The sequence below is a fragment of the Kitasatospora griseola genome (assembly GCF_044999035.1).
GTDB classification, from domain to species: domain Bacteria; phylum Actinomycetota; class Actinomycetes; order Streptomycetales; family Streptomycetaceae; genus Kitasatospora; species Kitasatospora griseola.
Window position 1 is genome coordinate 6,435,001 of the sequence record NZ_CP173360.1, and the last position, 54,794, is coordinate 6,489,794.

The 54,794-nt window shown below is 73.3% G+C and carries 53 protein-coding genes, 2 rRNA genes and 1 pseudogene (2 of these 56 only partly in view); 34 read left to right on the forward strand and 22 right to left on the reverse strand.

Features of this window, described 5'->3' with window-relative positions; genetic code table 11:
* The 5 genes from ACI1MP_RS29170 to ACI1MP_RS29190 form a co-directional block, all read left to right on the forward strand.
* Positions 1-2,050 (forward strand): 23S ribosomal RNA (locus ACI1MP_RS29170); it begins 1,056 nt to the left of the window's first position.
* Between the two features lie 97 nt (positions 2,051-2,147).
* A 5S ribosomal RNA gene (gene rrf / locus ACI1MP_RS29175) occupies positions 2,148-2,264 on the forward strand.
* A 91-nt stretch (positions 2,265-2,355) separates the two neighbouring features.
* A complete protein-coding gene (locus tag ACI1MP_RS29180) occupies positions 2,356-3,297 on the forward strand; it encodes a TIGR03619 family F420-dependent LLM class oxidoreductase (protein WP_404870847.1) in 942 nt (313 codons plus the stop codon).
* 87 nt (positions 3,298-3,384) lie between these two features.
* A complete protein-coding gene (locus ACI1MP_RS29185; protein ID WP_404869830.1) occupies positions 3,385-3,774 on the forward strand; it encodes a VOC family protein in 390 nt (129 codons plus the stop codon).
* 71 nt (positions 3,775-3,845) lie between these two features.
* Entirely contained in the window at positions 3,846-4,451 is a 606-nt protein-coding gene (locus ACI1MP_RS29190; RefSeq protein WP_404869831.1) for a hypothetical protein, read from the forward strand.
* 65 nt (positions 4,452-4,516) lie between these two features.
* Here the strand turns inward: ACI1MP_RS29190 and ACI1MP_RS29195 are convergent, their stop codons facing one another.
* Positions 4,517-4,882: a hypothetical protein gene (locus ACI1MP_RS29195; RefSeq protein WP_380344807.1), complete on the reverse strand. Its 366-nt coding sequence runs from the start codon at positions 4,880-4,882 to the stop codon at positions 4,517-4,519.
* A 29-nt stretch (positions 4,883-4,911) separates the two neighbouring features.
* Positions 4,912-5,466, reverse strand: a complete 555-nt coding sequence (locus ACI1MP_RS29200) for a carboxymuconolactone decarboxylase family protein (RefSeq protein WP_380344810.1) — start codon at positions 5,464-5,466, stop codon at positions 4,912-4,914.
* 60 nt (positions 5,467-5,526) lie between these two features.
* Between ACI1MP_RS29200 and ACI1MP_RS29205 the strand changes: the two genes are divergently transcribed.
* Complete coding sequence (locus tag ACI1MP_RS29205; protein WP_380344813.1) at positions 5,527-6,027, forward strand: MarR family winged helix-turn-helix transcriptional regulator; 501 nt, start codon at positions 5,527-5,529, stop codon at positions 6,025-6,027.
* A gap of 46 nt (positions 6,028-6,073) precedes the next feature.
* Positions 6,074-6,305: pseudogene (locus ACI1MP_RS29210) on the forward strand (hypothetical protein); the annotation flags it as partial.
* Between the two features lie 292 nt (positions 6,306-6,597).
* Here ACI1MP_RS29210 and ACI1MP_RS29215 read toward each other — a convergent pair.
* Entirely contained in the window at positions 6,598-7,365 is a 768-nt protein-coding gene (locus ACI1MP_RS29215) for a lysophospholipid acyltransferase family protein (protein WP_380344816.1), read from the reverse strand.
* Positions 7,366-7,827: 462 nt separating this feature from the next.
* Between ACI1MP_RS29215 and ACI1MP_RS29220 the strand changes: the two genes are divergently transcribed.
* The 3 genes from ACI1MP_RS29220 (at position 7,828) to ACI1MP_RS29230 (ending at position 10,229) form a co-directional block, all read left to right on the forward strand.
* Entirely contained in the window at positions 7,828-8,154 is a 327-nt protein-coding gene (locus ACI1MP_RS29220; protein ID WP_404869832.1) for a TlpA family protein disulfide reductase, read from the forward strand.
* Positions 8,155-8,439: 285 nt separating this feature from the next.
* On the forward strand, positions 8,440-9,225 hold the full coding sequence (locus ACI1MP_RS29225) for an electron transfer flavoprotein subunit beta/FixA family protein (RefSeq protein ID WP_380331681.1): 786 nt from the start codon (positions 8,440-8,442) through the stop codon (positions 9,223-9,225).
* 41 nt (positions 9,226-9,266) lie between these two features.
* The gene (locus ACI1MP_RS29230; protein WP_404869833.1) at positions 9,267-10,229 is read left to right on the forward strand and encodes an electron transfer flavoprotein subunit alpha/FixB family protein; all 963 of its coding nucleotides are present in this window, start codon (positions 9,267-9,269) and stop codon (positions 10,227-10,229) included.
* A 76-nt stretch (positions 10,230-10,305) separates the two neighbouring features.
* Here the strand turns inward: ACI1MP_RS29230 and ACI1MP_RS29235 are convergent, their stop codons facing one another.
* Positions 10,306-11,679 carry a S8 family serine peptidase gene (locus tag ACI1MP_RS29235; RefSeq protein WP_404870848.1) on the reverse strand — a complete coding sequence of 458 codons (1,374 nt, stop codon included), beginning with the start codon at positions 11,677-11,679 and terminating at the stop codon, positions 10,306-10,308.
* 250 nt (positions 11,680-11,929) lie between these two features.
* Between ACI1MP_RS29235 and ACI1MP_RS29240 the strand changes: the two genes are divergently transcribed.
* Together ACI1MP_RS29240 and ACI1MP_RS29245 are read left to right on the forward strand one after the other, a co-directional pair.
* Positions 11,930-13,348, forward strand: coding sequence for an acyl-CoA synthetase (locus tag ACI1MP_RS29240; RefSeq protein WP_404869834.1), 1,419 nt, complete (start codon positions 11,930-11,932; stop codon positions 13,346-13,348).
* Positions 13,349-13,482: 134 nt separating this feature from the next.
* Entirely contained in the window at positions 13,483-14,526 is a 1,044-nt protein-coding gene (locus ACI1MP_RS29245; protein WP_189275812.1) for an NUDIX hydrolase, read from the forward strand.
* Positions 14,527-14,820: 294 nt separating this feature from the next.
* Here the strand turns inward: ACI1MP_RS29245 and ACI1MP_RS29250 are convergent, their stop codons facing one another.
* Positions 14,821-15,366, reverse strand: a complete 546-nt coding sequence (locus ACI1MP_RS29250; protein ID WP_043909060.1) for a carboxymuconolactone decarboxylase family protein — start codon at positions 15,364-15,366, stop codon at positions 14,821-14,823.
* Positions 15,367-15,661: 295 nt separating this feature from the next.
* Here ACI1MP_RS29250 and ACI1MP_RS29255 point away from each other — a divergent pair, with 295 nt between their 5' ends.
* Entirely contained in the window at positions 15,662-16,864 is a 1,203-nt protein-coding gene (locus tag ACI1MP_RS29255; protein WP_380341510.1) for a geranylgeranyl reductase family protein, read from the forward strand.
* A 119-nt stretch (positions 16,865-16,983) separates the two neighbouring features.
* Here ACI1MP_RS29255 and ACI1MP_RS29260 read toward each other — a convergent pair whose 3' ends face one another.
* Positions 16,984-19,266, reverse strand: a complete 2,283-nt coding sequence (locus ACI1MP_RS29260; protein WP_380341491.1) for a glycosyl hydrolase family 18 protein — start codon at positions 19,264-19,266, stop codon at positions 16,984-16,986.
* Between the two features lie 171 nt (positions 19,267-19,437).
* On the opposite strand from ACI1MP_RS29260, the gene ACI1MP_RS29265 reads away from it, so the two are divergent.
* Positions 19,438-20,076 (forward strand): hypothetical protein, encoded by a 639-nt coding sequence (locus ACI1MP_RS29265; protein WP_189275806.1) that lies wholly within the window; start codon positions 19,438-19,440, stop codon positions 20,074-20,076.
* Positions 20,077-20,083: 7 nt separating this feature from the next.
* Here the strand turns inward: ACI1MP_RS29265 and ACI1MP_RS29270 are convergent, their stop codons facing one another.
* Positions 20,084-21,070, reverse strand: a complete 987-nt coding sequence (locus ACI1MP_RS29270; RefSeq protein ID WP_380341488.1) for an ArsR/SmtB family transcription factor — start codon at positions 21,068-21,070, stop codon at positions 20,084-20,086.
* Between the two features lie 83 nt (positions 21,071-21,153).
* On the opposite strand from ACI1MP_RS29270, the gene ACI1MP_RS29275 reads away from it, so the two are divergent.
* Positions 21,154-22,410: an MFS transporter gene (locus ACI1MP_RS29275; protein ID WP_380341485.1), complete on the forward strand. Its 1,257-nt coding sequence runs from the start codon at positions 21,154-21,156 to the stop codon at positions 22,408-22,410.
* 60 nt (positions 22,411-22,470) lie between these two features.
* Here the strand turns inward: ACI1MP_RS29275 and ACI1MP_RS29280 are convergent, their stop codons facing one another.
* Entirely contained in the window at positions 22,471-23,661 is a 1,191-nt protein-coding gene (locus tag ACI1MP_RS29280; RefSeq protein WP_380341482.1) for a glycoside hydrolase family 19 protein, read from the reverse strand.
* Between the two features lie 196 nt (positions 23,662-23,857).
* On the opposite strand from ACI1MP_RS29280, the gene ACI1MP_RS29285 reads away from it, so the two are divergent.
* The 4 genes from ACI1MP_RS29285 to ACI1MP_RS29300 all read left to right on the forward strand — a co-directional run bounded on the left by ACI1MP_RS29285 (position 23,858) and on the right by ACI1MP_RS29300 (position 26,047).
* Positions 23,858-24,622 carry an enoyl-CoA hydratase family protein gene (locus ACI1MP_RS29285; RefSeq protein WP_189275802.1) on the forward strand — a complete coding sequence of 255 codons (765 nt, stop codon included), beginning with the start codon at positions 23,858-23,860 and terminating at the stop codon, positions 24,620-24,622.
* A 104-nt stretch (positions 24,623-24,726) separates the two neighbouring features.
* Positions 24,727-25,494: a DapH/DapD/GlmU-related protein gene (locus ACI1MP_RS29290; RefSeq protein WP_043909052.1), complete on the forward strand. Its 768-nt coding sequence runs from the start codon at positions 24,727-24,729 to the stop codon at positions 25,492-25,494.
* 220 nt (positions 25,495-25,714) lie between these two features.
* Complete coding sequence (locus ACI1MP_RS29295) at positions 25,715-25,894, forward strand: hypothetical protein (RefSeq protein WP_404869835.1); 180 nt, start codon at positions 25,715-25,717, stop codon at positions 25,892-25,894.
* 9 nt (positions 25,895-25,903) lie between these two features.
* Complete coding sequence (locus ACI1MP_RS29300; RefSeq protein WP_404869836.1) at positions 25,904-26,047, forward strand: hypothetical protein; 144 nt, start codon at positions 25,904-25,906, stop codon at positions 26,045-26,047.
* Between the two features lie 71 nt (positions 26,048-26,118).
* Here the strand turns inward: ACI1MP_RS29300 and ACI1MP_RS29305 are convergent, their stop codons facing one another.
* Positions 26,119-27,336: an MFS transporter gene (locus tag ACI1MP_RS29305; protein WP_404869837.1), complete on the reverse strand. Its 1,218-nt coding sequence runs from the start codon at positions 27,334-27,336 to the stop codon at positions 26,119-26,121.
* A 56-nt stretch (positions 27,337-27,392) separates the two neighbouring features.
* Between ACI1MP_RS29305 and ACI1MP_RS29310 the strand changes: the two genes are divergently transcribed.
* Entirely contained in the window at positions 27,393-28,601 is a 1,209-nt protein-coding gene (locus tag ACI1MP_RS29310) for an ROK family protein (protein WP_404869838.1), read from the forward strand.
* Between the two features lie 152 nt (positions 28,602-28,753).
* On the opposite strand, the gene ACI1MP_RS29315 is transcribed toward ACI1MP_RS29310, so the two are convergent.
* Positions 28,754-29,482 (reverse strand): polyprenol monophosphomannose synthase, encoded by a 729-nt coding sequence (locus ACI1MP_RS29315; protein WP_380341469.1) that lies wholly within the window; start codon positions 29,480-29,482, stop codon positions 28,754-28,756.
* Positions 29,483-29,603: 121 nt separating this feature from the next.
* Between ACI1MP_RS29315 and ACI1MP_RS29320 the strand changes: the two genes are divergently transcribed.
* The 8 genes from ACI1MP_RS29320 to ACI1MP_RS29355 all read left to right on the forward strand — a co-directional run bounded on the left by ACI1MP_RS29320 (position 29,604) and on the right by ACI1MP_RS29355 (position 38,424).
* Positions 29,604-30,470, forward strand: coding sequence for a PhzF family phenazine biosynthesis protein (locus ACI1MP_RS29320; protein ID WP_380341466.1), 867 nt, complete (start codon positions 29,604-29,606; stop codon positions 30,468-30,470).
* 119 nt (positions 30,471-30,589) lie between these two features.
* Positions 30,590-31,783, forward strand: coding sequence for a sensor histidine kinase (locus ACI1MP_RS29325; RefSeq protein WP_388000765.1), 1,194 nt, complete (start codon positions 30,590-30,592; stop codon positions 31,781-31,783).
* Positions 31,780-32,442: a response regulator transcription factor gene (locus tag ACI1MP_RS29330; RefSeq protein WP_043909044.1), complete on the forward strand. Its 663-nt coding sequence runs from the start codon at positions 31,780-31,782 to the stop codon at positions 32,440-32,442. The genes ACI1MP_RS29325 and ACI1MP_RS29330 overlap by 4 nt, the downstream gene beginning before the upstream one ends.
* Positions 32,443-32,530: 88 nt before the next feature.
* A complete protein-coding gene (locus tag ACI1MP_RS29335; RefSeq protein WP_404869839.1) occupies positions 32,531-33,445 on the forward strand; it encodes an IS982 family transposase in 915 nt (304 codons plus the stop codon).
* 149 nt (positions 33,446-33,594) lie between these two features.
* Complete coding sequence (locus ACI1MP_RS29340; RefSeq protein ID WP_363477744.1) at positions 33,595-33,867, forward strand: SHOCT domain-containing protein; 273 nt, start codon at positions 33,595-33,597, stop codon at positions 33,865-33,867.
* Entirely contained in the window at positions 33,864-34,613 is a 750-nt protein-coding gene (locus ACI1MP_RS29345) for an ABC transporter ATP-binding protein (RefSeq protein ID WP_404869840.1), read from the forward strand. The genes ACI1MP_RS29340 and ACI1MP_RS29345 overlap by 4 nt, the downstream gene beginning before the upstream one ends.
* Positions 34,610-37,174 (forward strand): FtsX-like permease family protein, encoded by a 2,565-nt coding sequence (locus ACI1MP_RS29350; protein WP_404869841.1) that lies wholly within the window; start codon positions 34,610-34,612, stop codon positions 37,172-37,174. The genes ACI1MP_RS29345 and ACI1MP_RS29350 overlap by 4 nt, the downstream gene beginning before the upstream one ends.
* A gap of 134 nt (positions 37,175-37,308) precedes the next feature.
* Positions 37,309-38,424, forward strand: coding sequence for a PLP-dependent cysteine synthase family protein (locus tag ACI1MP_RS29355; protein ID WP_404869842.1), 1,116 nt, complete (start codon positions 37,309-37,311; stop codon positions 38,422-38,424).
* A gap of 9 nt (positions 38,425-38,433) precedes the next feature.
* On the opposite strand, the gene ACI1MP_RS29360 is transcribed toward ACI1MP_RS29355, so the two are convergent.
* The gene (locus ACI1MP_RS29360; RefSeq protein WP_380341450.1) at positions 38,434-38,859 is read right to left on the reverse strand and encodes a DUF4267 domain-containing protein; all 426 of its coding nucleotides are present in this window, start codon (positions 38,857-38,859) and stop codon (positions 38,434-38,436) included.
* A gap of 118 nt (positions 38,860-38,977) precedes the next feature.
* On the opposite strand from ACI1MP_RS29360, the gene ACI1MP_RS29365 reads away from it, so the two are divergent.
* The 3 genes from ACI1MP_RS29365 (at position 38,978) to ACI1MP_RS29375 (ending at position 40,356) form a co-directional block, all read left to right on the forward strand.
* On the forward strand, positions 38,978-39,550 hold the full coding sequence (locus tag ACI1MP_RS29365) for a TetR/AcrR family transcriptional regulator (protein ID WP_380341447.1): 573 nt from the start codon (positions 38,978-38,980) through the stop codon (positions 39,548-39,550).
* A 95-nt stretch (positions 39,551-39,645) separates the two neighbouring features.
* The gene (locus ACI1MP_RS29370; protein ID WP_380341445.1) at positions 39,646-39,996 is read left to right on the forward strand and encodes a hypothetical protein; all 351 of its coding nucleotides are present in this window, start codon (positions 39,646-39,648) and stop codon (positions 39,994-39,996) included.
* Between the two features lie 90 nt (positions 39,997-40,086).
* A complete protein-coding gene (locus tag ACI1MP_RS29375; RefSeq protein ID WP_404869843.1) occupies positions 40,087-40,356 on the forward strand; it encodes a hypothetical protein in 270 nt (89 codons plus the stop codon).
* A gap of 82 nt (positions 40,357-40,438) precedes the next feature.
* On the opposite strand, the gene ACI1MP_RS29380 is transcribed toward ACI1MP_RS29375, so the two are convergent.
* Complete coding sequence (locus ACI1MP_RS29380; RefSeq protein ID WP_404869844.1) at positions 40,439-41,158, reverse strand: hypothetical protein; 720 nt, start codon at positions 41,156-41,158, stop codon at positions 40,439-40,441.
* Positions 41,142-42,080: a LysR substrate-binding domain-containing protein gene (locus tag ACI1MP_RS29385; RefSeq protein ID WP_404869845.1), complete on the reverse strand. Its 939-nt coding sequence runs from the start codon at positions 42,078-42,080 to the stop codon at positions 41,142-41,144. The genes ACI1MP_RS29380 and ACI1MP_RS29385 overlap by 17 nt, the downstream gene beginning before the upstream one ends.
* A 100-nt stretch (positions 42,081-42,180) precedes the next feature.
* Between ACI1MP_RS29385 and ACI1MP_RS29390 the strand changes: the two genes are divergently transcribed.
* From ACI1MP_RS29390 to ACI1MP_RS29400, 3 genes are read left to right on the forward strand one after another with little or no spacing between them, the layout of a single operon-like run.
* Complete coding sequence (locus tag ACI1MP_RS29390; protein ID WP_404869846.1) at positions 42,181-42,900, forward strand: SDR family oxidoreductase; 720 nt, start codon at positions 42,181-42,183, stop codon at positions 42,898-42,900.
* Positions 42,901-42,950: 50 nt separating this feature from the next.
* Complete coding sequence (locus ACI1MP_RS29395; protein ID WP_404869847.1) at positions 42,951-43,691, forward strand: SDR family NAD(P)-dependent oxidoreductase; 741 nt, start codon at positions 42,951-42,953, stop codon at positions 43,689-43,691.
* An 8-nt stretch (positions 43,692-43,699) separates the two neighbouring features.
* Positions 43,700-44,050 carry a MerR family transcriptional regulator gene (locus ACI1MP_RS29400; protein ID WP_100589371.1) on the forward strand — a complete coding sequence of 117 codons (351 nt, stop codon included), beginning with the start codon at positions 43,700-43,702 and terminating at the stop codon, positions 44,048-44,050.
* Positions 44,051-44,121: 71 nt separating this feature from the next.
* Here the strand turns inward: ACI1MP_RS29400 and ACI1MP_RS29405 are convergent, their stop codons facing one another.
* The 9 genes from ACI1MP_RS29405 to ACI1MP_RS29445 all read right to left on the reverse strand — a co-directional run.
* Positions 44,122-46,533 (reverse strand): right-handed parallel beta-helix repeat-containing protein, encoded by a 2,412-nt coding sequence (locus ACI1MP_RS29405; protein ID WP_404869848.1) that lies wholly within the window; start codon positions 46,531-46,533, stop codon positions 44,122-44,124.
* 131 nt (positions 46,534-46,664) lie between these two features.
* Positions 46,665-47,567 (reverse strand): MOSC domain-containing protein, encoded by a 903-nt coding sequence (locus ACI1MP_RS29410; protein ID WP_404869849.1) that lies wholly within the window; start codon positions 47,565-47,567, stop codon positions 46,665-46,667.
* Between the two features lie 174 nt (positions 47,568-47,741).
* Positions 47,742-48,353 (reverse strand): DUF6643 family protein, encoded by a 612-nt coding sequence (locus tag ACI1MP_RS29415; protein ID WP_380341428.1) that lies wholly within the window; start codon positions 48,351-48,353, stop codon positions 47,742-47,744.
* 401 nt (positions 48,354-48,754) lie between these two features.
* A complete protein-coding gene (mscL, locus tag ACI1MP_RS29420) occupies positions 48,755-49,207 on the reverse strand; it encodes a large conductance mechanosensitive channel protein MscL (protein WP_380341425.1) in 453 nt (150 codons plus the stop codon).
* 87 nt (positions 49,208-49,294) lie between these two features.
* Positions 49,295-50,497: a DegT/DnrJ/EryC1/StrS family aminotransferase gene (locus ACI1MP_RS29425; RefSeq protein WP_404869850.1), complete on the reverse strand. Its 1,203-nt coding sequence runs from the start codon at positions 50,495-50,497 to the stop codon at positions 49,295-49,297.
* Positions 50,494-52,008: a hypothetical protein gene (locus ACI1MP_RS29430; protein ID WP_404869851.1), complete on the reverse strand. Its 1,515-nt coding sequence runs from the start codon at positions 52,006-52,008 to the stop codon at positions 50,494-50,496. Before ACI1MP_RS29430 ends, ACI1MP_RS29425 begins: the two co-directional genes overlap by 4 nt.
* Complete coding sequence (locus tag ACI1MP_RS29435) at positions 52,008-53,042, reverse strand: GNAT family N-acetyltransferase (protein WP_100589290.1); 1,035 nt, start codon at positions 53,040-53,042, stop codon at positions 52,008-52,010. The genes ACI1MP_RS29430 and ACI1MP_RS29435 overlap by 1 nt, the downstream gene beginning before the upstream one ends.
* A 22-nt stretch (positions 53,043-53,064) precedes the next feature.
* A complete protein-coding gene (locus ACI1MP_RS29440) occupies positions 53,065-54,153 on the reverse strand; it encodes a glycosyltransferase (protein ID WP_404869852.1) in 1,089 nt (362 codons plus the stop codon).
* Positions 54,150-54,794 carry the final stretch of a tyrosine-protein kinase family protein gene (locus tag ACI1MP_RS29445; RefSeq protein WP_404869853.1) on the reverse strand. Its footprint extends 1,224 nt past the window's final position, so the window shows 645 of its 1,869 coding nt (coding positions 1,225-1,869); its start codon lies off the right edge, out of view — the gene reads right to left on this strand; its stop codon occupies positions 54,150-54,152. The genes ACI1MP_RS29440 and ACI1MP_RS29445 overlap by 4 nt, the downstream gene beginning before the upstream one ends.

Sequence of the window (54,794 nt, forward strand, 5' to 3'; positions counted from 1 at the left end):
GTCGAGAGGGAAACAGCCCAGAACACCGACTAAGGTCCCTAAGCGTGTGCTAAGTGGGAAAGGATGTGGAGTCGCAGAGACAACCAGGAGGTTGGCTTAGAAGCAGCCACCCTTGAAAGAGTGCGTAATAGCTCACTGGTCAAGTGATTCCGCGCCGACAATGTAGCGGGGCTCAAGCACATCACCGAAGTCGTGTCATTGCAGCAATACTCCCAACGGAGGCTGTGATGGGTAGGGGAGCGTCGTGTGCCGGGTGAAGCAGCCGAGGAATCGAGTTGTGGACGGTTCACGAGTGAGAATGCAGGCATGAGTAGCGATACAAGAGTGGGAAACTCTTGCGCCGATTGACCAAGGGTTCCTGGGTCAAGCTGATCTGCCCAGGGTAAGTCGGGACCTAAGGCGAGGCCGACAGGCGTAGTCGATGGACAACGGGTTGATATTCCCGTACCCGCTTTGAAGCGCCAACGCTGAACCTCTTGATGCTAAGCCCGTGAAGCCGGCCCGGAGTCTTCGGACAATGGGACGTGGTGGAGCCGGTGGCCCAACGGGGTAGTAGGTGAGCGATGGGGTGACGCAGGAAGGTAGTCCAGCCCGGGCGGTGGTAGTCCCGGGGTAAGGGTGTAGGCCGTGAGGTAGGCAAATCCGCCTCACATCAAGGCTGAGACCTGATGCCGAGCCGATTGTGGTGAAGTGGATGATCCTATGCTGTCGAGAAAAGCCTCTAGCGAGTTTCATGGCGGCCCGTACCCCAAACCGACTCAGGTGGTCAGGTAGAGAATACCGAGGCGTTCGGGTGAACTGTGGTTAAGGAACTCGGCAAAATGCCCCCGTAACTTCGGGAGAAGGGGGGCCATTGCTGGTGATGGGACTTGCTCCTTGAGCTGGTGGTGGCCGCAGAGACCAGCGAGAAGCGACTGTTTACTAAAAACACAGGTCCGTGCGAAGCCGTAAGGCGATGTATACGGACTGACGCCTGCCCGGTGCTGGAACGTTAAGGGGACCGGTTAGTCCGATTTCGGTCGGGCGAAGCTGAGAACTTAAGCGCCAGTAAACGGCGGTGGTAACTATAACCATCCTAAGGTAGCGAAATTCCTTGTCGGGTAAGTTCCGACCTGCACGAATGGCGTAACGACTTCTCGACTGTCTCAACCACAGGCCCGGTGAAATTGCATTACGAGTAAAGATGCTCGTTTCGCGCAGCAGGACGGAAAGACCCCGGGACCTTTACTATAGCTTGATATTGGTGTTCGGTTCGGCTTGTGTAGGATAGGTGGGAGACTTTGAAGCCGTGACGCCAGTCATGGTGGAGTCGCCGTTGAAATACCACTCTGGTCGTGCTGGATGTCTAACCTGGGTCCGTGATCCGGATCAGGGACAGTGTCTGGTGGGTAGTTTAACTGGGGCGGTTGCCTCCTAAAGAGTAACGGAGGCGCCCAAAGGTTCCCTCAGCCTGGTTGGCAATCAGGTGTTGAGTGTAAGTGCACAAGGGAGCTTGACTGTGAGACTGACGGGTCGAGCAGGTACGAAAGTAGGGACTAGTGATCCGGCGGTGGCTTGTGGAAGCGCCGTCGCTCAACGGATAAAAGGTACCCCGGGGATAACAGGCTGATCTTCCCCAAGAGTCCATATCGACGGGATGGTTTGGCACCTCGATGTCGGCTCGTCGCATCCTGGGGCTGGAGTAGGTCCCAAGGGTTGGGCTGTTCGCCCATTAAAGCGGTACGCGAGCTGGGTTTAGAACGTCGTGAGACAGTTCGGTCCCTATCCGCTGTGCGCGTAGGAGTGTTGAGAAGGGCTGTCCCTAGTACGAGAGGACCGGGACGGACGAACCTCTGGTGTGCCAGTTGTCCTGCCAAGGGCATGGCTGGTTGGCTACGTTCGGGAGGGATAACCGCTGAAAGCATCTAAGCGGGAAGCCTGCTTCGAGATGAGCACTCCCACCTCCTTGAGAGGGTAAGGCTCCCAGTAGACGACTGGGTTGATAGGCCGGATATGGAAGCCCTGTGAGGGGTGGAGTTGACCGGTACTAATAGGCCGAGGGCTTGTCCTCAGTTGCTCGCGTCCACTGTGTTGGTTCTGAAACCACGAACAGAATCCCGCCCCACCTTGGGGGGTGTGCGGGTTCCGGTTCGACAGTTTCATAGTGTTTCGGTGGTCATAGCGTGAGGGAAACGCCCGGTTACATTCCGAACCCGGAAGCTAAGCCTCACAGCGCCGATGGTACTGCAGGGGGGACCCTGTGGGAGAGTAGGACGCCGCCGAACAATTCTTCAGGGAAAGCCCCTCGCCTTTACGGCGGGGGGCTTTTTCGCGTTCCCGGAGGAATCCGGAGACGTGGAGCTCCGACCTGCGGGGATGAAACGGGCCGGGCCGAGTGGTTGGGCCTGGGGTCGGGTGGTCTACGGAGGGGTGTGCTGCCATGTCCGGGTTGCGTCTAGGGGTGTCGCTCAGCCGCGGTGGCCGGCGGGGGACGGTCGTGGAGCGGTTCGGGCGGCGGGGGTCGCGGAGCGGCTCGGATTCGATCATGTTGCGGTCGGGAACCGGGTGTTGGAGAGCGGGTTCGGGCTGGATGCCGATCCGTTGGTGCTGTTGGCGGCGGTGGCGGGGGCCACGTCGCGAGTGCGGTTGCTGACGTCGGTGCTGGTGGTGCCGTACTACCGGGCGGTGGTGATGGCGAATCAGGTGGCGACGCTGGATGTGGTGTCGGGCGGCCGGCTGATTCTGGGGGTCGGGACGGGGTGGAATCCGGCGGAGTTCGCCGCTGCGGGGGTGCCGGCGGGGGAGCGGGGTGCGCGGACGGACGACCACCTGGGGGCGGCTCGGGCGTTGTGGTCCTCGCGGCCGGCGGAGCTCGAGGGGCGGTTCACGCAGCTGCAGGGGGTGCGGTTGGGGGTGGCGCCGGTGTCGGCGGGTGGGCCGCCGGTGTGGGTGGGCGGGCACAGCGCGGCGGCGTTGCGGCGGGTGGTGCGGCACGGGGACGGCTGGTACGGGACGGGCGTGGATGCGGCGGAGGTGGTGGGCGTTCGACGTCGGCTGGCGGAGCTGGCGGAGGACGCGGACCGGTTCGCGGTGGCTGCGGCGGTGTTCCTGACCCCGCCGGGTGTCGAGGCAGTGGTGGAAGCGCCGGGGCGGCCGTTGGGTGGGGAGAGAGTTTCGGCGGGGAGTGTGGTGCAGGAGTTGGGGGAGCTCGCGGAGGCGGGGCTGACGGACTGCACGCTGTGGTTCCCGGTCGCGGGGGAGCAGGTGGAGCGGGCGATGGAGTGGGTGGCGGCGGAGGTGCTGCCGCAGCTCGGGTGAGTGTCCTGGCGTGCCGGGGCGGTGCTGTCGGACCCGGGCCGTAGGCTCGCGTTCGGAAGAACCAGCTTGCTGTGAAAGGGAGTTGACATGTTTCTTGGCCTGCGAACGGTGATCTACCCCGCGCCGGATCTCGCTGCGGCGAAGGCCTGGTGGACCTCGGTGCTGGGCATCGAGCCGTACTTCGACGAGCCGTTCTACGTCGGCTTCAACGTCGGTGGCTACGAGCTGTCGCTGGATCCGAGCGGTGACCCGGCGGTGGGGCCGGTGACGTACTGGGGCGTCCGGGACGTGGAGGTGGCGTTGAAGCACGTGGTGGCGGCCGGGGCGACGGTGCGGCAGGCGGTGCAGGAGGTTGGCGGCGGGATCCGGGTGGCGGCGGTGGTCGAGCCGGCCGGGTCGGTGCTGGGACTGATCGAGAACCCGCACTTCGTGCTGCCCGAGACGCTGCCGGGCGAGGGCGAGGGTCCGGGCCGCTGAGTGGGAGGGCGAAGGGGCCCCGGCCGGTGACGGTCAGGGCCCTTTTGCAGGTCGGGAGGCGAGGGGCGGGCGTGGGGTTTCACGGGTACTGGGTGCTCGGGGTGGTGCCGGACGAGGTGGCGGCGGGTGTCGCCGACTGGGCGCGGCGGCCGGCGACGGCGGTCGGGGAGTTGGCGTGGTGGCGGGATCGGCTCGCGGCGCGGACGGAGTGGCTGCGGCGGCTGCCCGGCGGCGGTGCTTGGCGCGGAGCGGACGCGGTCGTGCCGGCGGAGATGTTCGAGGGCTGGCGGGGCGACGGCGACCGGGCGGAGCAGGTGCGATGGGAGCTGCTCGGGCGGTTGGAGGAGTGCGCGGAGGAGGAGCGTTGCACGATCGGCGCTTCGCGGGCGTACCCGTTCGATGCGTTGGCGTTCGCACTGGGGCCGGAGGCGGTGGAGCGGTTGCCGGGGTGGGGCGGGGAGTTCGTGCTCGACGCGGCGGGGGTGCGGGAGTACCGGCCGGTGCTGGAGGCGCTGTTGGGCCGGCCGGGGACGGAACGGGCGGCCGCGTGGCTGTCGTCGATGGGCGACGAGGACGGGGCGGGGACGGTCGCGGAGCTGTTCGCGGGGCCGGTGCGGGTGCTGCGGGCGGCGGAGCGGGCGGGTGCGGGGGCCGTCGGAGTGGCGCTGGAGTTCTGAGCGGCGGGGGCAGGCAGCGCTGAGGCCGCGCCCGTGAGCCACCGGCCGCGGGCGGTGGCGTGCCGTCAGGGAGTGTCCGCGTGGTGGTCGTTGCGGACCAGGAGGTGGGCCAGGCGGGCGGCGACGGTGGTGACGGGGTGCCAGGTGGCGGCCCGGAGGTGGTCGGTGGGGGTGGGGTCGGGCGGGAGGGCGGCCAGGTGGAGGCGGAGGGCGGTGCCGAGGTCGGCGGTGAGGGCGGCTTCCTCGGGGGTGCGCAGGGTGTGGCCGAGCCAGGGGACGGGGGCGGTGGCGTCGCACGCGTCGGTGAGGAGGGTGGCGAGGTGCGGGGCCGGGTCGAAGTCGGCGTCCTGGAGGCCGGGGGCGGCCAGGGTGAGGACCGCGGTCACCAGTTGGTGCCGGAGTTGGGGGAGGGTGAGGCCGCGGTCGGTCACCGGGGGAGCGTACCGGCTGGAGCGGAGGGTCAGGCGTAGGGCGCGAGTTGGGGGTCGACGGGGGCGTCGGTGAGGCGGTTGGCGAAGGTGGAGAGGGTGTAGGCGCCGATGCCGAGGACGATCTCCAGGGCGTTGCGGGGCGTGAAGCCGTGCGCGAGGAAAGCGGCGAGGTCGGGCTCGGGGACGGCGCCGGTGTGGTCGAGGGCGGAGTGGACGAAGCGGCGGACGGCCTCCAACCGGGCGTCCGGGAGGGGCTGTTGGGCGCGGAGGGCGGCGATCAGGTCGGGGTCGGCGGCGAGCCGGGTGAGCTGGGCGGTGTGCATGGCGACGCAGACGTGGCAGCCGTTGCGGGTGGCGATGGTCAGGACGACGGTCTCGCGGACCACCGGGTCGAGTTCGGTGGCGTCGAAGAGCGCCGTCAACTTGAGGAAGCCGTCGAGGAGTTGGGGCGACTGGGCGAGTCGGGCGGCGGCGCTCGGGAGGTAGCCGAGGTGGTGGGCGACGCCCTCCAGGGAGCGGCGGGACGCGGCGGGGGCGGTCTCGGGGGTGAGGTCGGGGAAGTGCTGGGTGGCGATGCCGGACATGGCGATCTCTTTCGGGTGGTGAGAGGTGTGCCGGGGCGTGCCGCGGCTGCGCGTCCTAGAATGGACAACGTGGTTGACCAAAACGTAAACCAGGTTGTCGATCCGCGCAACGGCTTCGAGCTCCCGCTGCTGCTGTTCGCCGGATTCCGCACGATCATCGACGAGTTGCACGCCGAACTCGCCCGGCAGGGTCACCCCGAGGCGCGGCCCGCGCACGGCTTCGCGCTGCAGGCGATCGGGCTGGACGGGGCGACGGCGAGCGAGCTCGGCCGGCGGCTGGGGGTGTCCAAGCAGGCCGCGGGGAAGACGGTGGACCGGCTGGAGGCGCTCGGCTATGCGGAGCGGGCGGACGACCCGGGCGACGCGCGGCGCAAGGTGGTGCGGCTGACCCCGCACGGGCTGGACGTGCTGGCCCGGTCGGCGGTGGTGTTCGAGCAGATCCGCGGACGCTGGGCGGCGGCCCTGGGGGAGCAGCGACTGCGCGAACTCGAGGACGGCCTGGCGCAGTTGACCGGACCGTCCGGCTTCCGGCTGGACGCGGCAGGCTGGTTCGGCGGCTGAGCGGCGCCGAAGCGCTGTCGGCCCCGGGGACACTTCACGTGTTCCGGCGGAGCGGCCGGCGTGGCGTCGCTCGACGGCCCGGCAACCGGACGTGCAGCGGCGGGCGTTGCGGCTGAGGGAGCAGGCGGTGGCGGACGGCGCGGGAGTCGGCGTTCCTGCGGGACCGGCTGCTGGTGAACGAGGGGCGGGTGCAGGTCTGCGGCACCCGGATCGCGGGGGTGCACGACGGCGCGCCGGTGCCGTGCGAGGGCCCGGCGCGAATGGACCGGGGCCGGTCTTCGAACCGCCGTCGCAGCCCCGCGGCGTCCGGTGCGTGCTCTCGGTGTGCCGGGTGGAAGGCCTCGTACTGGGTGTACTCGGCTTTCGCCCGGTGCGGCGGGAGTGCGTGCCCGGGGGGTGCCTCCCGGCCGAAGGCCGGGGGGCGCGTCGTGGGGCGGGCGGCGGTGTGAAGACAGGACCTGGCGGCGGGCCGAGGTCGGCATCCCGCCGTTCGGGGAGCGCGTGGCCCGGTTCGGTCCACCCGGCGCGCCCGTCGCCCCTGCCGGGCGGCGAGGGCGACGGGCGGCGGGCTCAGCGGGCGGCGCGGCGTTCGGCCTTGGCGGCGGCTTCCGCCTCGTCCTCGGCCTCGGCCTGCTCCAGGGTGGGGGCGGTGCCGCCGAGGTGGGCGGGGACCCACCAGGAGTCGTCGGGGCCGGCCGGCTTGGCGGGGTAGTCGCGCTGGGCGCGGTCGAGCATCTCCGACATGGCGGCGCGCAGGCGGCGGGTGACCATGACGGGCCTGTCGGCCTCGGTCAGGTGGATCGGCTCGCCGATCATGATGGTGACGGGGACGTGGCGCTTGGTCAGGGTCTTCGGGCGGCCCTTGGTCCACAGCTGCTGGGTGCCCCAGAGGATGACGGGCAGCAGCGGGGTGCCGGAGTCGGCGGCCATCCGGGCGGCGCCGGTCTTGAACTTCTTCAGCATGAACGAGCGGCTGATGGTGGCCTCGGGGAAGACGCCGACCACCTCGCCCTCGCGGAGCGCCTTGACGGCGGCCTCGTACGCGGGCTGGCCGTCGGTGCGGTCGACCGGGATGTGCTTCATGCCGCGCATCAGCGGGCCGGAGATCCGGTGCCGGAACACGTCGTCCTTGGCCATGAAGCGGGTCTTGCGGCGGGCCACCCGGTAGGCGCCGAAGCCGGCGAAGATGAAGTCCAGGTAGCTGATGTGGTTGCTGACCAGGACGGCGCCGCCGGTGGCGGGGACATGCTCGGCGCCGACGATGGAGATCCGCAGGTCCAGCGCCTTGAACGCGGTGAGCGCGGTGCGGATCACCGGCGGGTACACGAACTCTGCCACGGTCAGTCCTACTTCCCACGGGCCTGGTGCCCGGTGCGGTGGATCCCGGGGCGTGGTGGCAGGGCCGACGGGTCGCGGCACGCCGCGGCGGCCACGGGTGTTTCCCCCCGATGATCCCCCGAACGGGCACGGTCTGTCACGCCCGCGCACCGCACGGGTCGGCCCGACGGGTGCGGCCGGAGTCGGAATGCCGGGCCGGGGCCGGGCGTTCGGCGCGGTGACCGGCGGGCGGCGACCCGTGCCCCGCAGGCAAATCGGGCGAACCGGGGCAGCTGTGCGGCTCCGGCCCGGCGCCCCGGGCGGCGCGGGACGGGGCGGGGGCGTCGAACACCGGGTCGCACGGAGAGTGGTCGTGACAGCCCCACCGGCGGACTGTTCGAGCCCGGGGCGGCGTTTGTCACACTGGACCGGTGATCGGACCGGCCGGTCCCGACGGTGGAACGGCGAGGCGGGAGGCGGCGGATGCGCGGCGAAGGCGAAGCGGTGCGGCTGACCGGGGCGGAACTCGGCGCCGAACTGGGGGAGCGGGCGACGCTGGTGCAGTTCTCCACCTCCTTCTGTCAGCCGTGCCGGGCGACCCGGTGCACGCTCGCCGAGGTGGCCGGAATGGTCGAGGGGGTGGCGCACGTGGAGGTGGACGCCGAGTCGCAGCTGGAGCTGGTGCGCCGGCTGGAGATCCGACGCACCCCGACCGTGCTGGTGCTGGACGCCGCGGGCCGGGTGGTGCGCCGGGCGGCAGGTCAGCCGCGCCGGATGGACGTGATCGCGGCACTCGGCGAGGCCGTCTAGCGTTCAATCTCACAGGCGATCTGGTGCCGGGTCAGGTGGCAGTCGGCCCGCCCTGCGGCAGGATGGGCCAAGGCGGTGCCGCAGGTGCCCGCCCGGACCTGCGGCAGCGTAAGCTACTGGCGAGTAGTGACGGCTGAGCTACTCATGAGTATGCTGCCGGGGAGTTCCGGCGGGGCACCGGCGCGCGCCGCCCGGACCGCGGGCCCCGCGCGTGTGCCGAGACCGCTCGACACGCACGGACGCAGCCGCAGCCGCCGGATCGGACCAGTAACAGGAGAGCAGGCCGTGAGCTTGAGGATCGTTGTCTGTGTGAAGTACGTGCCCGACGCGACCGGTGACCGTCGCTTCGCGGACGATGCCACCACCGACCGGGAGGGCGTGGACGGCCTCCTGTCGGAGCTGGACGAGTACGGCGTCGAGCAGGCGCTGCGCATCGCCGAGGCGAACGAGGGCGCCGAGGTGACCGTCCTGACGGTCGGCCCCGACGACGCGAAGGACGCCCTGCGCAAGGCCCTGTCGATGGGCGCCGACAAGGCCGTCCACGTCAACGACGACGACATCCACGGCACCGACGTGATGGGCACCTCCGCGATCCTCGCGGCGGCGCTGGAGAAGACCGGCTACGACCTCGTCGTGTGCGGCATGGCCTCCACCGACGGCACGATGGGCGTCCTGCCCGCCCTGCTGGCCGAGCGCCTGGGCGTCCCGCAGGCCACCCTCCTGTCCGAGGTCGCCGTCGAGGCCGGCACCGTCAAGGGCCGCCGCGACGGCGACGCCGCCACCGAACTCCTCGAGGCGCCCCTGCCCGCCGTCGTCTCGGTCACCGACCAGTCCGGCGAGGCCCGCTACCCCTCCTTCAAGGGCATCATGGCCGCGAAGAAGAAGCCCGTGCAGTCGTTCGACCTCGACGACCTCGGCATCGACGCCGACACCGTCGGCCTGGCGGGCGCGTGGACGAAGGTCGCGGAGATCACCGCCCGCCCCGCCCGCACCCAGGGCGTCGTCGTGACCGACGAGGGCGACGGCGGCAAGCGGCTCGCCGCGTACCTCGCCGAGCAGAAGTTCATCTGACGGCCCGCCAGGAACCTTCGAAGGATACGGAGTTTAGACACATGAGCGAGATCCTGGTCCTGGTCGACCACGCCGACGGCGCGGTGCGCAAGCCCGCCCTCGAACTGCTCACCCTCGCCCGCCGCCTCGGCACCCCCGCCGCCGTCGTCCTCGGCGCCGGCGACCACGCCGCGGCGATCGCCGCCAAGGCCGCCGAGTACGGCGCCGCCAAGGTCTACACCGCCGACGCCGACGAGTTCACCACCCACCTCGTCGTCCCCAAGGTCGACGCCCTCACCCAGATCGCCCAGACCGCAGGCGCCGCCGCCGTCCTGGTCACCTCCGGCGGCGAGGGCAAGGAGATCGCCGCCCGCACCGCCCTGCGCCTGGGCTCGGGCCTGATCACCGACGCCGTGGACCTGGAACAGGGCACCGACGGCCCCGTCGCCACCCAGTCGGTGTTCGCCGCGTCGTTCCAGGTGAAGTCCACCGTCACCACCGGCACGCCCGTCATCACCGTCAAGCCGAACAGCGCCGCCCCCGAAGCCGCGCCGGCCGCCGGCACCGTCGAGAACGTCACCGTCGCGTTCACCGGCAACGCCGCCACCGTCACCTCCCGCACCCCGCGCGTCTCCACCGGCCGCCCCGAGCTCACCGAAGCCGCCATCGTCGTCTCCGGCGGCCGCGGCGTCGGCGCGGCGGAGGGCTTCACCGTCGTCGAGGACCTCGCGGACGCCCTCGGCGCGGCCGTCGGCGCCTCCCGCGCCGCCGTCGACGCCGGCTGGTACCCGCACACCAACCAGGTCGGCCAGACCGGCAAGCAGGTCTCGCCGCAGCTGTACGTCGCCGCCGGCATCTCCGGCGCGATCCAGCACCGCGCCGGCATGCAGACCTCGAAGACCATCGTCGCGGTCAACAAGGACCCCGAGGCCCCGATCTTCGAACTCGTCGACTACGGCGTCGTCGGCGACCTCTTCACCGTCCTCCCCCAGCTCACCACCGAGGTCAAGGCCCGCAAGGGCTGACCTGTCGAGGCTGAACTGCGGCGCGGCCCCCGGGAGTTGTCCCGGGGGCCGCGCCGTTTTTCGGGTCCGGCCGGGGTCAGCGGCCGGCGAGGGAGCGCACGAAGCGGTTGGCGTCGATGGTGCCGAGGCCGGACGCCAGGTCGTAGCCCTTGACGGCCTGGTAGCCGGTCACGGCGCCCCAGGAGTTGTCGCCCTCGGTGACGTCGGTGATGCCGCTCCACTGCGGGGGCAGCTGCGCCATCGCGTACATCCGCGGGTTGAGCTGGCCGAGGCGGTGCCCGGCGAGCTGGTCGGCGAGCGCCACGATGCCCGAGAAGATCGGGGTGGCCTCGCTGGTGCCGCCGGTCAGGTGCCAGCCGACCCGGGTCGGGTCGTAGGACTCGTACGTCCAGGCGGCGCCGTCCACGGCCGCGCTCATCGAGATGTCCGGGGTGCCGCGGTGGTCGCCGGTCACGTTCGCCACGCCCGCCTGGTACCAGGGGCGCCCGAAGACGCCGGAGACGCCGCCGCCGGCCGCGCCGTAGTCGTCGTGCCAGACCTTGTCCGGGGCGGTGCGCTTCCCGCTGTTGTCCAGGGTCAGCTCGGTGCCGCCGACCGAGGTGACCAGCGGGTCCGCGGACGGCCAGGAGTTGACCCGGTACGGGTACAGGTCGGTGCCGTTCTCCATCGCGTCGGTGGCGCCGTTGTCGCCGGAGGCCGCGAGCACCGTGACGTCCTTGGCGGCGGCGAACCTGAAGGCGTACCGCAGGCTCTCGATCGACTTGAAGTCGCCCTTGTCGAAGCCCGGGAAGGTGTTCTCGGTGGCGCCGAAGCTCTGCGAGATCACGTCCACGTCGCGGTGCTGCATGAGCGCCTTCTCGGCGTCCATCATCTCCGGCAGGCCGGTGACGCCCTCGGTCTCCGCGACGCCGGTCTCCACCAGCACGATGTGGGCGTCGGGGGCGACGGCGTGCGCGTACTCGACGTCCAGGGTGGTCTCACCGGCCCAGCCGGTGTGGTCCGGGTTGGTCGGGTCGAACACCGGGACGTCGCCCCACTTGACCACCTCGACCTGGGTGTCCGGGATGCCCCACTGCTTGTCGAACACCTCCAGGTCGTGCTGGATGGTCGGCGAGCCGAACGAGTCCACGATCACGATGGTGCGGCCCTTGCCCGTGACGCCCTGCTGGTACAGCGGGTTCAGGTTGTAGGCCTGGCGGTACTGCAGCGGCGAGTAGCAGTGGATGCCGATCTGCGACACGCAGTCCGAGGTCGATATCGGCGCGACCCGGCCGACCGCGTCGATGTGCCCGGCCGAGGCGGGACGCAGGTGGAAGGCGGCCGGCAGGTGCAGGTCGGCCGCCGACCGGGCGGTCGCGGTGGCGCCGGTCAGGGCGGTGGCCCCGACGGCGAGCAGCGCGGCGGCCCGCAGCGCGGTGGAGCGACGGGGACCCGCGGTGGCGGGGTGCATGCTCAAAGGGGACTCCTGGAGGAGACGGTTCCCGGCACGACCGGCCGGGGCGATCCCTATCCCACCGGTGCCGGCGAGGTCCGGCCATAGTCCGAGACGGGCGGTGGGGATGGTTCCGGTCGGCCACCGGATTCGGTAAAGGAACTGGAGCGATTCCGTAACGCCCCAGCTCAGCACGGACGGTGACGATCCGCCCGGCGGACGGGTCGCTGGTGTACTCCGGTCGCCCCGGCTCGTAGAGTCGGGCGGCATGGGACTGCTGACGGCACTGGACGGCGTGTACGGGGACCGCGCGGACGCGGTGGTGGTGAACAGCCTTGCGCTGTCCTGGGAGGAGTTGCTGCGCGCCGCCGGGGCGATCGCCGAACGGGCCGCCGGGGCACCGGCGCTGGCCGTGCTGGCCCGGCCCGAGCCGGAGACCGTGGCGGCCGTGGTCGGCGGCCTGCTGGCCGGCGTCCCCGTGGTGCCGCTGCCGCCCGACTCCGGGCCGGTGGAGCGCGCCCACATCCTGCGCGACAGCGGCGCCACCCTGCTGGCGGGCACCCGTCCGCCCGAGGACGCCGAAGGGCTGACGGTCCTTCCGGTCCGGCTCACCGACCGGGCGAGCGGCCAGTGGCGGCCCGCCGCCGAGGACCTCGACCGGACGGCGTTCGTGCTGTACACCTCCGGCACCACCGGCGCCCCCAAGGGCGCGCTGATCCCGCACCGCGCCGTCGCCGCCGGCCTCGACGGCCTCGCCGACGCCTGGCAGTGGAACGCCGACGACGCCCTCGTCCACGGCCTGCCGCTGTTCCACGTCCACGGCCTGGTGCTCGGCGTGCTCGGCGCGCTGCGCACCGGCAGCCGCCTGGTGCACACCGGCCGCCCCACCCCCGCCGGGTACGCCGCCGCCCGCGGCAGCCTGTACTTCGGCGTGCCCACCGTGTGGTCCCGGATCGCCGCCGACGCCGACGCCGCCCGCGAGTTGGCCACCGCCCGACTGCTGGTGTCCGGCAGCGCCCCGCTGCCCGTCCCGGTCTTCGAACAGCTGCGCCGGCTCACCGGGCAGGCCCCCGCCGAGCGGTACGGCATGACCGAGACGCTGATCACCGTCGCCACCCGCGCCGACGGCGAACGGCGGCCCGGCGCGGTCGGCGTACCGCTGCCCGGCGTGCGGACCCGGCTGATCGGCGAGGACGGGCAGCAGCTGCCGCACGACGGCGAGAGCGTCGGCGACCTCCAGCTCCAGGGCCCCACCCTGTTCGACGGCTACCTCGGACGGCCCGACGCCACCGCCGACTCCTTCACCGCCGACGGCTGGTTCCGCACCGGCGACGTCGCCGTCGTCGAACCCGACGGCTTCCACCGGATCGTCGGCCGCGCCTCCGTCGACCTGATCAAGAGCGGCGGCTACCGGATCGGCGCCGGCGAGGTCGAGGCCGCACTGCGCGACCACCCCGGGGTTCTCGATGCGGCAGTGGTCGGCGCCCCCGACCACGACCTCGGGCAGGTGGTGGTCGCCTACGTGGTCGCCTCGGGTGAAGATTTGACCGAACGTCAGCTGGTCGACTTCGTGGCGCAGCGGCTGTCCGTGCACAAGCGCCCCCGCCGGGTCGTCCTGGTCGACGACCTGCCGCGCAACGCCATGGGCAAGGTGCTGAAGAAGCAGCTGCTGGAGCCCGGGCGGTAGGGGGTCCGTCCGGGGCGGGCAAAGCGGTCCTTTCAGGAGCCCGGGGAGTGGGTACCACTGGGGGTGGCGTGGGGGCCCGGGCCCCGCGGCTGCCCGGCGGACCGGCCGGGCCGGCACAGAGGGGCAGGGACGCTGTGATCGTCTGGGTCAATGGGGCATTCGGGGCGGGCAAGACGAGCGCCTGCCGAGAGCTGGCCGGGCTGTTGCCCGGCAGCGTGCTGTTCGAGCCGGACGCCGTCGAGGCGCTGCTCCGCGCCACTCTGCCGCCCGGCCGCCGGGCCGAGGTGACGGACCCGCAGGAGCTGCCCGCGTGGCGGCGGCTGGTCACCGAGACCGCCGCCGCGCTCGCCGACGAGACCGCCGGGCCCGTCCTGGTCCCGATCACGCTGCTGCGCCAGGAGCACCGCGACGAGATCTTCGGCTCGCTGGCCGGCCGCGGTCTCGCCGTGCACCACGTCGTCCTGGACCCCGTCGAAACGATCCTGCGCGCCAGGATCGCCACCCGCGAGGGCGCCCTCGACACGGCGCTGCGGCAGCGCGACCGGGAGGCGCTGCCCGCCTACCTCGCCGCCCGCGGCTGGCTGGCCGGCGACGCGCGCATGATCGACAACGGTGTGCTGACGCCGCGCCAGACCGCCGAGAGGATCCTCGACCTGGTGCGCAGCGGTGCGGCCCGCTGCCCGATCGTGCGCACCGAGGGCGGCAACGGCGACACCGTCGCCGCCGCCGTCCTGCTCTTCGACGACCGGGACCGGGTCCTGCTGGTCGACCCCGCGTACAAACCGCACTGGGAGTTCCCCGGCGGCGTCGTCGAACGCGGCGAATCGCCGACCGCGGCCGCCGTCCGCGAAGCCGCCGAAGAACTCGGCCTCCGGCTGCGCCCCGAGGAACTGCGGCTGCTCGCCGTCGACTGGGAGCCGGGCAAGGGCCGCGCCCGCGGCGGCCTGCGACTCGTCTACGACGGCGGCCGACTCGGGCCCTCCGAGGTCCTGCGGCTGCGGCTGCCCACCGGGGAGCTCCGGGACTGGCACTTCGCGACGCTGCGGGAGGCCGCGGAGATGCTGCCGGCGGCGCGACTGCGACGGCTGGTGGCTGCGCTGGAGGCGCGGGCGGAAGGGGAGTTGAGGTACTTGGAGGGCGGGCGACGGGCCGCGACAGGCGCTGCGCAGGCCCGGTAGTCGGGTGAGGGGACAGGAAGAGCACAACCAGGGGCGCGGGGGGGATCTGCGCGAGCGGACGGGCGCGAGAACAGGGGCGCGTGGGGGTACCTCCCGGCCCGCCAGGGCTGGGGGAGAACTGCGCGACAAGCGCACGCCCGGCCGTGAGGTCGCGAGCACGTGCAGGTCGTCGTCCTGCGTCGCGGTCTTGCGGACGGGGTGCCTTCCGCTGCGCGCAGTTCCGCCCCCTCGGCTTTGCCTGGGGGTACCCCCAGCGCCCCCGGTTGCGCGTCCGGTTTCCAGCCTGGCGCAGCCCTATTCGCCGGGCTGCGGGAGGTACCCGTGGTCGGAGAGGTGGGCGCCGATCATGCGGTACACGTCGGGGTCGTCGGGGGTGATGGCGGCGAGGCCGTCGACGTAGCGGTTGTACATGCAGAACGCGGACGCGATCAGCACGGTGTCGTGGATGATCGTGTCGTCGGCGCCGACGGCCCTCGCGGCGGCGATGTCCTCCTCGGTGACGGACAGTCCGCTCTCGGCGACCTTGCCGGCGAGCTGGAGCAGGGCCCGCATCAGGTCGGAGACGGGGGCGGTGGCCAGGTCGGCCTGGACGGCGTCGACCAGGGCGAAGTCGCCCTCCAGGCGGTGCGCGGCGGTGGCGCCGTGCGCGGCCGCGCAGTAGCGGGTGCAGTTGAGCGAGGAGACGTAGGCGGCGATCAGCTCGCGTTCGCCGACGGACAACGGGGACTCGCCGCGCAGGAGTTGTTCGGCGAGTTCGCTCAGGCGCAGGCCGGATGCGGGGTTGAAGGCGAGCAGGCCCCGGATTCCGGGGTGGGGGGCAGGGAGCGCGATGTGCGGCATGGCCCTTACTGAACCGGTTCGAAGGGCCCTTGGCAAGGCCTTGACCTGCGGTTGTGTCGTCACAGCGGGTGTGCGGCGGGCCGGTTGGGCGCGCGTCGTCCGGCCGGGGTCCGGGAAGGGCGGGTCCTGGCCGGAGAGCGGGGCGGGCAGATTAGGATGGGCGACCGTGACTGACACCGGTAGCACCCAGGACCTGGATCCCGTCGAGCCGGTCGCGGCCCTTGCCGACGACGCCGGTGACGAGGCGTTGGACGTTGCGTCGGACGAGCCGTCGGCGGAACACGTGAGCACGGACGTGGAGGCGGACGCCGAGCGGGCCGCGCTGCTCGACGGGGTGTGGGACGTGGTGGTGGTCGGCGCCGGGCCGGCCGGGTCGTCGGCGGCGTACGCGGCCGCGACGCGGGGTCGGCGGGTGCTGCTGCTCGACAAGGCCGAGCACCCCCGGTACAAGACCTGCGGCGGCGGCATCATCGGCCCGTCCCGGGACTCGCTGCCGGCCGACTTCAAGCTCCCGCTGCAGGACCGGATCTCGGCCGTCACGTTCGCGCTGAACGGCAAGTGGACGCGCACCCGGCGCTCGAAGCGGATGCTGTTCGGCGTGGTCAACCGCGACGAGTTCGACCTCCGGCTGGTGCAGGCCGCCGAGCAGGCCGGCGCGGTGCTGGTCACCGGCGTCACCGCGACCGGCGTCGAGCAGCAGGGCGGTGACAGCCGGACCGTCTTCGTGACGCTGGCCGGCGGCGGGCGGGTGGAGGCGCGGGCCGTGGTCGGCGCGGACGGCTCCGCGAGCCGGATCGGCCGTCACGTCGGCGTCAGCTTCGACCAGATCGACCTCGGCCTGGAGGCGGAGATCCCCGTCCCCGAGTCGGTCTCCCGCGAGTGGGCCGGACGCATCCACCTGGACTGGGGTCCGCTGCCCGGTTCCTACGGGTGGGTCTTCCCGAAGACCGACTCCGGGACGCTGACCGTCGGCGTGATCTCGGCGCGCGGGCAGGGCGAGCAGACCAAGCAGTACCTGGCCGACTACATCCGGCGGCTCGGCCTGTCCGGGTTCACGCCGCTGGTGGAGTCCGGGCACCTGACGCGCTGCCGGGCCGAGGACTCGCCGCTGTCCCGCGGCCGGGTGCTGGTGGCGGGCGACGCGGCCGGTCTGCTGGAGCCGTGGACCCGCGAGGGCATCTCGTACGCGCTGCGCTCGGGTCGGCTGGCCGGCGAGTGGGCGGTGCAGGTCGCCGAGGCGAACGGGGCGGCGGACGTGCGGCGCCAGGCGCTGAACTACTCGTTCGCGATCAAGGCGGGCCTGGGCGTGGAGATGCGGGCCGGCAAGATCATGCTGGCCTCGTTCGAGAAGCGCCCGCACATGTTCCACGCGGCCGTCTCGCTGATCACCCCGGCGTGGCGGGCGTTCGCCCGGACCACCCAGGGGCACACGACGTTCGCGCAGCTCATGCGGGACCACCGGGCGGCGCGGAAGCTGGCGTCGATCGCCGGTCGCTAGGCTCGGCCGGAGTCGTGGATCCGCCCGGGGAGGGGAGTTCCCTCCCCGGGCGGATCCGTTCGTGCGGCGGGGCGCGGGGGTTGGGGTTCGGGGGGCTTCCCCGCGCCCCTGACAGGGGGTTACTTCAGGCCGGTGTCCAGGCTGTTCATCAGGGTGCCGGAGGGGGTGTCGCCGGACATCTCCCAGACCATGGCGCCCAGCAGGTTCTTGGACTTGAGCCAGGCGGTCTTCTGGGCGATGGACCAGGGGTCGTCGAAGGTCCACCACTGGCCGCCGTTGCCGGTGTAGCCGTAGGTGGAGACGGAGACCGGGTCGTGGTGGACGGTGAGGTTGGGCACCGAGGTGATCAGGTTGTTGTAGCCGCGGGTGCCGGCCTCCTCGGCGAACTGGCCGGGTGCGGCGCCGTTGGCGGCCTGCCAGGCGCCGTGGGCTCCGCCGTCGGTGACGTTCTGCCAGCCGCGGCCGTAGAACGGGAAGCCGATGGTGAGTTTGCGCGGGTTGACGCCGGCGTCGAGGTAGGTGTTGACGGCGTTCTCGACCGAGAAGTGGAACGGGTAGGGGTCGGTCGGGTCGGTGTGCAGGTTGGCCTGCTGGCCGGTGCGGTTGGGCTCCCAGGAGTTGTCGGAGCCGGAGCCGTGGAAGTCGTAGCCCTGGACGTTGGCGATGTCGAGGTACCGGAAGATCTGTGAGAGGTCCCAGCCCTGGGCGATCTTGGCGGGGTCGGCGGGGGTGAAGGCGGTGAGCAGCTTGTGCGGGCCGCCGAGGGCGTCGAGCTGCCGGCGGAACTCGGCGAGCAGCAGGGTCAGGTTGGCCTTGTCGGCGGTGTTCCAGTGGTTGCCGGGGTGGCCGTCCGCGGAGCCGGGCCACTCCCAGTCGAGGTCGATGCCGTCGAAGATGCCCGCGCCGGTGCCGGGGCCGCCCGCGCCGTTGTAGGCGGGCAGGTTGCCCTTGATCCAGATGTCGATGCAGGAGGAGACGAGCTTCTTGCGGGAGGCGTCGGTGGCGGCCGCGTCGGAGAAGAACTTGGAGTACGTCCAGCCGCCGAGCGAGACCACGACCTTGAGACCGGGGTACTTGGCCTTGAGCTTCTTCAGCTGGTTGAGGTTGCCGCGCAGCGGCGACCAGCCGTCGTCGGCGACGCCGTCCACGGACTGGGCGGCGCTCATCGGCCGGGCGTAGTCGGCGTCGGCGTCACCGGCGCCGGTGCCCTGGTCGGGGTCCTCGGGGTTGGAGGTGGTGCCCTTGGTGACGCCGGCCAGGCAGGTCAGGTTGACCGGGTCGATGTTCTCGAAGGCGTAGTTGACGACGTCGAGCTTGGCGGCGCTGCCGGAGGTGTCGAGGTTCTTGACGAAGTACTGGCGGCCGTAGATGCCCCACTGGACGAAGTAGCCGACCCGGGTGTACTTCCCGGGTCCGGCGAGGTCGCCGGTGGTGACGGTGAGGGCGTTGGAGGCGGGGGAGTTGTTGTCGGCGGCGTCCCGGGCCTTGACCGTGAAGGTGTACGGGGTGGCGGGGGAGAGCTGCCCGACGGTGGCCGTGGTGGTGCCGACGGTCTGCACGAGGGCGTCGCCCTGGTAGACGTCGTACGCGGCGACCCGCTTGTTGTCGGTGGCGGCGTCCCAGACGAGGGCGACGCTCGTGGAGGTGACGCCGGTGGAGCGCAGGTTGCCCGGGGCGGTCGGCGGCACGGTGTCGGTGGCCGGGTCGACGGTGGAGAAGAACACCGGGGTGCTGAGCGGGCCGGTGTTGCCGCGGGTGTCCTTGGCGCGGACGTTCAGGGTGTAGGTGGTCGCCGGGGTGAGGCCGGTGAGGGTGGTGGACAGGCCGGTCGCGGAGCCGAGGACCGTCGAGCCGTTGAGGATGTCGTACGAGGCGACCGGGAAGTCGCCCTTGCTCGCGGCGGTCCAGCTCAGCGCGAGGCTGTGCGCGGTGGCGTCGACCAGCGTCGGGGCACCGGGCGCGGTCGGCGGGACGTCCGGGGTGCCGTCGCACTTGTCGCCGTTGACGCGGCAGTTGAGCGGCGCGGTGATCGGGCCGTTGCCGATGAACCAGAAGCTGTACGGCTCGGTGGAGCCGTTCGGCTGCACGGTCGCGTTGTAGTACGCGTTGGTGGCGACCACGTGGCTGCCGGTGGTGGTGGCCGTGCCGTTGTAGGTGCCGGTCATGGTGACGCCGGACGGCAGGTCGAACTCCAGCGTCCACCCGGTGACGGCGGTGGCATTGGGGTTCTTGACGACGAACGTGCCCTTCCACCAGGAGCCGTAGTTGTCGCTGGTGAAGGTGGCGGTGAGCTTGGCCGCGGCGTGCGCGGGGGTGGCGGCGAGCAGGGCGATCGGCAGGGCGAGCGTGGCCAGCAGAGCCAGCAGTCTGGCCCGGAGGCGCTTCCTGGAGCGGACGTGCATCGGTACTCCCTGTCTGGTGTGGGGGATTCCGTACAGGGGTGCCGGGGAGCCGGCAACAGGAGGGTAAGTGGACTGGACCAACTCGTCAACAGGTCTATACCGGACGGAGGTTGACAGTCCGGCGGGGCCATGATCCACCGAGTGTCGGTGGTGGCAGGCAGGATCTCCGGCATGGGACTCGACGTGATGGTGGGCGCGCTGATCGGCGCCGAGGAGGACGTGGCGGACTGGTTCCGCGAGGAGTGCGCGACGATCGGCGCGGTACTGGAGCGCGAGGGCCTGCCCGGCTGGCAGGAGCCGGTCGACGGCCCCCGGTTCAGCGACCGGGTGTGGGGGTACTCGGGGCTGCACACGCTGCGCCGCGTCGCCGCGCACCTGGCCGCGAACGGGCGGCTGCCCGAGCCGCTGGCCGAGGGCGACCGGGCCTCCGAGGACCCGGAGTTGCGGGAGGCCTACTACGACATACCGGACGACCCGGCCGGCCCGTTCGACCACCTGATCCACCACTCGGACTGCGAGGGCTACTACGTCCCCGTGGACTTCGGGCCGGTGCTGATCGACGAGGAGCTGTCCGGCGGGATGCTCGGGTCCTCGGTGCGGCTGCTGGCCGAGCTGAGGACCGTGGCCGAGGCGCTCGGCCTGCCCGCGGACCTCGACCCGTACGCGGACGAGGTGACCGCGGTGCTCGACGGCGAGGTCGCGGACCCCGAGGGCTGGCAGCGCTACGGCACCGAGTCGTTCATCTGCCTCCAGCTGATGCGGGCGGCCGAGCTGTCGGTGCGGACCGGCGCGGCGATCGCGTTCTGCTGACGCTCCGTCAAGGGCCGATCAGCTGCTCGGCGAGCGGGCTGCGCGCGTACAGCACCAGGCGGCCGTGCCGGGCCCGGGTGACCAGCCGGGTGGCGTGCAGGACGGCGAGGTGCTGGCTGACCGCGCCGGGGGTGACGCCCAGGCGGCGGGCCAACTCGGTGGTGGCGGTGGGCTCCTGGAGCAGCGCCAGGACGCGGGCCTTGGGGACGCCGATCAGCTGTTCCAGGGCCTGCGGGGCGGGCGGCGGGTCGGCCGGGCCGGTCAGGTTGCCCTGGCCGCGCGCCATGTAGCTGATCGACGGGGTGAGGTCGGGGCCGATCGCGGTGATCGCGCCGCGCGCGAAGCAGGTCGGCAGCAGGGCCAGGCCGCGCCGGTCCACCACGATGTCGAGGTCGCCGTCTCCCCAGTTCCGGTCGATGGTCAGCGCCCCGTCCGTCCAGCGCAGCCGGTGGTCGAGGTCGGCGAACAGGCCGGCCGCGCCGCGCTCGGCCAGCACCCGGGCGCGGTGCACGATGTCGGCGTGCAGCACCGAGCGGGCGCGCGGCCACCAGGCGGGCTCCAGCACCCGCGTCCAGTACTGCTCCAGGGCGTCGGCGATCCGCCCGATCAGCTCCGCCGGGCGGTCGTCGAAGGCGGCCAGCAGCGGCGGCACCTCGCGGTCGTGCGGCCGGAAGGTGATGTCCAACTCGCCTCGCAGCCGGGCCGGTTCGAAGGCGCGGACGGCCGCCAGCTCGGCCGCGAAGTCCGGGAACGGGACGCTCGGGCGGGGTGTCATGAAGTCCGGCACGTACTTGTTGCTCGCCACCAGGGCGCGCAGCAGCGGTGCGCCCGGCAGTGCCTCGAAGGCCGGGCGCATCGTCTCGAACGCCGCCCCGTGCGGGTACTGGCCCGGGTGCGTCCACATCCGCAGGCTGAGCACCGTCTCCTGCAGCGGCGAGCAGGCGAAGTAGGTGGCGGCCAGATCGGCCAGGCCCAGCCGGAAGCGCAGCACCACGGTGTTCCCCCTGTCCGGGCCCGAGGATTCAGGTCCGGGCTAAATCAATACCACGGGCGCTCCGTACCCGGTCTGATCGGATCATGACCGCCACTGAACTCGCGGCCGACGAGGCCGCGTTGCCCAGCCATGCCCGGAGCCGGTTCGCCCGGCTGCTGCCCCAGGACCCGGCGCTGCGCCGGCTGTCCGTGATCACCCTGATCAACACGGCGGGCAACGGCCTGTCGATGACCCTGTCGGTGCTGTTCTTCACCCGCATCCTGGGTTTCGGGGTCGCGCAGGTCGGCGTGGTGCTGACCGTCGCGGGGGCGTTCGGGCTGGCGGCGGGCATGCCGGCGGGCTGGCTGTCCGACCGGTTCGGGCCCAAGCCGGTGCTGGTGGTGCTGCTGGTGGCCCAGGGGGTGTGCTCGGTCGGGTACGTGCTGGTGCACGACCTGGCGGTGTTCGCGGTGCTGGCCTGCCTGGTGGCCGTCACCGACCGGGGCGGCATGGCGGTGCGCGGCGCGCTGTTCGCCGAGGTGCTGCCCCAGGACGGTCGGGTGGCGGGCCGGGCGTACCTGCGCTCGGTCACCAACATCGGCATCGGGCTGGGCACCGTCGCCGCTGCGGTGGTGCTCCAACTCGACAGTCGGGGCGCGTACTTGGCGGCACTGCTGTTCGACGGCGCGACGTACGGCGTGATCGCGGTGATGTACCTGCTGATGGTGCACGTTCCGCCGCGGACCGCCGAGCACGCCGCGGAGGCGAAGGCCGGGGGCGGGATGCGCGCGGTGCTGCGGGACGGGCGCTACCTGGCGGCGACGGGCCTGAACGCGGTGATCACCCTGCAGTTCGTGATGATCGAGGTCGGCGTGCCGCTGTGGGTGGTGCGGGAGACCGACGCGCCGCGCTGGATGGCGGCCGGCGCGCTGCTGGTGAACACCGGGCTGGTGATCGCCCTCCAGGTGCGGGCCACCCGGGGCACCGAGGAGATCGGCGCGGCCGCCCGGGTCTTCCGGCGCGGTGCGCTGCTGGTGGCCGGCTCCTGCGCGGTGCTGGCGCTGGCCGCGGGCCTGCCCGGCTGGGTCGCGGCGCTGGTGATCGCCGTCGGCGTCGGACTCCAGGCGCTCGGTGAGGTGTACAGCCAGGCCGGCGCGTGGGCGCTGGGCTACGACCTGGCGAAGGAGCACGCGCAGGGCGCCTACCAGGGCGTCTTCAGCACCGGCATGTCGGGCGCGATGATGTTCGGCCCGGTGCTGATCACCTCGGTGGTGATCGCCAACGGCACGGCCGGCTGGCTGCTGCTGGCCGCGATGTTCGCCGCCGCGGGCGTCGGCATGACGATGCTGGTGCGCCGCTGACCCGGCAGCGCGCGGCGGGCGCGGGTGACGGACCGTCACCCGCGCCCGCCGTCGTGCCGGCTAGCAGCTCAGGTTCGAGCCGGTCGGGACGCCGAGGATGGCGGAGAAGGAGGTGTAGGCGTTGATCCGGCTCTGGACCTGGGCGGGGTTGCCGCCGTTGCACTCCAGGGAGCCGTTGATGGAGCGGATGGTCTCGCCGAAGCCCTTGCCGTTGACCATGGCGTTGTGCGCGGTCATGGTGCCCGGGCCGTTCTGGGTCATCCAGTACCAGATGCCGGTCTTCCAGGCGACGGCCGCGTCGGTCTGCACCAGGTTCGGGTTGTTCAGCAGGTCGATGCCGAGCGCGTCGCCGGCCGCCTTGTAGTTGAAGTTCCAGCTCAGCTGGATCGGACCGCGCCCGTAGTAGGCGGCCTGGCCGGCCGGGCAGCCGTAGGGCTGGGTGGTGTCGCAGTAGTGCGGGTAGTTGGCGGTGTTCTGCTCGACGACGTACACCAGCCCGCCGGTCTCGTGGTTGATGTTGGCGAGGAAGGCCGCCGCCTCCTGCTTCTTCACGGTGTCGGAGCCGGTGCCCGCGAACGCCGGGTAGGCGCTCAGCGCCGCGACCAGCCCGTTGTACGTGTAGAACGGGTTCCGGCTCGGGAACATCTGGTTGAACTGGGCCTCGGAGACCACGAATCCGCCCGGGTCGGGGCTGGTCGAGGTGCTGGTGGTGGGGCTCGGCGAGGGCTGGTCGTCGGCGCAGTTCGACGGGCTCCAGTACCAGGTGGAGATCGTCGGGTCGTAGCCCGGGTTGTCGTGGGTGGCGACGTAGAACTTGCCGTTGGGCACGTACTTGACCACCGTGCCGGTGGTGTACTGGGTGCCCGCCACCCAGACCTGGAAGGCGCAGACCGTCCCGGACGGCTTCGGGCTGGGCGAGGTGCCGGTGGAGGTCGGGCTCGGGCTCGGCGAGGTGCCGCCGCCGGTGCCGCAGGCGCCCTGGTCGGCCCAGACGCCCGAGCCGCCGGTGCTCGGCGTCTCGCCCTGGGTCCACCACTTGGCGTTCCAGTTGTGGCCGTTGTACGAGGCGGTCATGCCGCCGGTGTACACCTGCGAGGCCGCGTACGGGCTCGCGCAGGCGGTGGCGGCGGTGGAGGAGGTCGGCACCATGACGGCCAGTCCGGTGACGGCCAGTGCGCCGGTCAGCAGGGCGGCGATCCGGCCGCGGCGGGAGTGCGAACGGTGTGCGGCGAGTGTGCGGGTGGGGGACATCGGCCACTCCTTGTGGGGGGAACGAGCGGTGTGTCGAGCACTCAACCCAGGGTGACCGTTAACAGTCAATAGGTCTAGACCTTAAGAGAATTGAGGGTGTGTACGCACGGGGTACTGGTCAGTCGGGGCGCTGTCGTGCCAGGGTGCAGGCGGACACCGTCCGACCCACCCTCAGCCGGAAGGCAGGCCAGCCCAGATGACCAGCGAAGCTCCCCTCCTGCGCCGCAGCACCGCCGACGCCGTCACCACCCTCGAACTCGACTCCCCGCACAACCGCAACGCGCTCTCCACCCGGCTGATGGCCGAACTCACCCGCGGCCTGGCCGACGCCGCCGCCGACCCCGAGGTCCGGGCGGTCGTCCTCGGCCACACCGGCCGGGTGTTCTGCGCCGGCGCCGACCTCTCCGAGGCGACCGGCGACGACCCCACCGTCGGACCGCGCGGCCTGGTCGCCCTGCAGCGCGCCATCGTCGACTGCCCCAAGCCGGTGATCGCCCGACTCGACGGCCACGTCCGGGCCGGCGGGCTCGGCCTGGTCGGCGCCTGCGACCTCGCCGTCGCCGGACCCGACTGCACCTTCGCCTTCACCGAGGCCCGCCTCGGCCTCGCCCCCGCCGTCATCTCGCTGCCGCTGCGCCCCAAGCTGGAGCCGCGCGCCGCCGCCCGCTACTACCTCACCGGCGAGACCTTCGACTCCGCCGAGGCGGCCCGGATCGGCCTGGTCACCGAGGCCGCCGACGACACCGGCGCCGCGCTGAAGACCGTGCTGGACGCGCTGCGGCTGTGCTCGCCGCAGGGCCTCGCCGAGTCCAAGCGGCTGGCCAACGCCGCCGTCCGGGAGTCCTTCGAGCGGCACACCGAGGAGCTGGTCGCCCAGTCCGCGCGGCTGTTCGGCTCCGAGGAGGCGCAGGAGGGGATGCGCGCGTTCCTGGAGAAGCGGCCCGCGCGCTGGGTGCGCTGACCCGGACGGGTGCGCTGACCTGGGCGTACGCCGGAAGTTACCGGCCGGTGTGAGTTTGGTCCCGTTGCCTGCCGCGGGCCGCTGCCGGCCGATACGGTGTGCGCATGTCGATCGTCCGCGCGCTGCTGGGATCCGTCCGTGAGAGGTCGCGCCGGGCGGCCGGGCGCGCGGTGCACCGCGGCTGGCGCTGGGTGCAGGACGCCGGCGCCGTCAGCAACCGGAGCCCCGGGCCGTACCGGTTCGGGGAGCTCGGCGACGGCACCAAGCTGGCGTTCCCGCTCGGCACCGTGTTCAACGAGCAGTGGATCACCATCGGGCCGTTCTCCATCATCGGCGAACGCGTCACCATCTCGGCCGGCTTCCTGCCCGGGCTCGACCTCGGCCCCGAGCCGATCGTCCGGATCGGCGGCGGCTGCGTGATCGGCCGCGGCAGCCACATCGTCGGCCACCAGCAGATCGTGCTCGGCGACGACGTGTGGACCGGCCCGAACGTGTACATCACCGACCAGGCCCACGAGTACCGCGACACCGAACTGCCCATCGGCAAGCAGTGGCCGCGCAACGAGCCGGTCTCGATCGGCGCCGGCTCCTGGATCGGCACCGGCGCGGTGATCCTGCCCGGCGCCCGGCTCGGCCGCAACGTGGTGGTCGCCGCCAACTCGGTGGTCTCGGGCGAGGTCCCCGACTTCGCGGTGGTGGCCGGCGCCCCCGCCCGCCAGGTCCGCACCTGGAACCCCGAGGACGGCTGGCAGCCGCCGATCCGCCACGAGGCCCCGCGCCCCGTCCCCGACGGCGTCACCGCCGAGCAGCTCCGCGCCCTGGTCGGCTGGGACCTGCGCCTGCCCGGCGAGAACACCGCCCCCGAGGCGTAGCCGCCGGACGGCGCTCCGAAGGCCGTGGCACGGGGTGCAACGACTGTCACAGGTGGACAACACCCGAGACCGGGAGGGCCGGATCGGCGTGGTGAGGGCTGTCGAGTGGGGCAGGATGCTGCCTCGTGGATCTTGGAAGTGCCGGGGTCGGGCCGCGGGGGCGCCGACAGGTCACGTCCCGGGTCCATGTCAACAGCTACGACGTCACCTGGAACCGACCGTGCGCCTCAGCCGTGTCACCGCCGCCGCCCTGACGGCGGGCGCCGCCAAGGGCACCACGTTCGTCTGCGGGCCCGACGTGCCCGGCGACGGCTGCTTCGAGGCGGTCGGCGAGCCCGAGGTCCACGACGTCGGCAACGACACCGCGACCCTGCTGCCGGACGAGAACCTGAAGGCCTAGGAGGTCGACGTGTTCGTCTTCATGAAGACCCAGGAGGCCTGCCTGCCGCACGAGCAGCCGGCCGCGCCGTACCGCTGCCACGGCAACCGGTACGCGGTGAAGCTCGACGCCAAGGGCGCGCTGCTGAGCGGCGCGCAGCTGTACCAGCCCTGACGGGGCCTCAATGACCGAACGGCGGCCTGGGCGCGTGGGGGCGTCCGGGCCGCCGTTCACCTGTGCGGGCGTCACGCCGCCCGGTGGCGGCGGACGGTGAGGGACAGCAGGCCCGCGAGGGCCGAGGTGGCGGCGACGGTGAGCAGTGCGGCGGGCAGGGAGAGCGCGTCGGCGAGGAAGCCGATCGCCGGCGGGCCGATCAGCATGCCCGCGTAGCCGAGGGTGGAGGCGGTGGCCACGCCCTGCGGGCCGGCCGCCGCGCCGGCCCGGGCGATGGCGAGCGGGAAGACGTTGGCCAGGCCGAGGCCGACCAGGACGAAGCCCGCGAGTGCGACGGCGACGGACGGGGCGAGGGCGGCGGTGGCCATGCCCGCGCAGGCGGCCAGGCCGCCGAACAGGACGACCCGGGTCTGGCCGAGGCGCTCGGAGAGCCAGGTGCCGGAGAGCCGGCCCGCCGTCATCGCGAACGCGAAGGCCGCGTAGCCCGCGGCGGCCGTGGCGGTGCTCGCGTGGACGTCGTCGGTGAGGTGCAGGGTGGCCCAGTCGGCGAGCGCGCCCTCGCCGTACGCGGTGCACAGGGCGGTCAGGCCGAGCAGCACCACGAGCAGCCGGGTGTGCCGGGAGAGCCGCGAAGTGGCGGGCTCCGCAGGGCTGTTGACGGGCCGCGGGCGGGCCGCGGGGGCGCGCAGCAGGGCGGTTCCGGCGGCGGCGGTGACGGCCAGTCCGAGGGCGGCGGCCGACGCCAGCGCCCAGGACGCGGAGAGCCGCCCGGCCAGCAGGCCGCCGACGGCCGCGCCGAGCAGGCCGCCGAGGCTGTAGCCCGCGTGGAAGCTGGGCATGACGGGCCGTCGGAGTTCGGCGACCAGGTCGACGGCGGCGCTGTTCATCGCCACGTTGGCCGCGCCGTAGCCGGCGCCGAACAGCAGCAGCACCGCGCCGAGGGCGAGCACCGAGTGGGTGTGCGCGGGCAGCGCGACGGCGAGCGAGAACACGCCGAGGGCGGCGACCGTGACGGGGCGGGAGCCGAAGCGCAGGCAGAGCCTGCCGACCAGCGCCATGGTGGCGACCGCGCCGGCCGAGATGCACAGCAGGGCCAGGCCCAGCGCGCTGTGCGAGGCCGCGACCTGCGCGCGGACGTCGGGGATGCGGACCACCCAGGCGGCGAACAGGAAGCCGTCGACGGCGAAGAAGGCGGTGAGGGCGAGGCGTGCCGCCGACCAGGAGGAGCGTCGGCCGGACGGGGAGGTGGAGGACGAGGGACGGGCTACTGTTTTGTTCATTAGCGGCACAAAGTCAGAATAGGGGTGTGCCGCACACACCTTCAAGCCCGAACCGGAGCCCAGCCGTGAGCACCCCGCGCCGCACCGCCCCCGACCGCGGCCGCACCCTGCTCGGACCGGCGCTGCGCCTGATCCACACCGGGCAGGCCCCGACCCGCTCCGCGCTCACCGGCGCCCTCGACGTCACCCGCGCCACCGCCGGCGCGGTCACCGGCGAACTGGAGGCGCTCGGTCTGATCAGCGTCGACTCCCGCCCGGCCGGCGGCGGCCGCGGCCGCCCCTCGCACCGCCTCGCGGTCGCCGACCCGGGCCCCGCCGTGCTCGCCGCCCAGCTGCACGCCGACGGCGTCTCCGCCGCGCTGGCCGGCCTCGGCGGCCGGCTGCTGGAGACCGTCCACCTGCCGCTGCCCGCCGACACCGCGCCCGGGCGCCTGCTCGGCGCCGTCGCCGCGGCCGGCGCGGAGCTCGCCCGGGGCAGCCGCCGCCGGGTGCTCGGCTTCGCCCTCGCGCTGCCCAACCCCGTCACCGAGCCCGACGGCACCGCGCTCGCCGCGCTGCACTTCGACTGGCCGTCCGGCACCCCCGTCGCCGACCTGTTCGCCGCACAGGTGGCCGACGCGGACCTCGGACCGCGCGCCCGTACCGCGCTCCCGACCGCCGTCGCCAACGACGCCAACCTGGCCGCGCTCGCCGAGCACCGGCACGGCGCCGGCCGCGACGCCCGGCACCTGCTGCTGGTCACCTCCGGGCACCGCGGCGTCGGCGGCGCGCTGGTCGTCGACGGCCGCCTGCACACCGGCAGTTCGGGCCTCGCGCTGGAGGTCGGCCACCTCACCGTCGACCCGCTCGGCCGGCCCTGCCCGTGCGGCAACCGCGGCTGCCTGAACGCCGAGACCGACACCGACGCGCTGTTCGCCGCCGCGAAGCGCCGCCCCGACCCCGGCCGGCCGCTGCTGGCGCAGGCCCGCGAACTGGCCCGCGACCCGGAGGCCGCCGACGCCGTCGAGCACGTGGTGGACCGCCTCGGCCTGGGCCTGGCCGGGCTGGTCAACATCCTCAACCCCGACCGGATCGTGCTCAGCGGCCTGCACCTGGACCTGCTGGCGGCCGCCCCCGACCGGCTGGCCGCCGTGGTCGCCGAACGCTGCCTGTGGGGCCGCAGCGGACGCGTCCCGATCGTCCCCGCGAAGGTCGCGCACGCCGGGCTGGTCGGGGCCGCCGAACTCGCCTGGGAGCCCTACCTGGACGACCCGCAGGCCGTGCTGGCCTCCTGAAACGGCGCCAGGAAACGGCGCCAGGAAACGGCGCCAGGAAACGGCGCCAGGAAACGGCGCCGCGAAACGGCGCCGCGAAACGGTGTCGGGAAAGGCGAACGGCGCGGGTCGACGGACCGTCGACCCGCGCCGTTCGGCGCACTACTGGGGCGTCACTTGCCGAAGCGGAGCTTCCAGGGAGCGACAGCCGACTCCAACTGCACGCCCAGGCTCATCTTCGACATGCCCTCGACCCGCTCCTCGAAGCGGATCGGCACCTCGGCGATGCGCATGCCGCGCTTGACCACGCGGTAGTTCATCTCCACCTGGAACGAGTAGCCGTTGGAGCGCACCGACTGCAGGTCGACCCGGCGCAGCGCCTGCGCCTCCCAGGCCTTGAAGCCGGCGGTGGCGTCCTTCACCTTCAGCTGCAGGATCGCGTTGACGTAGAAGTTCGCCCAGGCCGACAGCGCCTTGCGGTGCCACGGCCACTCCGACGCGGTCGAGCCGCCCGGCACGTAGCGCGAGCCCAGCACGACCGAGGCGTCGGTGGTGGTGAGCTTCTCCACCATGGCGGGGATCGCGGTGTGCGGGTGCGACAGGTCGGCGTCCATCTGGATCACGATGTCGGCGCCGTTCTCCAGCGCCTGCGTCATGCCCGCGATGTAGGCCCGGCCCAGGCCGTCCTTGTCGGTGCGGTGCAGCACGGTGAGGGTGCCGCCCGACTCGGCGGCCAGCTTCTCCGCCACGTCGCCCGTGCCGTCGGGGGAGTTGTCGTCCACTACCAGCACGTGCAGGTTCGGCATGCCGAGCTCGCCCAACCGACCTACCAGGACCGGGAGGTTCTCCCGCTCGTTGTACGTCGGAACAACTACAACAACCTTCGGGTGGGCCTCAGCCATGTTTCTTCTGTCCTCGATACGGTTATGAGAGCCGGATGCGGCAGTCTAGCGTTGATCCCCGCACGTACGTTCCGGGGGTCCGCCCGGGGAATCGGCGCGACCGGCCGTCCGTTGCCCGGACATGACCGACAACACCCCGGCCGATTCCGCCGCACCGCTGCAGTACGCCGCCTTCACCGCCGACCCCGCCGGCGGCAACCCGGCCGGCGTGGTGCTGGACGCCACCGCGCTCGACGACGCGCAGCAACTGGCCCTCGCCGCCCGGCTCGGCCACTCCGAGACGGCGTTCCTCACCCCCGTGCCCGACCAGCCGCGCACCCGCACCGTCCGCTACTTCAGCCCGCTGACGGAGGTGCCGTTCTGCGGGCACGCCACCATCGCCGCCGCCGTGGCGCTGGGCGAGCGGATCGGCCCCGGCGAGCTGCTGTTCGAGACCAAGGCCGGCCCGGTGCCGGTCGCGGTGGAGCGCACCCCGACCGGAGAGTTCACGGCGACGTTGACGAGTGTTCCGCCGAGCGTCGAGGACGTCGACCCGGCGGACCTGGCGGAGGCGCTCGACGCACTCGGCTGGCAGGCCGCCGAACTGGACGCGGAGCTGCCGCCGATGATCGCGTACGCCGGCGCCCGGCACCTGGTGATCGGCGCCGCCACCAGGGCCCGGCTGGCCGACCTCGACTACGACTTCGACGCGCTCGCCGCACTGATGCGCCGGCTGGACCTGGTGACCCTCCAGCTGGTCTGGGAGCAGGACGCCACCACCTTCCACGTCCGCGACCCGTTCCCGGTCGGCGGCATCGTCGAGGACCCGGCCACCGGCGCGGCCGCCGCCGCGTTCGGCGCCTACCTGCGCCACCTGCGCCACCTGGACACCGCCCGGCTGACGCTGCACCAGGGCGAGGACCTCGGCCGGCCCGGCCTGCTGACCGTCGGACTCACCGCCGGCGACACCCGGGTGCGGGTCACCGGCCGGGCGGTGCGGATCCCCTGACGGGCCGCGGGCGCGAACGCCTCGCCGGGCGTCGACCGCGTCGCGTACTGCGGCGGGAGTAGGCGGGTCTGCTCCGCGCGGCCGATGGTGCAGGCCCGGGGCGCGGCTAGCCTTCCGGTATGGGAGACGTGCGGCGGCCGTGGGTGCCCGTCTGGGTACGGGCCGGCAAGGCGGGGTGGCCGGTGGCGGCCGCCGTCGTGGCGACGGTGGTCCAGGTGGTCGGGACGAGTGTGGCCGCCCGGCACCAGGGCGAGCGGGTGCCGCTGGACGCCTGGGGGTACCTGCTGCTGGTGCTCGGCCCGGCGCTGCTGGTCCTGCGGGTGCGGTACCCGGCGTTCACCGTCTCCGCCGTGACGGCGGTGACGGCCGCCTACCTGTGGGCCGGGTACCCGTACGGGCCGGCGTTCGTGGCGCTGGTGGTGGCGTTCTTCTCGGCCGTGCAGCGCGGCCACCGGCGGGCCGCGTGGATCGCCGCCGGCGGCTTCTACCTGCTGCACCTGCTGGTCAGCTACGCGGTGCCGGCGTCCTGGCTGCGGGCCCCGGGCCGGGAGGCGGTGGGCTGGCAGGAGCTGGGCGTCACCGCGTGGCTGCTGCTGATCTTCGTCGGGGCCGAGCTGGCCCGGTTCCGGCGCGAGCAGATCGCCGCCGTGCGGGCCGCCGAGGAGGAGGCCCGGGCGCGCCGCAGCGACGAGGAACGGCTGCGGATGGCACGGGAGTTGCACGACATCCTGGCGCACTCGATCTCGCTGATCCACCTGCAGGCGGGCGTCGCCCTGGAGCTGCTGGACGCCCGGCCCGAACAGGCCAGGGACGCGCTCACCACCATCAAGGCGACCAGCAAGGAGGCACTCGGCGAGGTCCGCCAGGTGCTCGGCACGCTGCGCACCCCCGGGGCCGCCGCGCCGCGCACCCCCGCCCCCGGCCTGGAGCGGCTCGACGAACTGGTCGCGCAGGCCGGCCATGCGGGCCTGGCCGTCACCGTCCGCACCGAGGGCCGGGCCGGGCCGCTCGGCGCGGGCCTCGGGCTGGCCGCGTTCCGGATCGTCCAGGAGGCGCTGACCAACGTGCTGCGGCACTCCACCGCCCGCACCGCCACCGTCGAACTCAGCTGGGAGCCGGACCGGTTGGAGCTGACCGTCACCGACCCCGGGCCGCCCGGCGGCGGGGACGCGGGCGGCAGCGGCACCGGGCTGATCGGCATGCGCGAGCGCGCCGCCGCGTTCGGCGGCACCGTGGACGCCGGCCCCGGCGGCGCGGGCGGCTGGCAGGTCCGGGCCCGGCTGCCGCTCGTCACGAAGGGAGCCGACGCATGATCAGGGTGCTGCTCGCCGACGACCAGCGGCTGGTGCGGGCCGGTTTCCGGGCCCTGCTGGACGCCCAGGCCGACCTGGAGGTGGTCGGCGAGGCCGACGACGGCGAACAGGCCGTCGCCCGGGCCGCCGAACTGCGCCCCGACGTGGTGCTGATGGACATCCGGATGCCCCGCCTGGACGGCCTCGCCGCGACCCGCCGGATCTGCGCCGACCCCGCACTGGCGGACGTGCGGGTGGTCGTGCTGACCACCTTCGAACTCGACGAGTACGTCTTCGAGGCGCTGCGGGCCGGCGCCGCGGGCTTCCTGGTCAAGGACACCGAACCCGGCGACCTGCTGCGCGCCGTCCGGGTCGCCGCCGCCGGCGACGCCCTGCTCTCCCCGGGCGTCACCCGCCGCCTGATCGGCGAGTTCGCCGCCCGCTCCAAGGAGCCGTCCACCACCCGGCTGGACGTCCTCACCGAGCGCGAGCGCGAAGTCCTCGCGCTGGTCGGCCTCGGCCTCACCAACGAGGACATCGCCCGCCGCCTGGTGGTCAGCCCGCTCACCGCGAAGACCCACGTCAGCCGCACCATGGTCAAACTCGGCGTCCGCGACCGCGCCCAACTCGTCGTCGCCGCCTACGAATCGGGCCTGGTCCGGCCCGGCTGGCTGGGCTAGGGCGCGGCTGTCGGACACGCCCTAGATGATTGATGCCAAGGGCTCGCTGGCGTGCATGAAATGACGCGAGGGAGTCCAAAGGTCGGTTGTGACGCCTGACCTGGACTCCCTCGCGACCGCACTCTACGTGAAGACCGACGACCTGCTGAAGGAATCGCCCCATCTGGCGCCGTGGCGACCCGAGATCGGGATCGCGCCCCGGCTCAGCGATGCCGAACTGGTCACCCTGGCGGTGATGCAGGCCCTGCTCGGCTTCACCTCCGAGCGCCGCTGGATCCGTTACGCCACCGCCCGCCTGCGGCACCTGTTCCCGTACCTGCCCGGGCAGTCCGGCTACAACCGGCGCCTGCGCAAGGCCGCCGGCCTGATCGCCCGCGTCAACCGCCTGGTCGCGATCGACACCTCGCTGTGGACCGACAGCGTGTGGGTCGTCGACTCCACCCCGGTGGAATGTGGGCGCTCACGCGAGACCGCCAAGCGCTCCGACCTGGCCGGATGGGCCGAGTACGGCTACTGCGCCAGCCACTCCCGCTACTTCTGGGGTCTGCGCCTGCATCTGGTGTGCACCCTGCACGGCCTGCCCGTCGCGTTCGCGCTGACCGGCGCGAAGGCCGACGAGCGCCAGACCCTGCTCGGCATCCTCCACGCCGAACCCGACCTGGCCGGTTCCCGACCGGGCCAGACCCTGATCGGCGACCGGCACTACTACGGCCGCGCCTTCGAACACGAACTCGCCGAGTGGGGCGTCCACCTGCTCCGCCCGGCCCGCAAGGGCGAACCCGAGCGGGCCGGAGCCAGGCTGTTCAAGCTGCTGCGGCAGATCATCGAGTCGGTCAACCAGACGTTCAAGGCCCAACTCGACCTCGAACGCCACCAGGGCCGCACGCCGGCCGGGGTGATGGTCCGTGTCCTGCAACGCATCCTCGCACTGACCTCGGCGATCTGGCACAACGACCGGACCGGTCAGCCCGTCATGCGCTCGCTGACCGCCTACGACCACTAACCCTTCGCATCATTCATCTAGTACGGCGGGAGTAGCGGGAGAGCCGCCCGGTGGGGGACGCGGCGGGGGCGGGGCCGGCGGGACGGTGGAGGAGTGGGCGGGAGCGGGATCGGTCCGGCCCCCTTCGAATCCCGAGGAGATGAGTTCCGATGGTCGAACTGCTGGCCGATGGATACGGGCACTGGCCCGGGCCGTGGGTGCTGGTGTTCCCGTTCTTCTGGCTGCTGGTCGTGGTGCTGGTGGTGCTGGTGCTGCGCCGGGCGGTGTGGCGGCGCCGCGGCTGGTGCGGCGGCCACGCCGAGCACGCCCCGCTGGCGGTGCTCGGACGGCGCTACGCGCAGGGCGAGATCGACGCCGACGAGTACCGGGAGCGCCGCGCCGTCCTGACCGAGGCCCAGGACACGCCCGGGGTGAAGCGATGAGCGCCGCGGCCCGGGTCGAGAAGGCCGTGAAGGAGTACGGCGTGGGGGACACCCGGGTCCGGGCCCTGGACGAGGTGAGCGTCGAGTTCGCCGCCGCGCGGTTCACCGCCGTGATGGGCCCCTCCGGCTCCGGGAAGTCCACCCTGATGCACTGCGCGGCCGGGCTCGACACCCTCAGCGACGGCCGGGCCTGGCTCGGCGACACCGAGCTGTCCGCCCTCGGCGACCGGGAGCTGACGCTGCTGCGCCGGGAGCGGATCGGCTTCGTGTTCCAGGCGTTCAACCTGGTGCCGACCCTGACGGTGCGGGAGAACATCACCCTGCCGCTCGACCTCGGCGGCACCGCCCCCGACCCCGAATGGCTGGACACCCTGATCGAGGTGGTCGGCCTCCGGGACCGCCTGCACCACCGCCCAAGCCAGCTCTCCGGCGGCCAGCAGCAGCGCGTCGCCGTCGCCCGGGCCCTCGCCGGACGCCCCCAGGTGGTGTTCGCCGACGAGCCCACCGGCAACCTGGACTCCCGCAGCGGCGGCGAAGTCCTCGGCCTGCTGCGCTCCGCCGTCGACACCATGCACCAGTCGGTGGTGATGGTCACCCACGACCCGGCCGCCGCCGCGTACGCCGACACCGTGCTGTTCCTCGCCGACGGCCGCCTCGTCGACACCATGCAGGAACCCACCGCCGAACGGGTGCTGGACCGGATGAAGGCCTTCGACGGCCGCCGCACCCGGGCGGGCGCCCGGTGAACGCGAGCGTGCGGCTCGGGGCGCGCTCCCTGCTCGCCCACCGGCGCCGACTGGTCGGCACCGTGCTGTCGATCGTCCTCGGCGTCGCCTTCCTGACCGGCACCATGGTGCTCGGCGACACCCTGCGCGCCAACTTCGACACCCTGTTCGCCGACGCCAACGCCGGCACCGACGCCGTGGTCCGCAGCGCCGACGCGATCGCCGACCCGGGCGTCCCCGGCGGTGTCCGCGCCCCGCTCGACGACGCGCTGACCGCGAAGCTGCGCGCCGTGCCCGGCGTCGGCGCAGCCGAAGGCTCCGTCCAGGGCGCCGGCCAGCTCATCGGCGCCGACGGCCGACCGATCGGCGGCCAGGGCCCGCCCACCTGGGCCGGCAACTGGATCACGGACCCGAAGCTCAACCCGTACCGGCTCGCCGAAGGCCGCGCCCCCGCCGCCCCCGGCGAAGCCGTGATCAACCGCGGTGCCGCCCGGACCGGCAAGCTGCACGTCGGCGACACCACCGTGCTGCGCACCCCCGACCCGGTGCGGATCACCGTCGTCGGCATCGCCACCTTCGGCGCCGACGCCGACGGCATGGGCCCCAGCACCTTCACCGCGCTCACCCTCGCCGACGCCCAGGCCCACCTGACACCCCACGGCAGCGGCCAGGTCTCCACCGTCCGGCTGCGCTCCGACAGCCTCAGTCAGCGTCAACTGGTGGAACGCGTACGACCGTTGCTGCCGAGCGGCGTCGAGGCGCTGACCGGTGCGGACGCCACCGCGCAGTCCACCGCCGACGTCTCCGGGCGCTTCCTCGGACTGTTCACCACCCTGCTGCTGGTGTTCGCCGGCATCGCGCTGCTGGTCGCCACCTTCACCATCCACAACACCTTCGCCATCGTCACCGCCCAGCGCACCCGCGAGAACGCCCTGCTGCGCGCCCTCGGCGCGAGCCGCCGCCAGGTGCTCGGCACCACCCTCGGCGAAGCCCTCGCCATCGGGCTGCTGGCCTCCGCGCTCGGCCTGCTCGGCGGCTTCGGCGTCGCCGCCGGCCTCAAGGCGCTGTTCGCGGCGATCGGCTTCACCCTGCCCACCGGCGGCACCGTGATCAAGGCCGCCACCATCGTCCTGCCGCTGCTGGTCGGCACCCTGGTGGCGGCCGGCTCCGCACTCGCCCCCGCGCTGCGCGCCGCCCGCACCGCCCCGCTCGCCGCGCTGCGCGACACCGCCGTGGACGAGGCGGCCAGTGGCCGGAGCGCCCTGCTGCGCGGCGCGCTCGGCGCGCTGCTGGTGGCCGGCGGACTGCCCGCCGTGATCGTCGGCGCGACCCGCGGGCCGTCGCTGGCGCTGACCGTCGGCGGCGCGCTCGCCCTGCTGCTGGGCACCGTGGTGCTCGGGCCGGTCGCCGCCGCCACCGCCGTCCGGGTGCTCGGCGCGCCGCTGGCCCGGCTGCGCGGCGTCACCGGTGCGCTGGCCCGCCGCAACGCCGCCCGCAACCCCGGGCGGACCGCCGCCACCGCCGGCGCGCTGATGGTCGGCGTCGCCGTGGTCACCCTGTTCACCGTGTTCGGCGCGTCCGTGCAGGCCACCCTGGACGACACCGTCTCCCGGTCCTTCGCCGGCGACCTCGCCGTCACCGCCCCCGCCGCCGGGGCCGGCGGCAGCGGCGTCTCCCCGAAGCTCGCGCCGGCGCTGGCGGCGCTGCCGGAGGTCCGCGCCGCCGCCGGGCTCGGCCGGGGCGTGGCCCAAGTGGACGGCCACGGAAAGCAGTTGGACGTCGCCGACCCCGGGCAGCTGGCGCAGGTCACCGACCTCGGGCGGGTCGACGGCTCGCTGGCCGATCTCGGCGCCGACGGCCTGGCCGTCTCCCGCACCGAGGCCGCCGCCCGCGGCTGGCAGCTCGGCACCGTCGTCCCGATGCGGTTCGCCGACGGCCCCGCCGCCTTCACCGTCCGCGCCCTGTACCGCGGCGGCGGCGTCACCGGCGACTACCTGATCAGCCGCCAGGCCTGGCAGCCGCACCGCGTCCAGGACTCCGACGGCCTGGTCGCCGTCGCCCTGAAGCCCGGCGTGAGCCTGGCTGCCGGCAAGGCCGCGATCGCCCGGGTGGCCGACGCCTACGGCAACCCGCAGGTGCAGACCCGCGCCGAGTACGCCGAGAGCTCCGCCTCCGGCGTCGACATGATGCTCTCCGTGGTCTACGCGCTGCTCGCGCTCGCCGTGCTGATCGCCCTGCTCGGCATCGCCAACACGCTCACCCTGGCCGTCCACGAACGCATCCGCGAACTGGGCCTGCTGCGCGCCGTCGGCCAGACCCGGGCGCAGCTGCGGGCCATGGTGCGCTGGGAGTCGGTGCTGGTCGCCGCGTTCGGCACGGTCGGCGGGCTGGCGCTCGGCGCGCTGCTCGGCTGGGCGCTGACCCGGGCCGCGGACAGTGCCGGCACCGGCTCGTTCGCGCTGCCCGCCGGGCGGCTGGCGATCGTCGCGCTGGTCGGCCTGGCGGCCGGGGCGCTGGCCGGGCTGCGACCGGCCGCCCGGGCGGCCCGGCTGGACATCCTGGGTGCGGTGGCCGCCGCCTGACGACGGGTCGGATCGCGCTCCGGGACCCGGGCCCCGGCTTCCCATAAGCGGAAGCTGGGGCCCGGGTAACCGTCACTTATCGTAGTCGCCTGTTACAGTGGGTGGAGATCCGGTGGATGCGAGGAGAGTGCGCGATGACCGTTGCGAGTGTGCCGACTCTGGACGTGGACCGGTCCGACCCCGAGTACCGGGCCTGGCTGAAGGAGGCCGTGCGGCGCGTCCAGGCGGACGCCAACCGCTCCGCCGACACCCACCTGCTGCGCTTCCCGCTGCCCGCCGAGTGGGGCATCGACCTGTACCTGAAGGACGAGTCCACCCACCCCACCGGCAGCCTCAAGCACCGGCTGGCCCGCTCGCTGTTCCTGTACGGCCTGTGCAACGGCTGGATCCGCCCCGGCAAGCCCGTCATCGAGGCGTCCAGCGGCTCCACCGCCGTCTCCGAGGCGTACTTCGCACAGCTGATCGGCGTCCCGTTCATCGCCGTGATGGCCCGCTCCACCAGCCAGGCCAAGATCGAACTGATCGAGTTCCACGGCGGCCGATGTCACCTGGTCGACAACGCCTGCGAGGTGTACGAGGCCGCGACCCGGCTGGCCGCCGAGACCGGCGGGCACTACATGGACCAGTTCACCTACGCCGAGCGGGCCACCGACTGGCGCGGCAACAACAACATCGCCGAGTCGGTCTTCGCGCAGCTCCGGCTGGAGCCCCACCCCGAGCCGGCCTGGATCGTCGCCACCGCCGGCACCGGCGGCACCTCCGCGACCATCGCCCGGTACGTCCACTACATGCAGCACGACACCCGGATCTGCGTCGCCGACCCGGAGAACTCCTGCTTCTTCGACGGCTGGGTGCACCGCGACCCCGACGCCACCTGCCCCACCTCCTCCCGGATCGAGGGCATCGGCCGCCCCCGGATGGAGCCGTCCTTCGTCCCCGGGGCGATCGACCGGATGATGCGCGTCCCCGACGCCGCGTCCATCGCCGCCGTCCACCTGCTGGAGGCCGTCCTCGGCAAGAAGGCCGGCGCCTCCACCGGCACCGGCCTGTACAGCGCGCTCAAGCTGGTCGCCGAGATGCGCGCCGCCGGCCGCACCGGCAGCGTCGTCACGCTGATCTGCGACCCCGGCGACCGCTACCTCGACAAGTACTACTCCGACGAGTGGCTCGCCGACGAGCACATCGACCCGCGGCCGCACCGCGCCGCCCTGGAGGCGTTCCTCGCGGGCGGCGACTGGGCGGACGGCTGAGCGGCTTCGTCAGTTCTTCGCCTCGCGGTGCTCGGTGAGCACCAGGGCGGCGACGGCGATCATGACGGCGGCCGTCGCGAAGTGGATCGTGAACGCCGTCAGGGCGCTGCCGTGGTGGGTCAGGATGGTGGTCGCGTCGCCGATCGGGACGAGCGCCGTGACCAGCATCGCCCAGCCCGAGGCCCGGCGGTGCCCGAGCAGCAGCAGCGCCAGCGGGACGAGGCCGGAGACCACGTCGCGGATGCCCTTGGTGATCAGGAACATCGCCGCGTCGCCGTGCGGCCACGCCGGGAGACCGAAGCTCGGGGCGGTGGACTCCGGGGCGAGGATGTAGCTGAGGCCGAACCAGAGCGGGAACAGGCCGAGCAGCACCGTGCCGACGGTGGCGAGACGGACCCTTGCGCTGCTGGTGGCCGCTTGTGCGGTGACGGACATGGTGGTTCCCCCTGGCGTGTGAAGTGGGCTGCACCGCCTGTTGGTTAGCGACGCTAGCGGCATGAGCAACGCTAGACCGACGGCCCGTCAGTTGTCTAGCGCTGCTAGGATTTCGGGCATGGCCATCAAGGAACGCCGGGCGCGCGAACGCGCCGAACGGGAACAGCTGATCGTCCGGGCCGCCCGCGAACTCGCCGAGACCGAGGGCTGGGACGCCGTCACCACCCGCCGACTCGCCGAACGCATCGAGTACAGCCAGCCCGTCCTGTACAGCCACTTCGCCGGGAAGGACGCGATCGTCGCCGCCGTCGCGGTCGAGGGCTGCGCCGAACTCGCCGTCCAACTCCGCGCCGCAGCAATCGAGTTGGACGACCCGCGGGCCGCGTTCGCCGCCGTCGCCCGCGCGTACCTGGCGTTCGCCGCCGCCAACCCCGCGCTCTACGACGCCATCTTCACCATGGCCAACCCGCTGCCCTTCGGCACCCCCTACGCCCCCGCCACCCTGCACGAGGCCTTCGCCGCCATCGCCGACCCCGCCACCGCGAGCGCCACCGCCGCCGGCCTCGACCCCGCCGGCTACACCGAACTCGCCTGGTCCGCCCTGCACGGCATGGCCACCCTCGCCCGCGGCGGCCGACTCCGCCCCGAACTCGACTCCAGCCGCATGGCGGCCTTCACCGCCGTCTTCTGACACCCCGTCCGGTGGTGCAACCGGCCCGGCGCTCCGCCCGTCCGAGAGGGGGACGGGCGGGCGCGACAGGCGCGGCCCCGAGGAGGAGAGCCACCGTGAACCTGTTGGGACGTCCCGCCACCGCGACCTTCGGCGCAGTCCTCGCCGCCGCCGCCACCTTGGCCAGCACCAAGATCGTCGCCAACAACTGGATGGGCTGCGACACCCACCTCGAACCCGGCAGCCTCTTCGCCCTCAACGCCCTCCTCCCCATCTCCTTCGTCCTCGTCGCCCTCGGCGGCGCCTTCACCGGAAGCCTCACCCGCTGGACCGGCCTGCGCACCCGCCTCGCCGAGGACCCCGAATTCATCCGCCTCCTCGCCGTCGTCGCCGGCATCGTCCTCACCGCCGTCACCCTCACCCTCCTCCTCGCCGGCCCGACCCCGACCTGCCCGCCGGCGCCGTAGGCGAGATGAACGGGCATGCACGACAGGCTTGATGACGACGCGTCAGGGCTAGGCTTGCCGTTCACTGTCGCATCGACGGACGGGGCACACATGGGCCGCACCTGGAACGTCGACCTGTCCGCACCGTTCGCCGAGCGCCTGGGGAAGCCGGCCGCCGAGCTGGGCCTCTCCGACGGCCGCGACGAATGCCCGGACATCTGGCGACTCGCCAACGGCGACATCGCCGTCATCGGAACGGACGCGACCGAGGCCTACCGCGACCGCCTCCCCGAAGGCGTCCGGATCGGCGAGGGAGAACGCCTGGTCGTCCTCCCCGGCGCGATGCTCGCGGCGGCGAAGCCGGACATCCCGGACGCCTGAGCGTCGTACGTCGGCGCTGAAACCCGACGGCAGGTGTCGAAGCCCCGGATCTCGAGTGAAGTACTCGCGACCCGGGGTTTCGTCAGCTGTTCGGAGTGTGCTTGTTGATGCCAAGATCGGCGCGCACCTGCGGCGGCAGTTCTTCCGGGCGGAATCTCACCCAGCCGTCGATCGCGGGAATGTCAGCAGTGAAGTCCAGAGTGCCCCGATCCTTGGCGGCGAACTGGACGCGCTTCGCCCCTTCGATGTGCGAACTGGGCCACCTGCCGCTGTGGGCGGGTGAAATGATGCCGATCACGTGCTCTCCGAGGAAGATTCGTTCCCCCGGATACGACTTCCATGGGGTGAACGCGATCTCGATCATTGAGGACAGTGCGCCGTGGGCGAGATCATCTTCGATGACAGCATGAGCCGAGTGGAACCTCGGGTCGTCCGCAATGGTCTTGACGAAGTGGTGCTTCAAGGCCGTTGGCAGGTCTTCCGGCAAGGCGGACCAATCCGGGCTGTCCCAACTCGCCTCGTGGACGGTGTCGGGCCGGCTGCCCCTGAGGGCCAGCGCCATGTCGAAGTCCGGGTCGGACAGGAAGATTTTCATGCGTGGATCTTCCCGATCGGGTCGGAGGTTTCGGAATGCCCGTGGCGCGTCGTAGCGCCACATTGTTCGTGACGCCGCCGCAAATGCTCGTTTCGCATCGTCCGGAAGCCAGGCGATTTCGGTGGGAAGCGGGGAACTCGGCTCGGATTCCCTGCCGTACCAGTCGATCAGGAGCTGTTGCAGATCGATTTCAGTCGGCGCAATCAATTTGAGTCGTCCTTCCTGCGGAGCTTTGCGGATTGCCGGCGGTGAGGCGGGTGTGGGTGGCGAGGATTTCGGTGAAGGTGGTGGTGAGGTGGTCGGGGCGGGTGCGGGTGTAGGCGGCGAGGGGGCGGTGGATCGGGGGGTGGGGGTGGAGGACGGCGGCGTCGAGGGTGGGGGGGAGGATGGTGGCGGGGACGAGGGCGGGGCCGAGGCCGGCGGCGGCGAGCATGGGGGCGGCGGCGGTCTGTTCGGTGCGGACGGCGGGGTGGGGGAGGAAGCCGGCGCGGGCGCAGGACTGGTCGAGGAGTTCGGCGAGGCCGTGGCCGGGGGCGTAGTGGACCCAGGCGCGGTCGGCGAGGGCGGACAGGGGGAGGGCGCCGTCCGGAGGGTTGGCGAGGGGGTCGTCGGAGGGGAGGACGAGGGCGAACTCCTCGACGCCCAACTCCCGTACGGGGCCGTCCCAGTCGGTGGGGACCGGGCCGATGGCGAGGTCCGCGCCGCCGGCGGCCATCGCGGCGCGCAGCAGGTCCGCGTGCGGGTACTCACGCAGGCGGATGCGGACGGTGGGGTACCGGCGGCGCCAGGCGCGCAGGACCGGCGGGAGGATGCCGAGGGCGATGGAGTGGACGGTGGCGACCTCGAGTTCGCCGTCCTCCAGGCCTGCGGTGCGGCGGGCCGCGGCGTGCAGGCGCTGGGCGTCGGCGAGGACGGCGCGGGCGTGCGGGAGGACGGCCCGGCCGAGCGGGGTGGGGCGGACGGCGCGGGGGAGGCGTTCGAGGAGGGGGCCGCCGAGGGCGGACTCCAGGGCCCGGACCTGGTGGGAGAGGGCGGGCTGGGTGACGTGCAGCTGTTCGGCGGCCCGGGTGAAGGAGCCGGTGTCGACGACGGTGACCAGGTACTCGAGCTGCCGGAGCGTTGCTGCCATGCACACAGTTTATGGCTGGAGTGAAGAACAAGCCTTGGACCTATCACCGCAGGCCGAGCAGGGTGGAGGGAGTACCGCTCGAACTGACAGGAGCCCTCGAATGTCCGAATCTCTCGCAGGCCGCCGCGTCGTCGTGGTCGGCGCCGGATCGCGCACCGGCCGACTGCTCGCGCACGCCGCCTCCGCCGCCGGGGCCGAGCTGGTGCTCGCCGGGCCCGATCCGCGGAAGCTGGAGTGGACGGCGGGCGAGCTGACCGGCCCGTCCACCGTGGTGCCCGTCGACCTGACCGAGGAGGCGTCGATCGAGGCGCTGGCGGCCCGGGCCGGGCGGGTCGACCACCTGGTGTCGACGGCCGGGATGCCCGCCAACGGGCCGTTGAAGGACCTGCAACTCGCCGACATCCGGCGGGCGTTCGACGCGAAGGTGATCGGTCCGCTGCTGCTCGCCAAGCACCTCGCGGAGCAGTTCGCCGGCGGCGGCTCGATGACCTTCTTCTCCGGCGTCGCCGCCTGGCGCCCCGCGCCCGCCCGCACCGTGATGGCCACCACCAACGGGGCGCTGGCGTTCCTGGTGCAGGCCCTCGCCGTGGAACTCGCCCCGCTGCGGGTCAACGCCGTCTCCCCGGGCATCGTCGACACCGGCTCCTGGGACGGCCTCGGCGCGGGCAAGGAGGAGTTCCTGCGGCAGGTCGCCGCCCGCAACCCCGCCCGCCGGGTCGGCAGCCCCGAGGACCTGGTCAAGGCCGTCCTGTACGCGATCGACAACCCGTACGTCACCGGCACCGTCCTGCACGTCGACGGCGGCGGCCGGCTCGCCTGAACGCCCGTGCTTGACCCTGCCGTTGGCGGCAGGGTCGGACGATCTGCGGCATGACACCTGAGGAGCGGATCGTCCTGGTCACCGGGGCGGGCAGCGGTATCGGACGGGCGACGGCGCAGGCCTTCGCGGGGCAGGGGGCGCGGGTGGTCGCGGTCGGGCGGGGAAGGACGGCGCTGGAGGCAACGGCCGCAGGGCACAGGGCAGTTGACGTGCTGGTCGGGGACGTCGCCGCGCCCGGCGGGCCGGAGCGGATCGCCGCGGCGGTGGGTGAGCGGTACGGCCGGCTGGACGTGCTGGTCAACAACGCGGGGGTGGTGCGCAGCGCGCCGCTCGGGGAGCTGCGGCGGGACGCGGTCGAGGAGCAGCTGGCGACCAATCTGGTCGGGCCCGCGCTGCTCACCGGAAGCGCCCTGCCGTTGCTGGTCGCCGCGCGGGGCGTGGTGGTGAACGTCAGCACGGCGATCGGGCAGCGCGGCTGGCCGGGCAGTTCGGTGTACGCGGCGACGAAGGCCGGGCTGGAGTCGCTCACCCGCAGTTGGGCGGTCGAACTCGCGCCGCAGGGCGTGCGGGTGGTGGCCGTCGCGCCGGGGGCGGTCGAGACGCCGATCGTGCGTGGGCTGACGCCGGATCGGCTGGCCGCGCTGCGGGCCTGGCAGGTGGCGCACACCCCGGTGGGGCGGATCGGGCGGCCGGCGGAGGTGGCCTGGGCGATCACCCGACTCGCCGAGCCGGTGGCGTCGTTCGTCACCGGGGTGGTGCTGCCGGTGGACGGCGGGGCCGTGGTGGCATGATCGGGCGGGTGCGGATCGGTGAACTGGCCGCCGCGACCGGTGCCACGGCCCGGGCGCTGCGGCACTACGAGCAGGCGGGGCTGATCAGTTCGGGGCGCGCCGCCAACGGCTACCGGGTGTACGCCGCGGGCGCGGCCGTCCGGGTCCGCAACATCCGCGCCCTGCTGGCCGCCGGGCTCACCCTCGACGACGTGCAGGTGTTCCTGCCGTGCCTGGACGGCGACCTGACCAGCGGCCCGCCGTCCGGGCAGGCGCTGGCCGTCGCCCGGGAACGCCTCGCCGTGCTGGACCGCCGGATCGCCGCCCAGACCGCGCTGCGCGACCGCCTGGCGGCCACACTCGCGCCGTACCGCAACTGACGCACCGTCAGCACAGCTGCGGACCCCACCAGGTCGGCGGGGCCGGAGGCCGGCCGGTCGGGGACGGGGACTCAGGCCGGCAGGTCGGCGGGGACCAGGAGTTGCAGGTCCTCGGTGGTCGGGTCGGCGAGCTGGGCGACCCGGGAGGCGTGGCGTTCGATCATGCTCTCGAAGACCTGGCGGGCGGTGCGGCCGTTGCCGAAGCCCACGCCCCGGTCGAGGGTGGTGAAGTGGGCGTGCAGGGCGGTCTCGGTGGCCGGGTCGAGGTGGTACTCGTGCTCGGTGGCCTGCGAGCGGGCGATGTCGAGCAGCTCGTCGGCGGTGTAGTCGGGGAAGGTGACGGTCCGGGAGAACCGGGAGGACAGGCCTGGGTTGGCGGCGAGGAAGCGCTCCATCTCCGCGGTGTAGCCCGCCACGATGATCACCACCTCGTCGCGGTGGTCCTCCATCAGCTTCACCAGGGTGTCGATCGCCTCCCGGCCGAAGTCCCGCCCGCCGTCCTCGGGGGCCAGCGCGTACGCCTCGTCGATGAACAGCACCCCGCCGCGCGCCTTGTCGAACGCGGCGGCGGTGCGGATCGCGGTGGAGCCGATGTGCTCCCCGACCAGGTCCAGCCGGGCCACCTCGACCAGGTGGCCGCGCTGCAGGACGCCGAGGGAGGCCAGGATCTCGCCGTACAGGCGGGCGACGGTGGTCTTGCCGGTGCCGGGGGAGCCCGTGAAGACCAGGTGCCGGCGCGGGGAGGGGGCCTTCAGACCGGCCCGCTGGCGGGCCCGGCCGACCGAGATCAGGTCGATCAGCGTCCGCACCTCCTGCTTGACCGTCGCCAGGCCCACCAGGGAGTCCAGCTCGGCCAGCGCCACCTCCGGCGGGCGGCAGTCCGGGATGGGGGCGATCACCGCCGGTGCGGGAAGAGCAGCGGAGGCGGAGGTCAGAACGGCGGGAGCGAGGGAGGCCAACGGGGGAGCGGCCGGTTCGGCCGGACGCGGGGCGGGCAGCGGCGCGGCGTCGTCCGAGGTGCAGCCCTCGGCGACCGGGCCCGGCTCGGAGAACTCGAACCCGGCCCGGGCATTGCGCTCCGCCCGGCAGCGCACCAGCTTCGTCCGGCAGCCGTCGATCACGTGGAAGCCGAACCCGCCGCCCTGCGACACCCGCACGGTGTCGAACTCGCCGCGCCCCTGCGCCGACACGTACACCCCGGCCTCGCTCGCGCCGCGCACCGTGCACTCGCGCAGCACCGGGTCCGCGCCCTTGGTGACGATCACCCCGGTGGCGACGTCCGCGATCTCGCAGTCCGTCAGCAGGCCGCCCGAGCCGTGGTCGCGGAACCACAGGCCGGTGCCCGCGCCCTGGATCCGGCAGCCCGACAGGTCCGCGCTCGCCCCGCCCGAGACCGAGACCGCGGAGGAGCGGATCGCGGTGAACGAGCAGTCGCGGGCCGCGGCCGACGAGCCCTGGTCGAGGACGAACAGCGCGTCGGGCAGGTCGTCGAGCGAGCAGTCGGCGAGCTCCAGGGCCGCGCCGTCGCTCACCCACAGCGCCGGGTAGTCGCCCTGCGCGGAGTGGAACCGGCAGCTCTCCGCCAGCACCTTCGTCCCGCCGTCCCACACCGACAGCGCGCCCCGGCCGAAGCCGTGCATCGTCACCTGCCGCAACGTCAGCTTCGCGCCGCCGCGCAGATCGGCCGCGTTCTCCGGCACCTCGTGCACCCGGCAGGAGGACAGCTCCAGCTCCGCCCCGGTGTCCAGGCTCAGCCCGTTGCCGGACACCCGGTGCACCGTGCAGTCCGTCAACCGGCCCACCGCCTGCGCCTCGGCCTGCACGCCCGAGCCGCGCACCTCGTACAGCTCGCAGCCCGTCAGCTCCGCCAGCGACCCGGGATCGGCCAGCAGCAGACCCGCGCCGCCCGCGTGGTGCACCTTCAGCCGCTCCGCGCGCAGCCGCGAACCCGACAGCACCGCCACACCGCTCTGCCCCGCCGCCGAGACCTCGCAGTCCGCCAACTCGGCCTGCGCCTGAGCCCGCAGACGGATGCCCAGACCGGACGGGTTCTCCACCGTGCAGTTGACCAGCTGCGCCCGGACGCCGTCCGCGAGCTCCACCCCCACCGCGGAGGAGGTCTCGATCCGGCAGTCCACCAGCGCCGCGCCGTCCGCGCCCGCCAGCAGCACCGCCGGGGCGGAGCGGTCGGAGCCCGCGACCGTCAGGCCGCGGATCGTCGCGCCCGCCGTCACCGTCAGTGCCGTGCCCCCGCGCACCGCGCTCTCCGGCGGCGAGATCCGCACACTGCCCGGACCCTTCTCCGCGACCAGCGTCACCGGCTTGTCGACCAGCACCGCCTCGTGGAACGTCCCCGCCCGGACCGTCAGGGTGTCACCCGGTTCGGCCACCTCCAGGGCCTCGCGGAGCGTCGTGTACTCCCCGCTGCGCCGCCGCCACCGGGAGGCGCTGTCCTGCGTGACCCGGACCCTGAGCTCACCCATGACGATCTGTCATCCCCGCCTTCGTCGAGTGCGTGCGAGACGCTGCGCGATGACCCCCACCGTAGCGCGAGAGGCCGACCGGACCGTCGCCCGGTTCAACGAACGAGCCGGGGGGTGGTTCCGGGTGCCCGTCAGCGGCGGTCCGGCTGCGGGGCCTCCACCGTCTCCAGGACCTCCACCTCGTCGCCGACCGTCAGCGTTCCCAGCACCTCGGCGGCGGGAGCGGGGCGGACCGGGACCAGGTTCTGGCCGAACACCAGCTTCTGGCCGAACCGGTGGTGCCGGCCCAGCGCGCGCAGCGGCTCCGGGCCGCGGCGCTCACCGGTCTCCTGGTCGGTGGTGGTCACCACGCAGCGGGCGCACGGCTTCACCACCCGGAACTCCAGCCCGCCGACCCGGACCCGCCGCCAGCCGTCCTCCGCCCACGGCTCGGTGCCGGCCACCACCAGGTTCGGGCGGAACCGCTCCATCGGCAGCGCCGCGCCCTTCCGCTCGTCGCCCGGGTGGTCCTCGGCGATCCGGGCGTTCAGCTCGACCAGCGAGGCGGTGGTGGTGAGCAGCAGCGGGTAGCCGTCCGCCATCGACACCGTCTCGTCCGGGCCCGCGTACTTCGGATTGATCGGCCGGCTGACCTCCGGGCGGTCCAGGTGCACCAGCCGCACCTCGCCGAGCTTCGCGGGCAGGTGCTCGGCCAGCCACCCGGAGGTGTCCTTCGGGGCGGTGGCGGCGGAGAAGTGCGTGCCGAAGACCGAGACCGTCGCCTCGGGCGCGCCGCCGGCGAGCGTCGGCACCGCGAGCGTGTGGGTGGAACCGTCCGGGGCGGTCAGCGAGAGTGACGTGCCGTCAGCGGACGGGACGGGGCGGAACCGGCCGATCGAAGGCTCGTCCCGCTGAGTGACGGCGACGCCCTCCGCGTCCACCAGCATCCAACGACGGTCGCCGGCCAGACCCCAGGGGTGCACGTCGGCGGACGGCGGGCTGAGGCGGTACATGGACTTGACGGGGTACAGGTGGAGGGAGTGCAGGCTCGGCATGCGGCCCATCCTGCCAGAGGCCGTCGCGGGCGGACTTCACCGGCGTTCCCGTGCCCCCACGTGCAGTTCCGCGGGGGAGAGACAGTTCCCCGCGGCCCTGTGGCGGGCCGCGGGGAACCGGGGTGGAGATGTGAGACCTTGCCCCCGTGGGGAGGGGAGTTGCGATCGATCCGGTCAGCCCGCCTGGGGGTACTGGCGGTACTGGGGGTACTGCTGCGGCGGGTTGGGCTGGGCCGGGCGCAGGGTGTTGCCGCCGAAGGACTGGTCGGCGAAGGACTGCTGCTGGCCGACCGGCTGGGCGCCGAACTGCTGGCCGCCGAACTGCTGCGGGGCGAAGCCCTGCGGCGCGGTGGCGAAGGAGTTCGCCGGGGCGGCCGGGTACGCCTGGGCGGGCTGCGGGTAGGCCGGGGCCACCGGGCGCTGGCCGGGCATGAACGGCTGCGGCGGCACGGGCGCGGCGGCGTAGCCGGGCTGCACCGGGATGTGCGGCGCGGGCACCGGGCTGCTGCTCGGGCCGGGGCCGAGGGCGAGGCGGGCCGGCGGCAGGGCGGGCAGGTTCGACGCCGGGGAGTCGAAGCCGGTGCCGAGGCCGCCGGTGCCGAACCCGTCGGTGAGGCCACTGCCGTAGGCGGCGGACCAGGTGGGGGCCGAGTGGGCCGGGGGCACGTTGATGGGCGCGATCTGCGGGATGCCCCGCTCTGCGACCAGGCTGTCGTAGATGGGCGTGCCGGAGGAGAAGGACGGAGAGGGGTAGCCGACTCCGTCGTAGGAGCGGGGCGAGGTCATGGGGCATACCGTAAGCCCACAGCAGGCCTGCTGAGGAGAGCGGGAGGGCCCGGACTTCAACAGTTTACAGAGTCTTCGCGGGCTCAAATCGGACAATCCCGGAGCTAGTTGGGCGAACAGTCGGATCATTTCGGCCATCCCCGACGTATGGTCCGTGGGCGATCCGCCGGTCGGAAAGGTGTAAAAGGTTCACCTGGGGGCGGGGAAAGGGCCAGTAAAGGTTCTGTTAATGCCGTCGGCCGGATCTCACCGGATCCCACCGGGCGGACCAGGGCCGGAGGGGCCGGCCGCCGGTGGGCGGGGCGTCGGCGGGGCGTCGGGTTCCGGACAGGCGCCGGCCCGGGCGGCGGGCGCCGTCCGGGCCGGGTGGTGCGGGTGGTGCGAGTGGTGCGGATGGTCGCTCAGCGGGTGACGGCCGGGGCGGTGGCCTGGGCCGGGAAGCCCGGGCGGCCGGCCAGTTCGCTGGTGCAGTGCGCGCAGCGGGTGGCGGCGGCCGGGACGGTGCTGAGGCACTCGGGGCAGTCGACCTTGGCCACCGGGGCGTCCTTGACCGGATTGAAGCGGTTCTGCAGCCGGGCGACCGGCAGCACGACGGCGAAGTAGATGACGGCCGCGACCAGCACGAAGCTGATCAGTGCCTGGAGGAAGGCGCCGTACGGGAAGGTGACGTCGGCGACGGTGAACGTCTCCTTGCTGAAGTCGCCGACGGCGCCGGAGGCGACGCCGACCAGCGGGGTCAGGAAGGCTGCGACGAAACCGGTGACGACGGCGGTGAACGCGGCGCCGATGACGATGCCGACCGCGAGGTCGACCACGTTGCCGCGCAGCAGGAAGCTGCGGAATCCCTTGAACATGTCCGCCATCCTGACGGGCCAACCTCCCGGCGGTCCAACCGAGTTCACCTGATCCGACTAATCGCCGAACCGTCTTGCGAGGCTCGCTCAGACGTCGCGCAGGACGGTCCGTGCCTCGGGCGCGAAGGACTGGACGCGCACCACCGCGTCGGCGACCCGGCGGACGGTGGCGGCGTTCATGTGCGACCACAGCGGGACGGTCAGCACGGAGTCGGCGAGCCGGTCGGTGCGCGGCAGCTGCGCCGCCTGCCCGAGGTGGGCGTAGGCGCGCTGCCGGTGCACGGGCGGGTGGAAGTAGCGGCGGGTGTCGATGCCCTCGGCCTTGAGCGCGGCGGCCAGCTGACGGCTGCTCAGGCCGAAGTCGTCGGCGTCGAGGATCAGGGTGAGGTCCTTGAAGGTGGAGGTGTCGCCGTCCTCCGGCAGGGCCAGCCGCAGGCCGGGCAGGCCGGCGGTGGCGCGGGCGAACTCGGCGACCAGGGCGCCGCGGTGGGCGACCCGCTCGGGCAGGCCGGCCAGCCAGGTCAGGCCGACGGCGGCGTGCAGTTCGCTCATCCGGGCGTTCAGGCCGGGGAAGAGCGTGTCGTAGTCGCCGGGGTTGCCGTAGTCGCGGGCGGTGCGCAGGGTGGCGGCGAGCGCCGCGTCGCGGGTGGCGACCAGGCCGCCCTCGCCGGCCACCGCGACCTTGGTCGGGCTCATCGAGAACACCTCGGCCAGGCCGAAGTTGCCGATCGGCACACCGCGGCGGGCCGAGCCGAGGCCGTGCGCGGCGTCGTACACCAGCGGCAGGCCGGCCGCGTCGGCGATCCGCTGGAGCTCCTCGGTCTGGCAGGGCGTCCCGTACACGTGGGTGGCCATCAGCGCGGCGGGCGCGTCGGCGGCCTTCAGCCGGGCCTCGGCGTCCGCCGGGTCCAGGGTGATGTCCTGTTCGCGGGCCTCGGCGAACAGCGGGGCGCCGCCGGCCCAGTGCGCGGCGTGCGCGGTGGCGGAGAAGGTGAAGCCGGGCATCAGCACCGGGCGGCGGCCGCCCACCCCGGTGGCCTGCAGCACCAGCATCAGGCCGGCCGTGCAGTTCGACACCGCCACCACGTGCGGAACGCCGAGCAACTCGGCGGCTTCGTCCTCCAGTTGGCGGACAGTGGGTCCGTTGGTGAGCATCCCCGAGTCGAGCACCTCGGCGAGCCGGCCGAGCAGCCGTTCGCGGTCGGGCACCCGGACGCGGGTCAGCGGCAGGCCGTCGGGGAAGGCGGGCGCGCCGTCGAGGACGGCGGGGCGCAACTGGTCGGTCGTCATGTGGTCGATCCCCCCTGGGTTCGGTACGGGTCCGGTGCGCCGACGGCGACCGGAGGTTCGGGCCCCGGGCCGCCGCCCCACTGGCCGGGCTGCACCCGCCACACGGGCGGGCGGCGGCGGCGCGGCACCCGGCCGGCGGCGGCCGGCCGGGGGATCGCCAGCAGCACCAGGACCAGCGGCAGCACCTGCACCCGCTCGCGGGACAGGATGCCCATGTTGTTGATGGTGGAGAACGCCCAGCAGAACAGCAGGGTGTACACCACCGTGAAGGCGACGTACGAGCGCTGGACGAACAGCTTGGGAATGCGGGCCAGTTGCGGCCAGGCCCGGACGAACATCACCAGCAGCGCGAAGCACTCCACCGACTGGATCAGGTTCTGGATGTTCGACGCCTCGAACGGGAACGGCCGGAACAGCACGCTGATCACCGACACCGGCAGCCGGGCCGGGTTCAGGCTGAACGCGGGCGCCGGGTCCTCCGCGGTCGAGGCGTTGATCACCGAGGAGCCCTGCGAGGTGCGCCGCGAGGTCTCCGACAGCACCTGGTTGACGGCGTCCCCGCCGGTGCCGCTGGTGCCGAAGAAGGTCGACACCTGCTGCAGCATCAGCATCACGCCGACGCCCAGCACCGCCACCGTCAGCACGGTGCGCAGCGGCCCCAGCGCGGACACCTGCTGCGGCCGCTTGCGCAGCACGTAGGCGACGGTCAGCCCGGCGCCCGCGAGCACCGTGACGTGCGGGCGGACCATCGCGGTGCCCAGCGAGCCCAGCGCGATGCACACGAACGCGCCGAAGCGGCGGTCCAGCAGCCGGGCCACGCCGTACGTGGTCAGGCCCAGGCAGAACATCATCCAGGCGTCCTTGCCGATGCTGGACGGCCAGAACAGCAGCGAGGGCAGGAAGAACACCAGTTTCGCGTAGCGCCGCGAATCGGCCTCCGGGAAGGCGATCTGCAGGGCCCGCCAGAAGAACAGCAGCCCCCAGAAGCCCAGCCAGGAGAACACCAGGAACCCGCCGACCAGGGTCGGCCCGGTGACCGCGTAGACCACCCCGGTGACGATGATGACGAACCCGGTGCCGGCGACCTTCATGCCCAGGTCGTAGTGCAGCCCGCCGAGCAGGTCGGCGGTGGTCAGGTACTGGGCGAGGTCGGAGCCCTTCTGGTCGTACATCTTGGCGTCCGCCGCGCCGCCGTACAGCACGAACGCCATCAGGTAGCGCGGGAACGCGCAGGCCAGCTTGGCGCCCATCGCCACGATCAGCAGCTTGAACACGCCCCGCTCGGGGTTGTTCGCCGCCACCCGGGCCAGGATCGGCGTGCCGATCGCCATCAGCGCCGGCGCGACCAGCAGCGCCCCCCAGGTGTCGTACGAGGTGTGCACCATCGCCAGCACGAACACCGAGACGTAGGCCATCACCAGCGCCCAGGCCAGCGCGGTCGGCCGGCCGCGCCGGGCCGCCTCCCGCAGCCGGGGCGGCCACGGGCGTGCCGCGGGCTGCACCGCGGGCATCAGAAGACCTCCAGGTCGCCGAGGCTGAACCGCCAGTCGGCGAGGGTGCGTTCGGCGGGCAGCGGCCCGGTCGGGGTGCGGGCGGCCAGCACCATGCCGGTGCGCGGCGCCGTCAGGCAGCCCGCCCGCAGGCCTGCCGACGCCGCCTCGGTGCCCGGCGCCAGGTGGGTCGCCGCGTGGTCGCAGCCGGCGGCGGCCGCGTCCCGCAGCAGCCGGCCGGCCGCGGCCCGGTCGCCGGGGCGGACGATCAGCTCGGCCAGGGTGAACTCGGCCAGCGGGCCGCGCCGCCGCGGCCGGCCGAACGCCAGCCCGACCAGCTCGCCGCCGCGCTCCACCGTCACCACCCGGTAGTCCAGGCCCGGCGCGGCCCCGTACCGCCAGGCCAGGTACTCGGCGGTGCGCACCGTGTGCAGCCGCGTCTCGGCCGCGTCCGCCAGCGCCCGCTCCGCCAGCAGCTCCCGCAGCCGGGGGTCCGGGAAGGCGAACCAGTCGGCGGCGGTGGGCAGTTCGCAGCGCGGCGGCCCCGACGGGCCCGGTCGGCGGGCCAGCGCGGCCCGGGCGCCCCGGGCGAACGACATCGGCCGGGCCACCCGCAGTGCCACCGGCACCCGGCCCAACTCCCGCCAGCCCATCCTCAGATACCCCGGCAGGCTGTTGCCGTTCGGCGTGTTGAACACCAACTCGGCCTCGCCGGCCACCTGTTCGAGCAGCTCCAGGGTGAGCCGGCGGAAGATCCCGCGGCCCTGGAAGTCCGGGTGCGTCGCGGTGTCCACCGGCCGCACCGCCGCCACCTCCCGGCCGCCCGCGCCCCGCCACGACCAGCGCAGGAACAGCCGCACCCCCACCGGCCGCCCGTCCGCCGCCAGCGCCACCAGGCCCGGGCTGGCGCCGAACGGGTTCGCCCGGTGCTTCCAGTCGAAGAACTCGGCGCTGCGCCGCCCCGTCGGGCCGCCCGCCAGCGAAGCCGTCAGCAGCTCCAGGACCGCCGGCACGTCCGCCGACTCCAGCCGGCGGTACGTCAGTTCACCGCTCACGTCGTGCTCGTCCCCTCCGGACTCAGCGTGCCAGCACCCGCGCGTAGACCCGCTCGATCGCCCGCTGCGCGCCCGCCACGTCGAAGACCTTCGACCGCTCCCGGGCGGCCGCGCCCATCCGCTTCCGCAGCCCCGGATCGGCCGCCAACCCGTCGAGCGCGGCGGCCAGTTCGGCCGGGTCGCCGGGCGGCACCAGCCGGCCCTCGACGCCGTCGTCCAGCACCTCGGGCATGCCGCCGACCCTGGTCACCACCGACGGCAGGCCGGTGGTCATCGCCTCCATCAGCGCCACCGGCAGGCCCTCCTGGCGCGAGCTCAGGCAGAACACGTCCCAGCCCGGCAGCAGCGCCGGCACGTCCCCCCGGGAGCCCGCGAACAGCACGCCGTCGCCCGCCAGTTCGCGCAGCCGTGCCTCCAGCGGGCCCGCGCCGACCAGCACCAGCCGGGCGTCCGGACGGGTACGGCGCAGCAGCGCGAACGCGGTCAGCAGCGCCGCCTGGTCCTTCTTCGCCGTCAGGTTGCCGACCGTGCCGATCACCAACGCGTCCTCGGGCAGGCCGAGTTCGGAGCGGGCCGCGCGGCGGGCGGCCGGGCCCGCCGGGGCGTCGCCCAGGTCGGGGCCGTGGTGCACCACCGTCAGCCACCCGTCGTCCGGCCGGCGGCGGCCGATGCCCGCCGCCACCGCGTGCGAGACGGCGATCACCGCGTCGTTGCGCCGGTAGGTGAGGGCGTTGGCCCAGCGGGTCGGCAGGCGGTAGCGCTCCCACAGGTTGTGCTCGGTGTGCACGAGCTTCCGACGGCCCGCCAGCAGCCGGGCGGCGACCGCCGGCACCGGCATGTGGGTGTGCACCAGGTCGAAGCGGCGCTCGGCGAGCAGCGCCCGCAGCCGCAGCGGCCAGCGCCTCCCCGGCGCGGCGCCCAGGCAGTGGACCGGGACGTCGGCCGCGCGCAGCGCCGGGACCAGCGCGTCCTTCTGCGGCAGCACGTACGCCACCTCGACCGCGAACCGCGAACGGTCCACGTGGCGTGCGCAGTTGACCAGCAGCTGCTCCGCGCCGCCCCGACCCAGGCCCTTGGCCAGCCAGAGCACCCGGGCCGGCCCGCCCGTCACCGGTCCTCGCCCAGGCGCAGCTGCAGCGTGGTCTCCACCGGCTCCTCCGGCGGCAGTTCGGCCGGCCGGCGGCCCCAACTCGTCGCCCCGTCCCGGCGGTCCGGCGCCTCGCCGTACCCGGGTGCGGCCGGCCGCGGATCGGCCGGCCGCTGGTGCTCGCCCGGTCGGCGCTGCGGCTCCACCCGGGGCGCCGGCTCGGTGCGGCGCTGCGGCTCGGGGACGGACGGAGTGCTCTTCGCCGCGGGCGCGGCCTTCGCGGGGGAGCCTTTCGCGGGGGAGCCCTTCGCGGGCGGGCGGCCCGGCCGCAGGGTCCGCTTGCGCCGCCCCGTGGTGCCCTCCGCGCCCAGCAGCGCCACGCCCGCCACCGGCACCCCGGTGCGGGCCAGCAGCTCGGAGACCCGGTCCGCCTCCTCCGGGCGGAGGTTGCCCGCCATCACCGTCACCAGCACCGCGTCCGCGTGCTGCACCAGGTCGTAGGCGTCGTTGGCGTGCAGCAGCGGCGAGGAGTCGATCAGCACCACGTCCGCGTGCCGGCGGGCCAGCTTCAGCACCTCCCCGGCGCGCAGGACCAGCGCCGCCGGGTACGCGGTGGTGTTGCCGCCGGTGATCAGGGCCACGCCCGGCACGTTGGTGCGGCGGAT

Coding starts and splice junctions, on each gene's coding strand:
- ACI1MP_RS29355 (WP_404869842.1), top strand. CDS start 37,309: ATGACCGTTGCGAGTGTGCCGACTCTGGACGTGGACCGGTCCGACCCC.
- ACI1MP_RS29365 (WP_380341447.1), top strand. CDS start 38,978: ATGGCCATCAAGGAACGCCGGGCGCGCGAACGCGCCGAACGGGAACAG.
- mscL (WP_380341425.1), bottom strand. CDS start 49,207: ATGTTCAAGGGATTCCGCAGCTTCCTGCTGCGCGGCAACGTGGTCGAC.
- ACI1MP_RS29185 (WP_404869830.1), top strand. CDS start 3,385: ATGTTTCTTGGCCTGCGAACGGTGATCTACCCCGCGCCGGATCTCGCT.
- ACI1MP_RS29280 (WP_380341482.1), bottom strand. CDS start 23,661: ATGTCCCCCACCCGCACACTCGCCGCACACCGTTCGCACTCCCGCCGC.
- ACI1MP_RS29340 (WP_363477744.1), top strand. CDS start 33,595: ATGGTCGAACTGCTGGCCGATGGATACGGGCACTGGCCCGGGCCGTGG.
- ACI1MP_RS29260 (WP_380341491.1), bottom strand. CDS start 19,266: ATGCACGTCCGCTCCAGGAAGCGCCTCCGGGCCAGACTGCTGGCTCTG.
- ACI1MP_RS29315 (WP_380341469.1), bottom strand. CDS start 29,482: ATGGCTGAGGCCCACCCGAAGGTTGTTGTAGTTGTTCCGACGTACAAC.
- ACI1MP_RS29250 (WP_043909060.1), bottom strand. CDS start 15,366: ATGCCGCACATCGCGCTCCCTGCCCCCCACCCCGGAATCCGGGGCCTG.
- ACI1MP_RS29405 (WP_404869848.1), bottom strand. CDS start 46,533: ATGGGTGAGCTCAGGGTCCGGGTCACGCAGGACAGCGCCTCCCGGTGG.
- ACI1MP_RS29360 (WP_380341450.1), bottom strand. CDS start 38,859: ATGTCCGTCACCGCACAAGCGGCCACCAGCAGCGCAAGGGTCCGTCTC.
- ACI1MP_RS29205 (WP_380344813.1), top strand. CDS start 5,527: ATGGACAACGTGGTTGACCAAAACGTAAACCAGGTTGTCGATCCGCGC.
- ACI1MP_RS29290 (WP_043909052.1), top strand. CDS start 24,727: ATGTCGATCGTCCGCGCGCTGCTGGGATCCGTCCGTGAGAGGTCGCGC.
- ACI1MP_RS29395 (WP_404869847.1), top strand. CDS start 42,951: ATGACACCTGAGGAGCGGATCGTCCTGGTCACCGGGGCGGGCAGCGGT.
- ACI1MP_RS29325 (WP_388000765.1), top strand. CDS start 30,590: ATGGGAGACGTGCGGCGGCCGTGGGTGCCCGTCTGGGTACGGGCCGGC.
- ACI1MP_RS29230 (WP_404869833.1), top strand. CDS start 9,267: ATGAGCGAGATCCTGGTCCTGGTCGACCACGCCGACGGCGCGGTGCGC.
- ACI1MP_RS29180 (WP_404870847.1), top strand. CDS start 2,356: ATGAAACGGGCCGGGCCGAGTGGTTGGGCCTGGGGTCGGGTGGTCTAC.
- ACI1MP_RS29200 (WP_380344810.1), bottom strand. CDS start 5,466: ATGTCCGGCATCGCCACCCAGCACTTCCCCGACCTCACCCCCGAGACC.
- ACI1MP_RS29330 (WP_043909044.1), top strand. CDS start 31,780: ATGATCAGGGTGCTGCTCGCCGACGACCAGCGGCTGGTGCGGGCCGGT.
- ACI1MP_RS29275 (WP_380341485.1), top strand. CDS start 21,154: ATGACCGCCACTGAACTCGCGGCCGACGAGGCCGCGTTGCCCAGCCAT.
- ACI1MP_RS29390 (WP_404869846.1), top strand. CDS start 42,181: ATGTCCGAATCTCTCGCAGGCCGCCGCGTCGTCGTGGTCGGCGCCGGA.
- ACI1MP_RS29385 (WP_404869845.1), bottom strand. CDS start 42,080: ATGGCAGCAACGCTCCGGCAGCTCGAGTACCTGGTCACCGTCGTCGAC.
- ACI1MP_RS29235 (WP_404870848.1), bottom strand. CDS start 11,679: ATGCACCCCGCCACCGCGGGTCCCCGTCGCTCCACCGCGCTGCGGGCC.
- ACI1MP_RS29430 (WP_404869851.1), bottom strand. CDS start 52,008: ATGCCCGCGGTGCAGCCCGCGGCACGCCCGTGGCCGCCCCGGCTGCGG.
- ACI1MP_RS29410 (WP_404869849.1), bottom strand. CDS start 47,567: ATGCCGAGCCTGCACTCCCTCCACCTGTACCCCGTCAAGTCCATGTAC.
- ACI1MP_RS29345 (WP_404869840.1), top strand. CDS start 33,864: ATGAGCGCCGCGGCCCGGGTCGAGAAGGCCGTGAAGGAGTACGGCGTG.
- ACI1MP_RS29240 (WP_404869834.1), top strand. CDS start 11,930: ATGGGACTGCTGACGGCACTGGACGGCGTGTACGGGGACCGCGCGGAC.
- ACI1MP_RS29220 (WP_404869832.1), top strand. CDS start 7,828: ATGCGCGGCGAAGGCGAAGCGGTGCGGCTGACCGGGGCGGAACTCGGC.
- ACI1MP_RS29285 (WP_189275802.1), top strand. CDS start 23,858: ATGACCAGCGAAGCTCCCCTCCTGCGCCGCAGCACCGCCGACGCCGTC.
- ACI1MP_RS29415 (WP_380341428.1), bottom strand. CDS start 48,353: ATGACCTCGCCCCGCTCCTACGACGGAGTCGGCTACCCCTCTCCGTCC.
- ACI1MP_RS29265 (WP_189275806.1), top strand. CDS start 19,438: ATGGGACTCGACGTGATGGTGGGCGCGCTGATCGGCGCCGAGGAGGAC.
- ACI1MP_RS29320 (WP_380341466.1), top strand. CDS start 29,604: ATGACCGACAACACCCCGGCCGATTCCGCCGCACCGCTGCAGTACGCC.
- ACI1MP_RS29375 (WP_404869843.1), top strand. CDS start 40,087: ATGGGCCGCACCTGGAACGTCGACCTGTCCGCACCGTTCGCCGAGCGC.
- ACI1MP_RS29425 (WP_404869850.1), bottom strand. CDS start 50,497: ATGACGACCGACCAGTTGCGCCCCGCCGTCCTCGACGGCGCGCCCGCC.